Genomic DNA, 55,260 nt, shown 5'->3' with positions numbered 1-55,260 from the left:
CCCCTCCCCCGCCGCCCCGCCGCCCGACCAAGCCGACCAAGGGCTCCAAGGAACGGCGGCTGGAGGGCAAGGCCAAGCGGTCGGAGGTGAAGAAGATGCGCGGGAACGTTCACGACTGATCCGGATTTTCACCCGGCATGCCCGCCATGAGGCAGGCGCATTGGACGGTTCAACCATCCCGTGCCAGCCTTATCCTTCGCTTGCCTGCAAAACATTCCCCCGCGAGGACAAATCCGGGGCCGGAGACGTTCGATGAACCACCCATCCGCCAGCGCCGCCCTGCCGTCGCCGACTTCGGCCCGGCTGTCCGTCGGCTTCGCCTGGGTCGGGCATTCGCTGATGCACATCGTGTCGGCGCTGTTCCTGACCATCGTGCTGGCGTTGGAGACCGAATGGAAGCTCTCCTATGACGAACTGATCCGGCTATGGACGCTGGGCGCCTTCATGATCGGGCTGGGCGCGCCGCTGGCCGGCTGGCTGGGCGACCGCTGGAGTTCGGCCGGTATGATCGCCGTCTTCTATCTGATGACAGGCGCCGGGGCGGTTCTGGCCGGGCTGTCGGACGGGCCGGAGATGCTGATGTGGTCGCTGGCCCTGCTGGGGCTGGGGGCGTCGATCTACCACCCTGTCGGCATGGCCTGGATGATGGCCAATGCCGAGAACCGCGGCAAGGCGATGGGCTGGCTCGGCCTGTTCGGTACCTTCGGCGTCGCCACCGCCGCGGTGGTCGCCGGCAGCCTGACGCAATGGCTGAACTGGCGCATGGCCTTCATCATCCCCGGTGCGATCTGCCTCGTGCTGGGCGTTGTGCTGGCCCTGCTGATGATGACTGGCGTGGTTCAGGACCGTCATGCCGACGTGAAGCCGCAGCCCAAGCCGTCGCGCGGCGACGTGGTGCGCGCCTTCTTCGTGCTGTCGCTGACCATGGTCTGCGCCGGGCTGATCTTCAACGCCATGCAGGTGGTGCTGCCCAAGCTGTTCGAGGCGCGTCTCGGCGGCTGGCTCGGCAGCGGCACGCTGGGCGTCGGCGGGCTGGTAACGGCGGTCTACCTGATTTCCGCCCTGCCGCAGATGATCGGCGGCGTGCTGGCCGACCGTCATTCGCTGAAGCGGGTCTATGTCCTTTGCCTGCTGGCCCAGATTCCGCTGATGGCCGCGGTGGCCGTCCTGGCCGAGCTGCCGCTGGTGGCCGCCGCCGCTTTCGTCGTCATCGCCTCGCAGACGCAGATCCCGGCGGAGAACATGCTGCTGGCCCGCTACACCCCGGACAAGCATCGCGGGCTGGCCTATGGTGCCAAATACATCCTGTCCTTCGGCGCGGGTCCGCTGGCGGTGCAACTGGTGGCCTGGGTCTATGAGCGCACCGGCGACTTCACCATGCTCTACCTGACCCTGTCGGTGCTGGCGGCCATGGCCTTCGCCGCTGCCCTGCTGCTGCCGGACGACCGCCGCAAGGCTGAGGCGGTGGCGGAACCGCTGCCGGCGGCGGAATAACCCGCCGCCGGTTTTTCGAAGCTTACGCCAGCGTCTTGTTCAGCGCCCGATCGAGGTCGGTGATGATGTCCTCCGGCGTCTCCAGCCCGATGGACAGGCGGATCACGTCGGGGCCGGCGCCGGCCGAGGCCTGGGCCTCCGCCGACAGCTGGCGGTGGGTGGTCGAGGACGGGTGGATGATCAGCGAGCGGGCATCGCCGATGTTGGCGAGGTGGCTGAACAGCTCCACGCTCTCCACCACCTTCACGCCGGCCTCGAAGCCGCCCTTGACGCCGAAGGTCAGCACCGCACCGGCGCCGCGCGGCAGGTACTTCTTCGCGAGATCGCGGTACTTCGACGAGTCCAGCCCGGCATAGCTGACCCAGCCGACCGCCGGATGGCTTTCCAGGAACTGCGCCACCTTCAGCGCGCTGTCGGCGTGGCGCTGCATGCGCAGCGGCAGGGTCTCGATGCCGTTCAGCGTCAGGAAGGCGTTCATCGGCGCCTGGCTCGGCCCGAGGTCGCGCAGGCCAACGGCATGGCCATGGATGGTGAAGGCCAGATGGCCGAAGGTCTCGTGGAAGCGCAGGCCGTGGTAACCGGGATCGGGCTCGCTCAACGCCGGGAACCTGCCGGACTTGCTCCAGTCGAACTTGCCGCTGTCCACCACCACGCCGCCGACCGAGGTGCCGTTGCCGGACAGGAACTTGGTGGTCGAATGCACAACCAACGTGGCGCCCCACTGGATCGGGTTGATCAGGTAGGGAGTCGCCAGCGTGTTGTCGACGATCAGCGGGATGCCGGCCTCGTCGGCGATCCTGGCGATGGCCTCGATGTCGGTCACCACGCCGCCGGGGTTGGCGAGACTTTCCACGAAGATCGCCTTGGTCTTCTCGGTCAGCGCCGCTTTGACGTTGTCCACCGTATCGGTGTCGACGAAGCTGGGCTGCCAGCCGAAGGCGCGCGGGAAGCTGATGCCCAGCTGGTTCAGCGAGCCGCCATAGAGCTTATTCGACGCGACGATGTGGTCGCCCGGCGCCATCAGCGGGAACAGGGCCAACAGCTGCGCGGCATGGCCCGACGAGGTCGCGGTGGCGCCGGCGCCGCCTTCCAGGTTGGCGAGACGCTCTTCCAGCACCGCCACCGTCGGGTTGGTCAGGCGGGAATAGATGAAGCCGACCTTCTGCAGGTTGAACAGCGAGGCGGCATCGTCGACATTCTCGAAGACGAAGCTGGTGGTCTGATAGATCGGCGTCTGGCGGGCGCCGGTCGCCGGGTCGGGAGCGGCGCCGGCATGGATGGCGCGGGTCTCGAAGCCGAAGCTCTTCTGCTCAGTCATCTTGTGTGATTCCCCCAGTTTTCAGATCAGTTTTTTGAAGGATTTTGTCGGCGCCCTGCGGCGCGTCACCAGCACGTTGGAATTGACCCCGATCCGACCGATCTCTCCATAGAGGCGCTGGATTTCCATTTTCGGACAGCGGTCCATCACCACGGTCAGGCCGGCGGCCTGGGCACGTGCCGCCGCCTCGTCGTTGCGCACGCCGAGTTGCATCCACACCACCTTGGCCCCGGCGGCAATCGCCTCGTCCGTCACCCCGCCGGCGGCGGCGGAGTTGCGGAAGATGTCCACCATGTCCGGCGGCTCCGGCAAATCCCTCAGGCTGGCGTAGACGGCCAAGCCGAGGATGGTCTGCCCCGCCATCTTCGGGTTGACCGGGATGACGGTGTAGCCCTTGTCGCGCAGGTACTTCATCACGAAGAAGCTGGCCTTCACCGGATCGGCGCTGGCGCCGACCACGGCGATGCTCTTCGCGCTTTCCAGAACGCCGCGCAGGAAGGCGTCGGTGTAGTCCGCCGGTTCGGTGATTGTCTGGTCGCTCGTCCTGGAGCCGCTCATTGCCCGCACCAGACCGGCGTGCGCTTGCCGAGGAAGGCATCGATGCCTTCGGCGGCGTCCTGCGCCATCATGTTCTCGGTCATCACCTTGGCCGCGTAGGCATAGGCGCCTTCCACGTCCAGATCGATCTGGCGATAGAAGGCTTCCTTGCCGGTGGCGAGCGTCAGCGGCGACTTGGACGCGATCTTGGCGGCGACGCCGGCCACCACCTCGTCCAACTGGTCGGCCGGCACCGCGCGGTTGACGAGGCCGATGCGCTCCGCTTCCTCGGCATCAATTAGGTCGCCCAGCAGCAGCATCTCCATCGCCGCCTTGCGCCCGACCGCGCGGGTCAGCGCCACCATCGGCGTCGAGCAGAACAGCCCGATGTTCACGCCCGGAGTCGCGAAGCGCGCGTCCTCCTCGCAATAGGCCAGATCGCAGGTCGCCACCAGCTGGCAGCCTGCGGCGGTCGCCACGCCGCGCACCTTGGCGATCACCGGCTGGCGGATGCGGTTGATCGTCAGCATCAGGCGCGAGCACTGGGTGAACAGCGCCTCGTACAGTTCACGCGACGGGGCGGCGCGCATCTCCTTCAGGTCGTGCCCGGCACAGAAGGCCCCACCGGCCCCGGTCATCACCACGGCCCGCACGGAGCGATCCCCGTCGATGGCGTCCAGCGCGTCCTGCAATGCCGCCATCAGCCCGACCGACAGAGCATTGCGCGCCTTCGGCCGGTTCAGCGTCAGCGTGGCGACCCCGTCGCAGTCCTCTCGCAGGACCAGCGGCTGATTGGGATCGTGGGTGGTGACTGCGGCGCTCATGGTTGTTGTCCTCCCGTGCGTCTTCGGCTTCCGGATTTCGGTTGCGCACCGCGGGCAGCTTACCGCGCCGGGCCTGCGGGCAACACGGGGAACCTGCAAGGCAGGATGGATGAGACGACATGCAGCGGAGGGTTCCGACGATTACTTTTGTGAGACGAGAATGAAAATATTCTGTTTTAGTAGGAAATTTGCACAAAAAAGTCGTGTCGCCGCTTTCATCCAACGAGCGCCCCCTACTCCTCGTCGCCGTCGCCGAGCAGATAGTCGATGTCGCCGCCGTCCAGCGCGCTGACCAGACCCTTGCCTTCGATGGTGGCATCGGACAGGCTGCCCTTGCGACGCTGGAGGTCGAGGATGCGCTCCTCCACCGTGTTGGCGGCGATCAGCTTGTAGACGAAGACCGGCTTGTCCTGGCCGATGCGATAGGCACGGTCGGTCGCCTGATCCTCGGCGGCCGGGTTCCACCAGGGATCGTAGTGGATCACCGTGTCGGCGGCGGTCAGGTTCAGGCCGCGGCCGCCGGCCTTGAGGCTGATCAGGAAGACCGGAACCTCGCGGTTCTGGAAGCGGTTCACCGGCTCGGCGCGGTCCAGGGTACGGCCGGTCAGTTCGACATAGGGAATGGCGGCCTTCTCCAGCTCCAGCTTGATCAGGTCGAGCATGGTGGTGAACTGCGAGAAGATCAGGATGCGCCGGCCTTCCGGCACCATCTCCTTCACCATTTCGGTCAGGGCGTGCAGCTTGGCGCTCGGCCGCGCCTTGCCGCCGAGCGCCGCAATGGATTTCAGCAGGCGCGGATCGCAGCAGACCTGCCGCAGTTTCAGAAGCGCGTCGATCACCGCGATGGCGTTCTGGCCCAGCCCCTTGCCGCTCGCGGCCAGCGCCGCGCGCACCGTCTCGTTCACCGACAGGCGGATGGTCTCGTAGAGGTCGCGCTGGTCGCGTTCCAGGTCGATGCGTACCACCACCTCGGTCTTCGGCGGCAGTTCCTTCGCCACCGCCTCCTTGGTGCGGCGAAGCAGGAAGGGGCGGATGCGGCGCATCAGCAGGTTGGCGCGGGTGTTGTCGCCGCGCTTCTCGATGGGCACGCGGTAACGCTTGCCGAACTCCTTGCGGTCGCCCAGCAGGCCCGGCATCAGGAAGGCGAACTGGCTCCACAGCTCGCCCAGATTGTTCTCCACCGGCGTGCCGGACAGGCAGAGCCGGTGCCGCGCCGGCAGCGCCGCCACGGCGCGGGTCGCCTTGCCGTCGGGATTCTTGATCGCCTGCGCCTCGTCCAGCACGATCATGTGCCAGGTCAGGCGCTTCAGCAGATCGACATCACGCGCCACCACGCCATAGGTGGTCACCACGATGTGGGCGCGGTCGATCTCCGACAGCTTGCCGTGACGGTCGATGCCATGCAGCACGACGACGCGCAGATGCGGGGTGAAGCGTTCCGATTCCGCCACCCAGTTCGGCACGAGGCTGGTCGGCACCACCACCAGGCAGGGCTCGGTCAGCCGGCCCTCATGCTCTTCCATGGCGATGTGGGCCAGCGTCTGGGCGGTCTTGCCGAGGCCCATGTCGTCGGCCAGGATCCCGGCGACGTTGTTGGCGCGCAGGCTCTGCATCCAGGCGAGGCCGCCGCGCTGGTAGTCGCGCAGCTCGCCCTTGAAGCCCGGCGGCGGAGTCATGTCGCCCGGCATCTCGTCAGCACGCAGGCGCTGGAGATAGCCGTCGATCTGCGCCGTCTCGTCGCCGCGCCGGGCGATCAGGTCGTCGATGTCCAGCAGCGAGTCGGCCTCGGCCAGCGGCACCTTCAGCCGGTCGCCGCTGCTGCGCCCGCTGTTCAGCATCGCTTCCAGAACGCTGAGCAGCCGCTCGATCCGCTCGGCTGGCAGGGCCAGGACGTTGCCGTCGTCGAGAACGATGTGGGCGCGGCCGTCGATGATCCGGGTGGTCGACAGGCCGCCCTTCTCCACCAGCCGGGCCAGGATCGGCAGCAGCGGCTGACGCTCGCCGTCGATCTCGACACCGACATCCAGGTCGAACCAGCCGTCGCCGGCATCGCGAACCGCCACCTCAACCTCGGCCCCCGGCTCGATCACCTTGGTGCCGAAATCGGCGCCGACCTCCATGATCCAGCCGGCCTTGGTCAGGGCGGGGACCTCGTTGGTCAGGAAATGCTGCCAGCGCTCCTCGACGTCCCGCCCGGTCAGCCAATGGACGCGCGAGCCGCGGGCGTTCAAGGCACCCTTGGGCGGCTCGATCCGCGCCTGGGCGAAGCCGAGGCCGGACAGCCGGTCCAGCGCCGCCTGCTCGTCGGCCTTGTCGCGGCGGACGAAGGTGACCTCGTTGAACTCATCCTCGTAGCGGGCGAACTGGCGCTGGTCGTCGGGCTCAATCTCCACCGCGTTGCCGGGTTCGCCATAGTCGAAGGACAGGCGCAGCACGTCGACCAGCCCATCGGCCGGCGTCACCACGCGGCCAAGGCGGGCGATGATGCGGGGGGACCGCTCGACGATGGCCGCGGCATCCGCCGCCCCGCTGCGCACACCGGGAATGCCGCTGTCGCGGAAGCTGGGCGTGGAAATTGACGGAGGTGGAGGAGTGATGCGCGGCATCGACGCGACACCAGTGCGCGACGGACCGAACAGGCGCGACGGGGTCGCCTTCGACGGTACCGGCGGCGGTGGCGGGGCGGGCGGCACAGGTTTGGCTTTCGGCACCTCCACCACTTGGAGATCGACCGGGAAGACGGTGCCGGTGGCGCTGTCGACGCACCAGTAGGACTGGCCCTTCACCAGCACGCTGCGTTCGGGCAGGCCGGTCGGGCGCAGCTTGCGCGTGGCCGGATCGCGGAAGGTGCGGACGGTGCGGCCCGATGCCTCGGCCAGCGGGGTGCCGTCGCGCCAGCGCAGGCGGCCGGTGGAGAGCAGGCGGCGCAACAGGCGGTCCACCGCCTCGCCCCGGCTCTTGGCGACGGGGGTGCGCTCGGTGCCGCCGCCGCCGAGTAGCCGGGCGATGGCGCGGTCGGCATCGCCGTCCAGCGAGCGCGGAGCCTTGGCCAGCACGTCGCGCGGGGTGGCGGGGCTGCTGTCGGCTGACCCGTCGGCCACGAACTCCGCCAGGATGTAGCAGGCGACATCGCCCTGCCCCGGCTCCAGCGTCCAGCGCAGGCTGCGCACCGGCTCCGGCTTGGCGGCGGCGGGTGGCGGCGGGGGTGGCGCCACGCTGCGGACCGGCGGCGGAGCCGGCGGGCGGACCAGGGCGAGCGGGGGTTTGGGAGCAGCCGGCGGCACAGGAGGAAGCGCCGATGGCTGCACGGTGGTGGCAGCGGCCGGCGGGGATGCGACCGGAACCGGCGGAGGAGGAGGCGGGGCAAGCGGCGCCTTCACGTCGGCCACGTCGAACAGAGAGGCGCGGCGCCATTCCGGACGGCTTTCCAGCGCCAGCATCGCCGCCGCCGCCATATGGGCGCAGGCGTTGCGGCCACAGGAACAGGTGCGGTCAAGCACCACGCTGCGCTTGCCCTGCACCGGGGTCACCGTCACCGACAGCCGGCGGCCGAGGTCGCTGACCTCCGCCTCGATCCGGTCGCTGCCGGACGCACCCAGCGTCACCGCACCCGTCATCATCAGCGTGCGGCCGCGCTGCAGCGTCTTGGCATCGAAGACGCGCGTCAGGTCATCCTGACCGAAGGGGACGGCGGCGCCACCCGACGAAGGGCCACGCGGCAAGGCATCGAAGAGCGACATGCGGTGCGGGGGTGACCAGGGCAGTTTGGATGGATTGGGCGCGGAAATGGAACGGAACGGAAACGGGGCGTCGGTATAGGATCTTACGCGGTGCAGCGCAAGCCTTTGGCTTAAGCATTGACGTGAACGGCGCCGTGTTGGCGGGACCGTGCGCGGCCGTCCGTCATAACACAGGATGCCGCCGGCTTCACCCCGGTTGGTGACTTATCCGCGGCTGCCGGGGAACACACGGCCCGCCAGTTCGCACAGGCCGGCCCCGCTGCCGAGCTGATGGGCGGCCCAGCGGATGGTCCCTTCGACGAAGGACGGGTCGCCGGCATGGACCAGCAGGGCGAGCCCCAGCACCATCGCACCTGCCAGCCAGGGAGAGGGGCGCAGCCGCGGGGCGCCGTCCTTGCGGCTGCTCCACAGGAACAGCAGGGCCGACAGCCCGCCGATGGTCAGGCCGGCCACCACCTCCGCCCCGGAGTGGGCCGAGACGGCGACGCGCGAGGCCCCGATGGCCAGCACCAGCGCCACCGCCGCGAGCGGCAGGCCGATGCGCAGCCAGCGCGATTCAGCATTGCGTGCCGCCAGCGCCGACACCGACCCGTAGAAGACGGCGGAAAAGGCGGCGTGGCCGCTGGGGCTGATGAAGCGGTCGCCGGCGAACAGCGAGGGAAACAGCGGAAAGTCCGGCAGGCCGCAGCCATGCCCGATCAGCTTCAGCACGACCATTGCGCCAAGGCAAAGCGCCAGGGCCAGCAGCCAGCGCAGCGCCAGCGGCGCCGAGTGGTGCCGCCACAGCGCGGTCGCATAGAGGGCGGACAGTGGAACGAGAAGGCTGCTGCTGCCCAGATGGGTGATGGCGCCGCTGGCGGTGGCGAGCATCGGATCCCCAATGATGCCGGTGGAAAGGAACGGCTTTGCCACATGGTGCGGCGCAGCAGAGACAGCAAGGGGACGAAAAAGGGGTGCGGGCGCCCGGTCCGCCCCTTACCCCTCCAGCTGGTCGGCGCGGGCGTCGGCGATCACGCAGTTGCGGCCCGAACGCTTGGCCTCGTACAGCGCCTCGTCGGCCCGGCGGACCAGACCTTCAGCGGTATCGCCCAGCCGGCCGCCGATGGAGATGCCGATCGACACCGTCACGTTGATCTCGCCGCGGTCGGCCGAGACGGCGAAGGGGAAATCGGCGATGCGCGAGCGCAGGCGCTCGGCCACGATCAGCGCCGCTTCGCCATCGGTGTCCGGCAGGATGACGATGAACTCCTCGCCGCCCAGCCGCGCGACGAGGTCGAAGGTGCGCAGGTTGCGGCTGGCGCGGGCGGAAACCTCGCGCAGCACCTCGTCGCCGATGGCGTGGCCGTAGGTGTCGTTGACCACCTTGAAGTGGTCGATGTCGAACATCAGCACCGACACCGGCTTGTGGCTGTCGATGGCGCGCTCCAGCAGCCGGGGCAGATGGGCGTTGACGTAGCGGCGGTTGAAGACGCCTGTCAGGCTGTCGGTCAGCGCCATCGACAGGCTCTGCTCGTAATTGGAGCGCAGCCGTTCCTGATAGCGCTTGCGCCGGATCTGGGTGCGGGCGCGGGCCAGCAGTTCGTTCCGGTCGACCGGCTTGATGACGTAATCGTTGGCGCCGAGTTCCAGCCCCTTCGCCACCTGTCCGAGGTCGCCGTCGTCGACCATCAGCAGGATTGGCACCTGCCGTGTGCGCTCATGCGAGCGCAGTTGCGAACAGAGCCGCAGCCCATCCTCGTTCAGTAGGGTCAGGCTGACGACCACCAGATCGAGCGGGCTGCCCAGCGCACGCTCCAGCGCCTTGGCGCAGGTGTCGGCGGAGGTCACCGTGTTGTGGTCGCGCTCCAGCGTGTCCGTGATCTTTTCGAGGTCGAGCGCGGAATCCTCCAGCACCAGCACGTTTGCGCGCTCGAAGGACTCGCTCAGCATGGTGCCGCTGCGCTCGATGACGCCGAACTGGCCCGACGTGGTTTCGCGCAGACGCCACTCGTCCATCATCATCTTCAGCCTCACCAGCGAGCGGACGCGCGCGAACAGCGCGATGTCGTTCACCGGCTTGGTCAGGAAATCGTCGGCACCCGCTTCCAGCCCGCGGACGCGGTCGGCGATGTCGGACAGCGCCGTGACCATCACCACCGGGATGTGCATGGTGGCGGGGTCGGAGCGGATCTTCTCGCAGACCTCGAACCCGTCCATGCCCGGCATCATGACGTCCAGCAGGACGATGTCGGGCGATTCCTTCCGCACCATCTCCAGCGCGTCGGGTCCGTTGAAGGCGGTCAGCACATTGAAGTATTCGCGCGTCAGCTTTGCCGCGAGCAGCTTCACATTGGGCAGAACGTCATCGACAACAAGGACACGCGCGGACATCGGAAGGGAAATCCTGCAGAATTGGTACAGATGAAGGCGACTTATCCGAGAAACTTTTTGACTGTTTCAAGGAATTTCACGACCGAAATGGGCTTCGCTACATAATCCTCGCAGCCGCCCTGACGGATTTTCTCTTCGTCGCCCTTCATGGCAAAGGCGGTGACTGCGACGACCGGGATGCTCTTCAACTCCGGATCGTCCTTGATCCAGCGGGTGACCTCCAGCCCCGACACTTCGGGCAGCTGGATGTCCATCAGGATCAGGTCGGGACGATGCAGGCGCGCCAGACGCATCGCCTCCATGCCTTCGCGGGTCTGCAGCGTGCCATAGCCGTGCGCCTCGAGCAGGTCATGAAAGAGCTTCATGTTCAGCTCGTTGTCCTCGACGATGAGGACGGTCTTGGTCGGCTTACCACCGGTCTCCAATGGTCCGCACGGCTCCGCTGGCATGCATCCTCCCTGCGTGTGACCCCCGCGTTCACGCTGTCCCGTTCACGCGGTCCGATGCCGCACCTTGCGCACCGCGGACGCGCTTCCCCCGGCCGGCAGGCCGAAGGCGCGGTTGCGGGACCGCAGATCCGGTATACCCCCTTTCTGATTAGGTCGCGACGGTTAAATAGTCGTTACCGAACCGCTGGCCGGCATCCCTTATCGGACTGCGATCGCCCTGTCGGAAAACGGAAAACCGCCCGCGGCGGACGCGGGCGGCCTCGATTGTCCGGAACGGCAATAACGGGCGGCGTCCGGCCTCCTCACGCCGCCCGCTTCGCCTTGCGCTTGGCGTCGCGGCGGCGGGCGCCCTTGGCGCCATACATCATGGCGTCGGCGCGGCGCATCACCTCGTCCTCGCTGTCCTCGGCACCATAGGGCTGGGTGCCGACGGAGAAGCGGACCGGCAGGCTCTGGCCACCCCATTCCACATGGGTTGCGTCGGCGATGGCGGCCAGCTGGCGGGCGCGGGCGAGGCCGTTGGCGGTGTCGGTGTTGGTCAGCAGCACGGCGAACTCGTCGCCGCCCAGCCGGGCGACGACATCCTCCTGCCGGACATTGCCGACGATCATGCGGGCCACCTGCCGCAGATAGGCATCGCCGGCGACATGGCCGTGGGTGTCGTTGATGGCCTTGAAGCCATCCAGGTCGATCATGACCAACAGCCCGCCAGCAGTGCCGTTGCGCCGGGCCGAGGCCAGTTCGCGCCGGAAGTGGCTGTAGAAGCCGCGCCGATTCAGGAGACCGGTCAGCTCGTCCGTCATCGTCAGGCTTTCCAGGTAGGCGATGCGCTCCTGCAACTCGGCGATCGTATCTTTTGCTTCGGCGAGCAGCGCGATCGTCTCGTCCAGCGTCTGGCGCTCGGTCCCCCGCAGAAGCCCGACGCGCGAGGCCAGCGCGACCGGCGACCAGCCTGCCGGCACGTCGAAACGGTCGGCGGCGTGATGCTTCAGGTCCAGGGCGGCGACGATGGCGTTCATGGGGTCGGCTCCTCTGATGAAGGTCGGAACACTTCGCCTTCCTCCAAGCAACCCCCGTGCCAACCCGTCGCACCCCGGAGATACCAAGCATTTTATGCATTTCCGGCAGATTGCGCCGGTGGATCATTCCGCAGGGGTGGAGCCTCTTTCCCACCAGACCGGCATCTTCTGCCCACTTCAATCGTTCGGGGCAGGAAATCCCTGCCGGGGATGCCGGGCAGACGATCCCAGGCAGCGGAGGGCGGCCGGCAAAAGGCTCCACCCTCCCTTCACACCACCCGGTCCGGCGCCGGCCGGCCCGCCGTCACCGCGTCGACATTGTCCAGCGCCTTGAACCCCATGGCGTTCCGCGTCTCCACCGTGGCGCTGCCCAGATGCGGCAGCAGGAAGGAGTTGGGCAGGTCGCGATAGCCGGGATGCAGGTTCGGCTCGTTCTCGAACACGTCGAGCCCGGCCGCCGCGAGACGCCCCCGCTTCAGCGCGTCGATCACCGCGCCGTCGTCCACCACGCTGCCGCGCGCGGTGTTGATCAGGATGGCGCCGGGCGGGAGCCGCTCGATCCGTTCGGCGTTCAGCCAATGTCGGGTTTCCGCCGTGGCCGGGAAATGAAGCGACAGGACATCGCACACCGGCAGCATCGCCTCGGGATCGGCATGGTAGGTGGCACCCAGTTCCAGCTCCGGGGCCAAGCGGCGGCGGTTGCTGTAATGGATGGTCATGCCGAAGGCTCGGGCGCGGGCCGCCACCGCCTGCCCGATGCGGCCCATGCCGACGATGCCCAGCCGCTTGGCCCCGACATGGGTACCCATCAGCTGGGTCGGGGTCCAGCCGGTCCAGGCGTTGGCCCGGATCATCCGCTCGCCCTCCGAGGCGCGGCGCGCCGCACCCAGCAGCAGGAGCAGGGCGATGTCGGCGGTGGCGTCGGTCAGCACGTCAGGCGTGTTGGTGACGGTCAGGCCGCGGGCGCGCGCCGCCTCCAGGTCGATGTGGTCGGTGCCGACCGAAAAGGTCGCCAGCACCCGGACGCTCCGCGGCAGGGCGGCGATGGTGGCGGCATCCAGCCGGTCGCCGGCACAGCAGAGCACGGCATCGGCTCCGACCTCCGCGGCGCGGGCGGCGATCTCCTGTCCGCTGAAGGCGCGGTCCTCCGGGTTGAGCACCGCCCGGTAGTCGCGCGACGCCCGCGCCTCCACCGCATCTGGAAGGCGGCGGGTCAGCAGCAGCACGGGCCGGGCGGAGGAGTCGGAGACGGGACTGTCCGACTGCGTCACGGGCTGCACCTCGGCAGGGCTTGTCATTCCGGCGGTTCCCTTCCATTGATAGGACATTCGGGTGGCGGGCCTTTCGGACCGCGGCAAAAACACCCATACTCCACCAAGAGCCGTCAATCACCTGTGGATCCCGTCTTGCTCGACCGTCTCTCTGCCCTTCCGGCAACCGTTGGTGCGGTCTTCGCAGCCGCCGTTTCCGCCGGTGCGCTTTTCGCGGCCTCCCCTGTCCTGGCTCAGCCGGCCGCGACCTCGCTGGCGGCGGTGGCGGCCAAGATCCAGCCCCACCGGGCGATCTACGCCATGTCGCTGGGGTCGGCGCGCAACGGCTCGAAGGTCAGCGACGTCCGCGGCCGCATGATGTTCGAATGGGCCGACGCCTGCGACGGCTGGACGACGGAGCAGCGCTTCCAGTTGCGCTTCGTCTACAGCGAGGGCGAGGACATGGCGATGAACACCAACTACACGACGTGGGAGGCGAAGAACGGTCTGCGCTACCGCTTCAACGTCCGCAAGCTGGTGAACGGCGAGGTCGACGAGGAGGTGCGCGGCGAGGCGAACCTGAGCGAAGGCGGCGCCGGCAGTGCCCAGTTCACCAAGCCCGATCCGCAGGAGATGGATTTGGCGGCCGGCACCATGTTCCCGACCGCCCACACGCTGGCGATCCTGGATCATGCCGAACGCAAGGAGCCCTTCTTCACCCGCACCATCTTCGACGGCTCCGACGCGGAGGGCCCGACCGAGGTGTCGACCGTCGTCGGCAAGCCCGGTGCGCCGAAGGATGCCGGCAAGGATCCGCTGCTGAAGGTGGGCAAGGCCTGGCCGGTCCGCATGGCCTTCTTCCCGGTCCAGAGCGATTCGGCCCAGCCGGAATATGAGATGAGCCTGCATCTGCTGGAAAACGGCATCGCTGAGTCCATGCAGATCGACTATGGCGATTTCACCGTCAACGCCGTGCTGGAAAAGATCGAGGCTCTGCCGAAATCGGGCTGCTGATACGCCGGCGGGCCGTGACATTTCACCGTGCGTTTACCGGCCTGTGGGATGGTCGACGGTTTCCCTGTTGATCGCGACATGTTGCTGCGCTTAACTGTCGGTTGAGTTTTGCGCAACAGGCCGACTCACCCATGGGTGACCGGCCGTCCGAGGGTTTTCCGTCATGAGCAAGAAGCATGTCCAGATCGGGCAGGTTTTCCAACCGGTCGGCAGTGCCGGCGGCCGCGGTTGGCGGGTGACGGCAACGGTCAACCTGCTGGGCATCCCCCACGCCCGCGTCGTCAGCACCGAGGACGAGGGCGTCTCGAAGACCCTGAGCTGTTCGGTCCTCGCCGACACCAGCCATTACCGGCTGATCGCCTCCTCCCCGGCCGATGGGATGGCGGCGTAAGAACCGCTTGTTTCCGGGCAAGTCATTCGCCCTGTCCCGCGCGTCGGCGTAGGACGGGGCGAAATCTTTTTGCCTATTCCTCTCCCCGTCGCTCGCGCAGCTTGGCCCAATAGTCCAGCCGCTTGCGCAGATCGCGCTCGAAACCGCGCTCCACCGGCTGGTAGAACTCGCGCCGCGCCATCCCGTCGGGGAAATAATTCTGGCCGGAGAAGCCCTCCGCCGTGTCGTGGTCGTACTCGTAACCCTTGCCGTAGCCGATGGTCTTCATCAGCTTTGTCGGCGCATTCAGGATATGCTTTGGCGGCATCAGCGAGCCGGTCTCCTTGGCCGCCCGCACCGACGCCTTGTAGGCCGTATATCCCGCGTTCGACTTCGGCGCCGTCCCCAGATAGATGACCAGCTGTGCCAGGGCCAGTTCACCCTCCGGGCTGCCCAGCCGTTCATAGGCCTCCCATGCGGCAACCGCCTGGGTCAGTGCGTTGGGATCGGCCAGCCCGATATCCTCCACCGCAAAGCGGGTCAGACGCCGTGCGATGTAACGCGGGTCCTCGCCGCCGTCCAGCATGCGGCTGTACCAATAGAGGGCAGCGTCGGTATCCGACCCGCGCAGCGACTTGTGCAGGGCGCTGATGAGGTTGTAGTGCCCTTCCTGCGACTTGTCGTAGAGCGGGGCGCGGCGCTGGATGGTGGCGGCAAGCGCATTGGTGTCCAGCACCGTGTCGCCCGGCAGCGCGAACAGCTCCTCGCACAGGTTCAGACAGAAGCGGCCGTCGCCATCGGCCATCGCCTTCACCGCGGCGCGCGCATCGGCGTCCAGCGGCAGCGGGCGGCCCATCTCCGCCTCGGCCCGTGACAGCAGCTTTTCCAGCGCCGCATCGTCCAGCCGGCTCAACACGAAGACCTGCGCCCGCGACAGCAGGGCGGCGTTCAGTTCGAAGGACGGATTCTCGGTGGTGGCGCCGACCAGCGTGACAGTGCCGTCCTCGACGAAGGGCAGGAAGCCATCCTGCTGGGACCGGTTGAAGCGGTGGATCTCGTCGATGAACAGCAGCGTCCCCTGCCCCGCCACCCGGCGCGCGCGCGCGGCGTCGAAGACCTTGCGCAGGTCGGCGACACCGGAGAACACCGCCGACAGCGGTTCGAAATGCAGGTCGGTGCTGTGGGCCAGCAGGCGGGCAATGGTGGTCTTGCCGCAGCCGGGCGGCCCCCACAGGATCATGGAGGCCAGCCGCCGCGCCGCGACCATGCGGCCCAGCGGGCCGTCGGGCTTCAGCAGATGGTCCTGCCCGACGACCTCGTCCAGGGTGCGCGGGCGCAGCCGGTCGGCGAGCGGACGGGGAGCCGCCGCAGAGAACAGCCCGGCATCCCCGCCCGACTCGCCGCGTTTTGCCATGACCGCCGCCTCAGCGCACCGAGGTGCAGCGCTGGTAGCACTGCTTCAGCTGGTAGCTGCAATTGTCGGTCGGGCTGAAGGGAGTCGAGTCGGTGCGGTCGATGCCACCCTGGTTGCGGGCCGCGACCGAGTCCATGCAGGAATTGTGGCTGCGCTCGCACTGGGCCTGGCAGGACGCGCCGGCACCGGTGCCCCCGTCGATCCGCAGCGACTGGTCGTCGGCCCCGGCGCGCGGGGTGGACGGTCCCGGGACCACGGTAACGGTGGGCGCCGGGCCGGCGGCGGGGCGCGAGGCCGGATCGGCGCAGGCCGACAGACCGAGCAGAGCCACGGCCACGAGCGGGGCAACGAGACGGACCGGACGGAACATAGCCACGACGGCTCCTATTGTTCTTGTTGTGGGACTGGTCTTTGGCATGACGGAATGCCACACCCCTCTGGACCATCCCCCATTCGGTCTCCACTATGCCGATATCAGTAGCAAGAAGGGAATGACTGAAATGACACCGGAATCGGACGGCAGATCGACACGCAACCCGCCGCGCCACCGGTCCTTGCGGCTGCTGCTTGCGCTGCTCGTCCTCGGCCTCGTCATGCTGGCCTCGCGCGTGCTGGCGCTGCCCAACATCGGCATGGGCGAGATGATCGTGCCGCTGCTGGGCGGTCTGTTCGTGGCGGTCGCCATCGTGATGATCGTGCGCCGCGACCGCGCCGATCGCGACGCTCTGCCCCCGTCCCGGCGCGACCGTCAGGACCAGGGCATGCCGGACTGAACAGAGGGAACCGTGTGATTCACGCTTCGGGCATTTCCGCTCGAAGCGATCGCTCTCCAGAGCGTTCAGACGAACTTGAAGCTGAGGAGGCCGCCGACCACCACGACCAGCAGGACGGTGGCCACCAGCATCAGGCGCTTTTCGATGATGTGCTGAACCTGCGGGCCGTAGAAGTGCAGCAGGATGGCAATCATGTAGAAGCGGGAAAAGCGTGCGACGATGGAACAGAGGATGAAGACCGTCAGGTCGAGATGGGCGAAGCCGGCGGTGATCGTCAGCAGCTTGTAGGGGATCGGCGTCACCCCCTTAAGGATCAGGAACCAGGGGCCGAACTCGGAGAACATCTCCTGGAAATGCTGGAACGACTCCTGCGCGTTGTAGAAGTCGATGATCATCCGCCCGACGCTCTCGAACAGATAGAAGCCCAGCGCATAGCCCAGCATTCCGCCGAGCAGCGACGCGAAGGCGCAGATGTTGGTGTAGAACCACAGCCTCTTCGGCTTCTCCAGACACATCGGCACCAGCATCACGTCCGGCGGCAATGGGAAGAAGGAGCTTTCGGCGAAGGAGATCGCCGACATCCACCAGACGGCATCGTCGCGGGCGGACAGGCGCTGGAGGCGTGTGTAAAGAGAACGCAACATTTGACCGGCCACAAATGAGAAAACCCTTCCTCCGGTGAACCGGAGGAAGGGTCTAATATATCACCAATATCGGCGATCCCGTCCTGTGCGATACGGGGCCCTGGGACCCGATGCCGCACAGGGCGTGAGACCGGCGCGATTGCCGGTCATGTTACTCGGCGGTCTCGCCTTCGGCCTCGGCGACGTCCTGCGTCGGGCCGGAGTTCTGACCCTTGGCCGAAACGTCACGCTCGACCAGTTCGAACACCGCCATGTCGGCGGCGTCGCCGTAGCGGAAGCCGGCCTTCAGGACGCGGCTGTAGCCACCCTGACGGTCCTTGTAGCGGTCGGCCAGGACGGTGAACAGCTTGGTCACCGTCTCGTTGTCGCGCAGCTGGGCGAAAGCCAGACGACGGTTGGCCAGGCCACCCTTCTTGCCGAGCGTGATCAGCTTGTCGACGATCGGACGCAGGTCCTTCGCCTTCGGCAGGGTGGTGGTGATCTGCTCGTGCTTGATCACCGCGTTCGCCATGTTCGAGAACATGGCCTTGCGGTGGCTGCTGGTCTTGCTGAACTTACGTCCCGAAACGCCGTGACGCATGGCGGTCCTCCTTCATGGCATGGCCCCCCTCGGGGAGCCGATCGTGTACCCCGCCGCCCAGTCATAGCGCTGGTACGGCTGCCGGGTCGGGCCGTGGCGGCCCTGGGAAATGCGCCCCTCCCGTCCGAAGACGGAAAGGGCGCGGCAAAAAACCGAGATGCTTAGTACGGCTCTTCCAGACGCTTGGCCAGCTCTTCGATGTTCTCCGGCGGCCAGTTCGGGATTTCCATACCGAGGTGCAGGCCCATCTGGGACAGCACTTCCTTGATCTCGTTCAGCGACTTGCGGCCGAAGTTCGGGGTGCGGAGCATTTCCGCCTCCGTCTTCTGCACCAGATCGCCGATGTAGACGATGTTGTCGTTCTTGAGGCAGTTGGCCGAACGGACCGACAGTTCCAGCTCGTCCACCTTGCGGAGCAGGTTCTTGTTGAACGGAACCTCCTCGTGCTTCTCCTCGGAGACGGCGTGCGTCGGCTCCTCGAAGTTGATGAACAGCTGCAGCTGGTCCTGCAGGATGCGGGCGGCGAGAGCCACCGCGTCGTCCGGCTTGACCGAACCGTTGGTCTCCACCGTCATCGACAGGCGGTCATAGTCGGTGACCTGCCCGACGCGGGCATTGTCGACCTTATAAGACACCTTGCGCACGGGCGAGAACAGGGCGTCGATCGGAATCAGGCCGATGGGCGCGTCTTCCGGACGGTTCTGGCTGGCCGGAACATAGCCCTTGCCGGTCTCGACCGTCAGTTCCATGTTCAGCCGCGCGCCGTTGTCCAGCGTGCAGATGACCAGTTCCGGATCCATGACCTGGATGTCAGGGCCGGTCTCGATCATGCCGGCCTTGACCTCGCCCGGGCCTTCGGCGCGCAGGCGCATGCGCTTCGGGCCGTCGCCGCCCATGCGCAGACCCATCGTCTTGATGTTCAGGACGATGTCGGTCACGTCCTCGCGGACGCCGGGGATCGACGAGAACTCGTGCAGCACGCCGTCGATGTGGATCGCCGTGACGGCGGCACCCTGCAGCGAGGAGAGCAGGATGCGGCGCAGCGCGTTGCCGAGCGTCAGACCAAAGCCGCGTTCCAGCGGCTCGGCGACCACGGTCGCGAAGCGGTCGGCATCGTCACCGGGCTGGATGTCCAGCTTGCTCGGCTTAATCAGTTCCTGCCAGTTCTTCTGAAGCACGGATCGACCTCAAGATGCCATCGGGTGAACACGAACCCGCGAGGCCCGAACCGTTCCCATGCTGAGGGGGCCGCGATGGCTGCGGCCCCCTGTCCCGGAACGGTCGGTCCCCGCGGGTGCGGAAACAAAAGCTAAATCAGACGCGACGCTTCTTCGGCGGGCGAACGCCGTTGTGCGGGATCGGCGTGACGTCGCGGATCGACGTGATCTGGAAGCCGATCGACTGCAGGGCGCGGAGCGCGGACTCACGCCCCGAACCCGGACCCTTCACTTCGACTTCCAGGGTCTTCATGCCGTGTTCCTGAGCCTTGCGGCCAGCGTCCTCGGCAGCGACCTGGGCGGCGTAGGGCGTCGACTTGCGCGAACCCTTGAAGCCCATGGTGCCCGACGACGACCAGGCAATGGTGTTGCCCTGCGCGTCGGTGATGGTGATCATCGTGTTGTTGAACGAGGCGTTCACGTGAGCGACGCCGGCGGTGATGTTCTTGCGCTCGCGACGACGCAGGCGCTGAGAAGCGGCGGAGGGCTTGGCCATTTTGCGTTCGTCCTCTTACTTCTTCTTGCCGGCGATCGGCTTGGCCGGACCCTTGCGGGTGCGGGCATTCGTGTGGGTGCGCTGGCCGCGGACCGGCAGGCCCTTGCGGTGACGCAGGCCACGGTAGCAGCCCAGGTCCATCAGACGCTTGATGTTCATGGCGACTTCACGACGAAGGTCGCCCTCGACGCGGTAGTCGGCGTCGATGGTCTCGCGGATCTTCAGGACTTCGTCGTCCGTCAGCTCGTTCACGCGACGCTCGGCCGGGATTTCCAGCTTCGCGCAGATTTCCTTGGCCTTGAAGGGGCCGATGCCATGGATGTAGGTCAACCCGATCTCCACGCGCTTCTGCGCGGGGATGTTGACGCCAGCAATACGCGCCACGCTACTCTCCTCAGTCTCGATATCTCAACGGCAGCCCGTCGGGCCGCCTACACACCGAGCAAATCCCGCCCGACACAAGACCGGGTGCGGGAACGCACAATGTTACCCGCCACCCATGCAGGGCGGCGAGAGGGTGCGACTATAGGAAAACCCTGGAACTTGTCAAGGCCGATTACCGGCAGCACTCCGACCGCCGGTCATTCGGCGGGAACCGGCACCCGAACGGCAGCCGGTGCCGGCTCCTGGCCGGTGCCTGCCTCCCCGACTGCGACATCTGCGACCGCGACAGGCCGCACCGGCGCCCGACCGGCATTCAGCAGGGCACGGTCGCGCAGCACCTGCGGCAGGTCCATGCTCAACTTCAATTCGATGTTCCGCCAAATCTGGCGCAGGCGCTGGACGTGCAGATCCTCGCCGATGGACAGCACCACCGATTCGAGATTCTCCATCGTGATACCGCGCTCGGCCAGCAGCACCCCACCCTTCCCGTCCGTCTTGGGACAGTTCAATGCCTGGACCAGCCGCGGCCGCGACTCCGGGCGGCTCATGAAGCGTTCCACGTCGAAGATGGTGCGGATGTTGACGACGCGCAGCGCCTCGATCTGGTCGAGGTCGAGCGCCAGGATCAGCTGCGCCTGCGCCACCCAGTCCATCGTCTCGTAGATGCCGTAAGGCGTTTCGACGAACAGCAGGATCGGGTTGGCCGTGGCGAGATTCTGCACGTCCTCGATCTCGAACTCCGCCAGCCGGAACTTGATGGCCGAGTCGATGCCCAGGATCATGTCGATGGGATACTCGCGGATGAAGCTCTGCGCCCGGGGATCGATTCGCCGGATCTGCAACTGCGGCACCCGGCTCAGCAGGGTTTGCAGACCCAGCTTGGGAAAGAAGCCGACCAGAAAGGCAACCAGCAGTTCCGGCACGCGGTCGCCAACCGCCTGCTCCGGCACCATCTGCGCCAGGTCCATATAGGCGTGATGCAGTGTGACCGCTGTGATGCAGGCCAGAATGATGTGCCCCGTCACCCGCAGGAAGGAGATCGGCGACAGATCGTAGTTGGAGATTCGGCGGATCAGATAATCGATCGACCAGACATAGGCGCCGAAGAAGGAGAAGGACAGCACCGCCACCGTCTGGAGCTGGTAATGCACCATGTCGATCCGCGATACGCCGTCGACTCCATACAAGGTCATGCCGCTGAACAGGGGCTGGAAATGGTCCAGCCGGTCCTTGCCCAGCAACATGCCACTGGAGGTCAGGAAACCGCTGAAGGAGACCATGATGAAGACAAGAACCGGGAAGAAATAGGCCCGCCATTCCGACGGCTGCGTCCAATCCGGCCCCTGCGGCAGCGCCCGGTATTTGTAGGCGGCGAATTCGAAGGATGGGATCAGCTGGTCGTGATCCTGCCCTTCGACGCGAAAGACAGATTCGAGATCGGAAATGATCTTCTGACGCACGTTCTTGATGTTGCTGCGGCCGATGAAAATCGTCAGCGGCAGGATGAAGGACAGGCAGAGGAGGCCGAGCGCGCTCAGCACCCGCAACTCACCGATCATCTGGATCGCATGGTCGAACATCCCGCCTCCACCCGCGACGACGGCACATCCATACGTCACGGACGTGCGGTCATGACACATCGACCGCATGGCGGTCGCGGCGTCGGATGTTATACCTCTATCGCGGGTTTTTCATGACAGTTTTACGCGTGACGGTCGGCGGGGCGATTGGGAGTGTCGGTCGGCGGCCTACAGTTCGGTTCCCGCTCGGCGATTGCGGATCGCATCGGCCTGGGCCCGAACCCGCGTCAGATGCGGATTGATCTTCAACGCCGCGTCAAAGGCACGCAAAGCAGGCTTCTCGTCGCCCAACGCCAGATAGACCAACCCCAACTCCACCAGCGCCCCGAAATGGCGGGGCTCCAGCGACAGCGCGTGATGCAGATCCAACATGGCGCCGCGGTAGTCGCCCAGCATGTAGTGGGTGGCGGCGCGCTTGTTCCAACCTTCCGCATAGGACGGATCACGGGCGACCACGGCGTCGAAGGCGTGCAGGGCCGAATCGTAATCGTCGCCGTTCAGGCTGTTCACCCCGGCGCGCATGTCGCGCACCATCACCGGGTCGGGATGATCGAGCCAGAAATCCCAGATATGCTCCTCTACCGATTCGGCATAGGTCGCGTCGGTGGTGGTGTTCAAAGCCTGGAAAAGACTGTCCAGACGCATGTTCCCCTGCCCTGCCCCGGCCGGCACCCCGAGGGTCAGCGTCAAAAGCACAGTCAAGGAAAAGAAGCGTCGAATCGTCATGCTCCAAATTTGGGCACGGATTCGACGAACTGCCAACTATTTTTTGGTTGCAAAACGATAATGAATTGGTCATTGGCCGCCGTCCCGGTGCCTTAGGCCGCCGACCTATGTCCCTTATGCCATCGGTGCAGACGACGGGCCTGCCTGGAACGAAAGGCCTTATGCCCCTGTTTCCATCCTCCGTCCCCTGAAACGGCGAACGGCCGGCGGATCGCTCCGCCGGCCGTCTGCTTTACCGGATGTCTCCCGATTGCCAGCTCCGAAAAGTCGGGGCCAAGCGATCAGGCGGCCTTGTTGCGGCCGGCCACGATTTCGTCGGTGACGTTGCGCGGCACCGGCTCGTAGTGGCTGAACTCCATCGTGTAGGACGCACGGCCCGAGGTCATGCCGCGCAGCTGGCCGATGTAGCCGAACATTTCGTTCAGCGGGACATTGGCCTCGACGGCGATGTTCGAACCACGCTCCAGCTGGCCCAGGACGGTGCCGCGACGACGGTTCACGTCGCCGATGACGTCGCCCAGGTAATCGTCGGGGGTGACGATCTCGACCTTCATAACCGGCTCGAGCAGGATCGGACCGGCCTTCGGCAGAGCCTCGCGGAAGCAGGCCTTGGCGGCGATTTCGAACGTCAAGGCATTCGAGTCGACGTCGTGGTACTTGCCGTCCACCAGGCGGGCGCTAAAGTCCACAGTCGGGTAGCCGGCGAGGACGCCGTCTTCCTTCTGCATCTCCAGACCCTTCTTGACCGACGGAACGTATTCGCGCGGAACCGTGCCGCCGACCGTCTCGTCGAGGAACTCGAAGCCCTCACCCCGCTCGCGCGGCGCGAAGACGATCTTCACCTCGGCGAACTGACCCGAACCACCGGTCTGCTTCTTGTGGGTGTAGGTGTATTCGACCGGCTTGGTGATCGTCTCGCGGTAGGCGACCTGGGGCTTGCCCATGTTGCCTTCCACGCCGAACTCCGTGCGCATACGGTCGAGCGTCACTTCCAGGTGCAGCTCGCCCATGCCGCGCAGGATGGTCTGGCCGGTTTCACGGTCGGTCTCCAGGCGGAGCGACGGATCGGCGCGGACCATCTTGCCGAGCGCGATCGAGAACTTCTCCTGCTCGCCCTTGGTCTTCGGCTCGACCGAGACGCTGATGACGGGGTCGGGGAAGCGCATGCGCTCCAGGATCACCGGCGCGGAGGCGTCGCACAGCGTGTCACCGGTCTCGGTCTCCTGCAGGGAGACGAGCGCGATGATGTCGCCGGCGCGGGCTTCCTCGATCGGGTTTGCGTCCTTCGCGTACATCTCGACCATGCGGCCGATCTTCTCGCGCTTGCCGCGGGTCGAGTTCAGGATCGACATGCCCTTGGTCAGCACGCCCGAATAGACGCGGACGAAGGTCATCGAGCCGTAGGTGTCGTTCAGCACCTTGAAGGCCAGCGCCGAGAAGGGCGCGTCGTCGGAGCTGAGACGCTCGCCGTTCGGGTTGCCGTCCTCGTCCACCGTCTTGATCGCCTCGACGTCGGTCGGGGCCGGCAGCAGATCGACGACCGCATCCAGAACCTGGCAGACGCCCTTGTTCTTGTAGGACGAGCCGCAGAGCACGGGGGTGAAGGCGCTGGTGATCGTGCCCTTGCGCAGGCAGGCGCGCAGCACGGCGGCCGACGGCTCCTCACCGCTCTCCAGATAGGCCTCCATCGCCGCGTCGTCCTGCTCCAGGGCAGTGTCGACGAGTTCGGCGCGCAGAGCCGGAATGCTGGCGACGTTGTCCAGGTCTTCCTTGACGGTCAGGTTGAGCTTCTGGGCGAGATCGTCGGTGATCTCCCAGGTCTCCCACTTGGCGTCCTTGTCGTCGGAGAACCAGACATAGGCCTTCATCTCGACCAGATCGACCATGCCGCGGAAGTTGTCTTCCGAGCCGAGCGGAACCTGGATGCAGACCGGACGCGCGTTGAGGCGGGTCTTGATCATGCTGACGCAACGTTGGAAGTTCGCGCCCGAACGGTCCATCTTGTTGACGTAGCAGATACGCGGAACGTTGTAGTTGTCCGCCAGACGCCAGTTGGTCTCCGACTGCGGCTCCACGCCGGCGACGCCGTCGAACACCACGACCGCACCGTCGAGCACGCGCAGCGAACGGTTCACCTCGATGGTGAAGTCGACGTGGCCCGGGGTGTCGATGACGTTGATCTTCTTCTCACGCCAGAAAGCGGAGACAGCGGCCGACTGAATGGTGATGCCGCGCTTCTGCTCCTGCTCCATGTAGTCGGTCGTCGTCGACGTCTTCAGATCCTTCGTCTCGTGGACGTCGATGATCGTGTGCTTGCGACCGGTGTAGTACAGAATGCGCTCGGTGGTCGTCGTCTTGCCCGCGTCGACGTGGGCGATGATGCCGATGTTCCGAATGTCAGACAGTGGCGTTTGGCGCGGCATGTTGCGGTTCCATTGCAGTAACGCGACAACCGAAGCGCGACCGTCAGGGGTCGTCCGCTTCGGCGGCAGAGGTTGGTCGGGGTTTTACGGGCGATCTGTTAAGGCGTCATTAACATTCCGTAAACCGACAAGCAATTTGTCGGAATATTGAAGCGCGCGGCCCTCACAGCGTTCGGGCCACGCCGGCACACCCCAACCGAGGCTGCCGGGTCGCCCCGTTTCCGCCGCCTTATTTAGCAGCGGTGACCTGAATTTCAACGAGATACTGGGGAGCGGCCAGCTTGGCTTCCACCGTGGCGCGGGCCGGCGGATTGGCCGGATCGACCCAGGCGTCCCAGGCCTTGTTCATCGCGCCGAAGCTGGCGATGTCGGCCAGATAGATGGTGGCCGACAGCAGCTTGCTCTTGTCGCTGCCCGCTTCCGCCAGCAGGGCGTCGATCTGGGCCAGGATCTGGATGGTCTGACGTTCGACGTCGGGCGTCGGCTCGTCGGCGACCTGACCGGCGAGATAGACCGTGTCCTTGTGGACGACCATCTGGCTCATGCGCGGTCCGGTGTGGAAGCGCTGGATCGACATGACGGAAAGACTCCGGGTTCCGGGGGCTGAAAAAGATGCGGGTACGTCTATGCCATTCGGGGCCGCGCGCGAAGAAAAAAATGCGCATCCGCCGCTCAGGGCTGACCCGCGGCGGTATCCTTCGCCAAAAGTGCGGCGAAATGCGCGGCCGGGACCGCAAAATTGCGCACGGCCGGTGCGTTTCCGGCGGCGACGCCGACTCCGGCGACCGCCCAACCCCCGCCGCTCGCCCCGATGCCATCAGTTCCGGCGCCGCCCGCCGTCCGCACCAGCAGCGGCCCGCCGCTGGTCCCGCGCGTGGCGTCGCAGTCGTGCACAAGAAGCCCGCCGTTTTCTCCCAGCAGACGGCAGGCGCTGTCGGCCATCAGGATCTGTGCCCGGTCCTGGCTGTAGCCGCCGAGCATCAGCGGGGTGCCGGGCCGCAGCGGCGCCACGCTGACGGGAAGCGGCGGCACCTGATCCGGCGCCGGCTCCGCCAGGGTCAGAATCGCCCAGTCGCCGCCAAGCATGGGCGTCGCCGCCGCCGGGTCGTAAGCGGGGTCGGTCGCCACCCGTGCCACCGTGACATGGCGGGTGTACTCGCCACGGTCATAGCCGAACAGGACATGCAGCGACGATGCCTGGAGAAAGCGCCGGGTGCGCGGATTGAACAGGCAATGGCCGGCTGTCACCACCGTGCGCCGGCCGACCAGCGCCCCGGTGCAGCGTCCAGCCAGATTGGTCTGCACCCGCACCACGCTGCGCCAGGGGTCTGCGGCGGCATCGACCGGCGTCCGCCGGTCGCCCAGGCCAACGCCGGGCAGCAGCGGCCGCTCGGCATGGGCCGCGGGCACGCCGGCCAGGATCGTCAGGCCGGCCAAGGCTGCGGCAACAGCGCCATGCCGAAAGCCATGCTGGTCGCGCGCATGTTCTTGCTCCGTTTCCTTCAATCCCGTATCCTCCGGCGCATGGCGACGCTGATCATCACCGAGAAATCCAGCCAGGCGAAAGACCTGCGCGCGGCCCTGGGCGACCGTTACGGCCGCATCCTGCCGGCCGAGGGCCATCTGCTGCGGCTTGCCGAGCCTGACGAGGTCGATCCCGCCTGGAAGCGCTGGTCGCCGACCCTGCTGAAACCGGACGGTCTTTATCCGACCCGGCCCGACCAGGGCGGCAACAAGGCGGCGAAGCTGCAGGCGATCGCCGCCGCGTTGCGCGGCTGCGACGAGGTGATCCTCGCCACCGACTGCGACCGCGAGGGCCAGCTGATCGGCCAGGAAATCCTGGAGCATGTCGGCTATCGCGGCAAGGTGCGGCGCGCGCTTTTCACAGCCCAGGACCCCAAGACCCTGCGCGACGCCTTCGCCACGCTGAAGCCGAACGACAGCATGCGGCCGCTCTACGAGGCCGCGGTGGCGCGCCAGCAGGCTGACCAGATCTACAACCTGTCGCTGACCCGCACGGCGACCAAGACCCTGCTGGCCCCCGGCACCCGCGGCGTCATCGGCATCGGCCGGGTGAAGACCCCGACGCTGGCCATCGTCTGCCTGCGCGAGCTGGAGATCCGCAACTTCAAGCCGGAGGATTATTTCGAGGTGGTGGCGACCGCCACCGTGGCGGAAGGCAGCTTCCAGATGCGCCATGCCCCGGCGCCGAAGGACCGCATCAAGGACCGCGCCGCCGCCGAAGCCATCGCGCGTGCCGCCGACAACCACCGCGGTCCGCTGACCGTGACGGTGGAGGAGAAGCGACAGGCGCCGCCCAAGCTGTACGACCTTCCGTCGCTGCAAAAGACCTGCGGCCAGCGCTGGGGCTGGACCGCCGACCGCACGCTGGCGGTGGCGCAGGAGCTGTATGACGGCGAAGGCAAGAAGCTCATCACCTATCCCCGCGCCGAGGCGCGATACCTGTCGGAGAACCAGATCGCCGATGCGCCGGCCATCGTCGGGGCGCTGACCCGGCTGCGCGGCTTCGCGCATCTGGACATTTCCCGGCCGGTGATCCGCAAGGGCAAATCCGGCCATTTCTGCGACAAGGCTCTGGAAGGCGTGTCGCACCATGCGGTGATCCCCAACGTCAATGTGCTGGACGATTTGGAATCGCGGCTCTTCCGACTGAGCGATGACGAGAAGCGGCTGTTCGCGCTGATCTGCCGGTCTTACCTTGCGGCGGTGATGCCGGATTACGAGTATCGCCAGACCAGCGTGACCATGCCGGTACCGGTGCCGACACCCGAAGGCATCAAGCCGGTCGCCTTCCGCGCCGTTGGCCGCATCCCGTTGAAGTTGGGCTGGAAGGCCGCCTTCGGCTCGGCTGAATCCGATGGCAAGCCGGAGGAGGAGACCGAACAGACCCTGCCGCCCCTGAACGACGGCGAAACGGCGACCCTGAGCGATCCCAAGGTGGAGGCCAAGCGCACCCAGGCGCCGCCGCGCTACAACGAAGGCACGCTGGTCGATGCCATGCAGAACGCCTGGAGGTTCGTCGAGGACCCGCCTCTGCGCGACCGGCTGAAGGAGGCCAAGGGCATCGGCACCCCGGCCACCCGCGCCGAGGTGATCAAGGGTCTGCGCAAGCAGAATCTGCTGGGGGCGGACGGCAAGTGGCTGGTGCCGACCCCGGCCGGCCTGCATCTGTTCGAGACCCTGCGCGCCGCCGCCCCGACCCTGGTCGATCCCGGTACCACCGCACTGTGGGAAATGAAGCTAGACGAGGTGGTGACCGGCCGCGCCGATTTCCGCCGCGTGATCGATGCCATCGCCAGCGAGGCCGACCGGCTGATCGGTGCGCTGGTCGGACAACGCGGCACCGCGCTCGATCTCGGCCTGCCTGCCCCCAAGGCGCGATTCGCCCGTCGGGGCACAACCGCTAGGGGGAAAACAGCCCGCGGCGCTCCGGCGGCACCCGGTGACGCGGCGAAGCCGGTGCGTCGGCGAACGCGCAAAGCCACGGCTTCCACCAACGGAGAATCCATGGCGCCGAAGCCACGGCGCACCCGCAAAACAAAGGCCGATGGCAGTGCCCCGCCGGCTGCCGCCGCTGCGGAAAGCACTCCGGTTGCCGATGCGCCCGGCTCCGACGCACGGCGTCGGCGCGAACCGACCGAGCGCATGGTCGCCTTCGCCCGCAGTCTCGCCGAGCGCAAGGGCATCGCCCTGCCCGACCCGTGCCTGCGCGATTTCGACCAATGCCGCAGCTTCTTGGATCAGCACGCCCGCTGACCGCCCTTCGATGGCCACGTCAGCGGTTGCGCCATCGCCTGGAATTGCGCGTTTTCGGCAATATTGGTTGCTGGATTTTATCGACCTTTCGGATAATTCTCACAGGGGACTCAATCATTGCTGAGCGCTTCCATGAGATTTTACGGTCGGGCTTCGCGCCCTGTCACAGCCGCCGCGCTGACGCTGGTTGCAGCAGTCCCTGCGCTGGCCCAGAGCCAGCCGAGCTACGGCGGCGCCAGCGTGACGCAATGCATTCCCTTTGCGCATTTCCAGCCGGTGTCATTCACCGACCCGCCGAAGCTGAATTTCAGCATTGCCGGCGACAGCACCATCCACACAGTGACGATGGACACCGGATCGGTCGGTGTCGCCATGTCGGCCACCAATATCCCGAACTATGAGGCGCTGAAGACGGCGCCCGGTGCCAAGCCGGGAACCCAGTTCCTGTCGAGCAGCAAGGTTCTGTGGGTCGGCACCTGGGTGCCGATGACGGTGACCCTGTATGACCGCGCCGCCAACAAGGTCGCGACTTCCGAGGTCTTCATTCTCGGCGTGGAGAAAGCCGGCACCTGCGACAGCTACCAGCATGACCAGCAGATCTGCCCTGGTCTGCCGGCGCCGGCCAAGCCGGTGCTTTACATGGGTGTCGGCTTCGGCCAGGAGGCGGATTTCCAACCGCAGGGCACGCCAGACAAGAACGTTCTGTTGAATCTGCGCAGCGTGAACGGTCAACCCATCGCCAACGGTACTCTGAACGCGGGCTACATCATCGGCCGGCAGGGCATACAGGTCGGACTGACCGCCGAGAACACGTCGGGCTTCCGCTTCACCAAGCTGGCCCCCTATGCGCAATATCCCGGCGACTGGATGATGCCTCAAGGCTGCATCACCGTGAATCCGGAGGTGAACCGCGACGCCAACGGCCCGATCTGCACATCGGTCAACATCCTGGTGGACACAGGCATCCCGCAAAGTTACGTGACGCTGCCACCGACGATCCAATTCGACACGGTGGAGCAGACCGATCTGAGCGAGCCGACGAAGACGGTGAAGGTGCTGGCTCCCAGGACTTCCGTGGCCGTCAACATTCCGAACGCCGCCGATCCGATCGCCATCTACGCCTTCCTCGTCGGTACCGGAGCGCCGAACGAACCGGCGCAGGTGATCCCCTCCAGCACCGAACCGCCCCCACCTGCTCCCAAGAAGGCGCCCTTCATCAACACCGGCCGCCACGTCCTGCGGCAGTACCAGTTCCTCTACGACGCCAAGCAGGGCTATGTCGGCATGAAGGACCAGCCGAACCCCTGTGGCGAACAGTAACCGTAACAAGGGGGGCCGACCCGGCGCATTCGTAGCGTGGCCGGTATCGCGGGACCTTATGGCCGCTGCTCAGCACAACGGCCTCCCAAGCGCGCCCAAGTTCGAAGAGACCGGAACATCCATGCCTCTCCATGACGCGGGCGCGATGGCATTCCACCGTCTTGACGCTGATGCCGAGGTCGGAGGCGATGGCTTGGTGCAGGCAGGCCGCACTTTGCGCCTGCCCGCAGGTCACCCAGGCCACGCTCGAGCACACCGCCGATGCGCAGACGGCGCACCATGAGCGAAGAGCTGTCAACGAGCCGGGCATCGGCGGTTACGACCGCCGATGCCACCCCCATCCGGTCCAGCAAGGCCGCAATCGTCGCCTGAGCCCGGTTGCCCATCGAAAGCGGCTGCAGACTTGGCACGGGCTAGGCCGTGTCGGCAAAGTTCAGAGCCATAGCAAGGATCGCCGCGATGGTGATCATGGCGAGATAGTTGGCGGCTCGCTTCTCATACCGGGTGGCGATCCGTCGGAACTGTTTCAACCGATTGATTAGGCGCTCGACGCGATTGCGTTCCCGATAGGCATCGCGGTCGAAAGCCGGGTCGGGCCGTTCGTTGCTCTTGGTCGGGATCACCGGCGTAATGCTCCGCCGTCGCAGGGCGGAGCGGATGACACCGCTGCAGTAGGCCTTGTCGGCGGCCAGCCGGTCGGGCTTGAGGCGCGGTCGCCCGCGGCCCAACCGCCTGATCCAGCCGGTCCCCATCAGAGTGGCGAATGCCTTGCTGTCGTGGACTTCGCCACCGGTCAAAGTGAAGGTTACCGGCTTGCCGAGGCCCTCGGCGCGGATGTGGATCTTGGTCGAGAAGCCGCCGCGCGAGCGGCCCAGCGCCTCGCCGTCGATCCCCCTTTTTCGCCGCTGGCCTTCCGGGCGCCAGCCGCGTGCTGATGAGCGCGGACCACGGTGCTGTCCACGAAGTGCAGGCTCCAGTCCACCCGGCCTTGGCGGTCGGCACGGGCCTGCAGGGCTTCCAGGATACGCTGCCAGATGCCGGCGCGGCGCCAGCGGTAGAACCGGCTCGACACCGCGCCGAACGTTCCATAACGCTCCGGCAAATCCCGCCATGGGGCTCCGCTGCGGGCGATCCACAACATGCCGTTGATCATCCGGCGGTGAGAGTGGTTCGGCCGTCCAGTGCGAGGTTTTTCGGGAGGAAGGTGCGGCTCCAGCCGCTCCCATTGTGCATCAGTCAGATCGTAACGTCCCATCCAGACCAAATGGGGAACATTCCTTCAACCCGCTACCCCTTTGCCGACACGGCCTAGCACTACTTTGGCAGTTCCACCGTGATGGCGCGAGGTGAGGGCTGTTGTACAGCCCAAGGGGGGTGACCTGGGCTGGAGGCGATCATGCTGGAGGTGCGGACATGGGAAGCCCAGCTGGACGCTTGGCTGGAGCCGTTTCTTGACGCTCTGGGTCACAAGGCTCGACGTCGCTGGGCTCCGGTGTACATCCGCGGTCTGTACGGCCGTACGGAACGCAAGAGCATTCAGCCGATCGCCGCCGAGCTGACACCCGGCGACTACGACCAACTCCACAACTTCATCGCCAGCCGCTCCTGGGACACGGCTCCGCTCGAACCGATCCTGGTGCGCACGGCTGATCAGCTGGTCGGCGGTCCCGATGCGATCCTCGCCATTGACGACACCGCCGTGCTGAAGAAGGGCGAGCATTCCGTCGGTGCCGCTCCCCAATATGCCGGGGTGGTGGGCAAGAACGCCAACTGCCAAGTTCTGGTCACTCTGACCCTGGTCCGCCGCGAGGTACCGGTCCCGATGGCCATGCGCCTGTTCCTGCCTGAGGAATGGACGAACAATCCCGATCGCTGCCGGCGCGCGCAGGTGCCGGAGGCGCAGCAGAAACCACGGACAAAGCCGGAGCTGGCGATCGAGGAAGTGGATCGGGTTCTGGCCGCCGGCGTGCGCTTTGGCTGCGTTGTCGCCGACGCCGGCTACGGCACCAGCGCAGCTTTCCGGCGCGCGCTGAGTGAGCGGGGACTACGGTGGGCGGTTGGAACGGTGTGCGTCCAGAACGTCTACACGCCAGACGTCACCCTCTCCTGGCCGAAAGCGGCTACGGGGCGCCCCCGCAAGCACCCGGTGCCCAGCGAGGATCCGGTCTCCGCAGCAGCCATGCTCAAAAACGCCTCCTGGCGACAACTCACATGGCGCACCGGCACCAAAGGAGCGCTGAGTGCCCGATTTGCTGCAGTTCGGGTGCGCGTGGCCGATGGGCCAGCGATGCGCACGGGCAAGCACCAGCCGGGCGCTGAGGTCTGGCTGGTCGGCGAACGCCGCAGTTCCGGCGAGACCAAATATTACCTGAGCAACTTGCCCCCGGACACGCCGCTCCGCACCCTGGCGTCCTGGATCAAGGCGCGCTGGGTCTGCGAACAAGGGCACCAGCAGATGAAGGAGGAGTTGGGGCTTGATCACTTCGAAGGCCGTAGCTGGCCCGGCCTTCACCATCATGTGCTCTTGGTGATGATCGCCTTGGCATTTCTCCAGCACCTTCGGCTCGCCGCCGCGCCGGAGCGGGGGAAAAAGGCGCAACAGCGGGCCGCCGCCGCAACCGACGCTACCCGCTGTACGCCGAGCCATTCTCGCGCATATTCATCAGACCGCGCTGATCCGATGTCCCTGTTGTCGGTGCTGACTCGTCCCGCACAGGCGCCAGTAGAACTGCCAAAGTAGTGCTAATCAGAGATTCAAAGTTCAGCCATCATGATTTTGATGGTGACATGGGAAACCTACCCTAGCCACCGCCAACGACCGCAGGAGCGCGCCGACCGTCTCCAGGCCAATTAAGCGTGTCGCATGAATGCCCTCTGGCGCCCCCCTCGAACTCCTGGAATAGCCTGATCTCCAGATCGATCAGGCTGGCGGCCTCCCCTGCCGAGGCGATGGCCGGCGCCGACCGAACAGCCACGTCCAGCTCGGCATAGAGCCGCTCGATCTCGCGCCGGTACGCGGCATCGAATCGGTATCCGACATAGCGTTCGTGCAGGGATGCATACTCGCTTTGGAACTTCGCTACGTCGGCGGCAAGAGTGCGCTTGCCATCGCCGCTTTGAGGGGTATCCTCTCGGTCGATCTTCATGGGTTTTCCAAGGCTCCGTGTGGATCGCGTCGCGATCAGGTTTCTGTTTCGGTTTCCAGATCCGACAAAGCGCCCAGCTGTTCGTAGCAGCTGGGCGCTCATCGTTTCGGCCAGGGAATCAGGCTGCTGGACAGTTGGTCGGCCGCCGCGGCAAAGGCGTTACTGCCGTCACGCGCTCCAACACCTTCGCCCGCTGCTCGCACCGCTCAGCGTCATTGAGCAACATGGCGGCCACAGCAACCGAGCCATTTCGAATGGCGCGCTGGGCGTCCTCCCGATCATCATGAGCACGGTCGCGGAGCTGCGGCGGCGTCAGGTGGTCGATCTGAGGCAGGTGGCTCGAATCCGACGACTGACCGAAGGCGTCAACGGTAGCGAGCGCAGCCCGCAGCGCGACACTGCCTCGTGGGTGGTCGGCGCCTTCGAGTGATGACGACTCCGCCGACGCAAGCCCCCAGAGCCGCCCCAGATCGAACAGCGTCCGACATCCTGTCTTGCGCATGACCTGGGCGCGGTGGCACTCGACGGTCTTGGGGCTGATGGCCAAATCGCCGGCAATCGCCTTGGTCGATTGGTTGCGAGCAATGCGATGCAACACCTCCGTTTCACGCGGCGAGAGCTTTGCTATGCACGCAGCCGCTTGGACGCTGTCGGAGATCCCGGCGGCGTGACACCGCTCCTGGCCGGGCGTCTCGGTACTTAGGGTGCAAGGGTCCTTGCCACCGCCACATGTGGCGGTATGCTCTTTGGTGATCATCGTTGCTTCCTAGGGCTACGGGTGATCGTCTGGGCTGGGTAACCGACCTGGGCAGGGCGCCCACCTGTTGGAGCAGGCGGGCGCCCATCAACTGCGATCAGGCGGCCTGGAGTTCGGCGACCACGCTCGGCATCACGAGGCAATTCGCTGCTGAGCGGAAGCTGCCGCGATCCGAGCGGTAGTCGGCCGGCAGATCGACGCCATGCTTCGCGAAGGCAGCGCGCGTGTTCTCCCAGGTCGCGTCGAACTCGGGAGTGCCGTAGGCGCGCGGGTCATGGGCCAGGACCCGGCCGGCGCCGAGGATCGCCGCGCTGACACGCAGCAAGCCGGCGGTGTCGCTTACCAGCTCGTGCAGCGCCCTGTCGGCACCTTCCGTCATCGCATACGCGAGGCCGGTATCTTCCGTGGCTTGCAGCAGCACCAGCAGGTCGGCCCAACAGGCGTCGACCTCGGTCTGAGAGAAGCCCTTATCGAGCATAGCTTGCTTGTAGGGGGAGAAATCGATGTTCGCGACGCCGATACCCATGAAATTGTCCTCAGTGTTTGCGCCCGTTCGGGGCGCGGGTTACTGCGGCGATTCCGGTAACGAGACTGACAATACCCGGCAAATCGACCGCAGAAGAATGTTTCTCAGCAAGGCGCTTTTTTGCCCTGTCGATGTATTTGTAGGCAGAATTCATCGATAATCTTCGACTCCCGGCATATTCCGCCAGCGTTTGACCAGAACCAACCCCGGCCATGACTTCCGCTTCTGTAGACGACACCCCAAAAGCTTCACGCAACGCCGCGCATATCTCTCCCATGTCCTCACCGAAGCGCGCGGCGGCAATGATGGCAGTTCCCGGGCCAGTACCTGCGCTGACCGCCAGTACAAGCGGATCGCCTGAATGCCGCCGGATGGGGGTATAGGCACGCGGCACCAACCCGTCGGCGACATGACCGAGAGATTGATGCAGAACCATGTCGTCGAGTTGATCCGTCGCGGAAATGAGGGTTCCGGTCAAATTCACCAGCCCATCCTGCGCATCCAATAAATCGTGGAAGCTTGCATTGGCGTGCAGCAGGCCACCGTTGCGATCTACCAATGCAACGGCCAAGCCCAGACTATCGAGAATACCTTCGAGCGCTCGGATTTCCCGCCGCAAACGGATTGCTCGGGTAACTCCAAGATAAGCTTCAGGACCTTGAAAATAGTTCTCAAGCCCAGCAGCAGTCATGTTCAGTCGAGCCTGTACTGATGTCCCGTCATCGCATCGATAGTGCGACACCAGCATCTTTCCCCATGGATAGTTGTTGACAAAATCCATGTTCGCGGAATTAAGGCGGGCGCCAATGGCGCGCTGAAGCCATAATTTTGGGTCGCTCTTTGCGACGGGGTTTCCATTCAATCCTTTTTCAAGGAGCGACCAGAACAGAGAAGAATAGGTATCTGTTCTCCGATACTCGCAGCATGGCATAATTTTTCGCTGCTCATTATTCGCGAAAATCACACAATCATCTTTGTCGAACACGATTACAGACCCGCCGGCAGCATCAGCAGCGCGAGCCACTTCCGATATCGGCGCGGGCAAATCATGCAAGCTGGTGAGTGTGGACATAGCGTGCTCACAATCTTTGAATAAGGGCACGGTAACATAGCGTCCACAAAGGAAGTACCAAATTTTGTACAATCTCAATGTTGATGGGAAACGCAGCGCGCATACCCCGATATTCATGCCTTTCTGTCTTGTCACTACTCAAGAGTTTGTCCTGAGAATTTTCGCGTACTCCATAGATTGGCCTTTCAGGCTGCGCAGATATCTCTTCAGTTTCTGTGCAACCATTCGCGGGCACGGTCTACACATCCAAAAAATGTTATTTCCGAATCACTCGCATCACCGGTTGTTGACCGACTGTCATCTATCGCTTCGGAAGCATCCAACTACAACCCGATACACGAATTCTCGACAATTTCACTCCCGTAGCGAGAGCAGAAATTTGTGACGACAATCGCCGTTGTTGGGTTATCGCGACACTGATATGGGTTGTGCATCCCTCAAGCCCTGCCGACTCGGAGCGAAATGCTTCCCTCCTCCGCCCAAGCTGCCCTCTGGGCTTTCGCCTCAGCCGTGACCTTCTCCGCCTCGTCGGCGGCGGCCAAATTCCTCGGCACGAAGCTGCCCACAGCCGAGCTGGCTTTCTTCCGTGCGGCTGCCGGGGCCGTGGTGCTGGTGACGTTATGGCGGCTCGTCGCCGATATGGGCAAGACGAAGGACCCGGTCGGCTATGTGCTGCGGTGTGGTCTAGGCGTTTTGGCCCTCTACGCCTTCATGTATGCCCTGGGCGCGGCACCGCTGGCCCTGGTGTTCCTGATCTTCCTCACCCGAGCCCTGATGCTCCCAGTCGCCGCCCGGCTGATGCTGGGCGAGATGTCGCCCCCGGTCGTGTGGATGGCCGTGTTGATCGGATTCATCGGCGCAGCCATCCCCCTGGTGCCAGCCCTGCAAGAGCCGGAACAGGTCTGGGGCGTGCTGGCGGCCATGGTCGCGGCGGTAGCCACTGCGGGCAGCCAGACTGCCGTCCGTCGTCTGACGGAGGCCGGCAATGCCCCTGGCATGATCGTGCTGATCTACTCGGCCGTCTCGGTGCTGGGCACCCTGCCTGCAGCTCTGCCGAGTTGGGTGACGCCGCCTGCCGCTGACTGGCCCATCCTGGCCGTCCTAGGCCTGTGCGGGCTAGCGGCGCAGTACACCGCAGCCAAGGCCTTCAGCAAGGCCACCGTCGGCTTCCTGGCGCCGCTGGACTTCCTGGCTGTGCCAGCCGCTGCCGGGTTAGGCTGGCTGCTGTTCGGTGAGGTACCGAACATGTTGACCGGGATCGGTGCGGTGATCGTACTGGTGGCTGCTGCCGTGGTGGTTTCCGCCAGCAACGCCGGACGGCTCCGCCAACCGGTGAAGCGCTTCGCGGAAGTGTGAAATGCACATCACCCGAATGACTCGGGTTAGCGGCGACTCGCCTCGGTCCATATCGACCTGAGACACTAGCCCGAATAATTCACCGGAGCTGAAGCTGGGGCGGCGGGCGCGAGGCTAATCCACTGAATTTGTGTATGATTCTGGTGCTGAAACAGTCTCACCACGGATCAACGGAGTTCACGCCCGCCATGACCGAGAGTACCGGGGTTCTGACCGGTTTGTCACCGGTTGCCGGCAAGCTGGTTCACGCCGCCTTCGATGGCGGCCGTCTCACCTCCGACGCCGGCGTCCTGCTGTTGGCCGAGATTGATCGGCGTCTGGGCGTCTGCGAGCGCCTGGCAGACTGCATCGAAGAAACGCGCGCTCCCGAGCGCATCCAGCACACGCTGGCGGAGATGATCCGCTTCCGCGCCCTGCTGATCGCCGCCGGGTACGCCGACGCCAACAACTGTGACGCCCTGCGCAGCGATCCCGCCTTCAGATGGCGGTCGGCCGGCTGCCGGAGAGCGGGGGTGACCTCTGCCCGCAGCCGACCATCAGCCGGCTGGAGAACCTGCCCGGTCCAGTGGCGCTCAAGCGCATGATGGCGGCCATGGATCTCGTTCGCCTGGCGCAGTTCCCGCACCTCACGCTCCAGTGCCTTGATCCGTTCCTGCTCGTCCGTCGTTGGGCCGGGTCGTTTGCCTTGGTCACGCTCAGCCTGGCGGACCCAGTTCCGCAGTGTCTCGGGATTGCAGCCGATCTTCGCCGCAATTGAACTAATCGCCGCCCACTGCGAGGCGTGTTCGCCTTCGTGCTCGAACACCATCCAAACCGCACGCTCGCGCACTTCAGGGGCGTATTTGGGGGATGCCTGTTTCGTCATGATGACCCCAGTTTCTCAGGAAAACGGAGCCTCCGACAAACCCGGTGCGGTTCATAGCTGTGCGGCCATCTGCCTGGACCCTGCCCCATTCATCGCTGACGGATCGGCTACCCGTCATCGCTATGCCGCAGACCCGATATGCCTCTGCGCCGATTCGTCTAGCAGGTCGCGGGAAAACGAACATATTGCGGCTTTTTGCCTCCGCTGAGGCTTGAAAATGGCGTTTCCGACGCCTGTTTTTGTCAGAATGGAGCGCGTTTTCGCGCTGCGAGACGCCCGGAGCCGCTGTCGAGGCTGAGTCCGGGCGTGATTATGCCGCCGCCAGCAGCTTGGGCAGGCGGATCAGGCTGTAGGCGGCGGCGGTCAGCGTGAACATCCAGCCGAACACCTCCTCGATCCGCTTCCGGATTCGAAGGCTGATTGCGTAGCCAGGGTGGCGGGTGGTCCGGCCGTCGATCGCCGAGCGGCGGTTGCTCGTGTTCTGCGCGACATGCGCAGCGGCATCCAACTCGCGCATGTTCGCCACGAAATCCTTGGTATCGTAAGCCTTGTCAGCGCCCACCGTGATTCGGTGTCGGCCGGGGATGGCCTCGACCATGGAAACCGCCGCTTCGCGTTCAGCCAGACCGGTGGCCAGGAACTTGGTTGCCACATCGCCGGCCAGCAGGCGCTCACGGTTCTTGGTGAACACGGTAACGTCCCACACCGGGGCGTCCATCGACAAGCCGACGAACCAGCGGAACAGCAGGTTGTAATCGAGCTGCTCCATAAGCTGGCGTTCCGAGCGCACCGAGTAGAAGGCCTGGAGCAGCAGCGCCCGCAGCAGCTTCTCCGGCGGGATCGACGGCCGCCCGATCTTGGAGTACAGCCCCTCGAACGCCGGCGATATCACCTCCAGCGACCTCCAGCGCTTCATCAACGATGGCATGGATCGGTCGTAGAGGGTGGCTCGCCGGAACACGGGCCTCACAGCTCACATAGCTGAACAGGCCCTCGCTGTGTTCGTCCGATCCCCGCATCGTCCCCTCGCAGCCCGCATTCCCTTCGACCGCAGAGAATCACGGCCGGCAGGCCGGGCATAGCCTTTTTCCGCGGCCTGTTAGAGCAGATTCCGATCATTCTGGTTCGTAACCGGCGGCAGTGAAGAAGGCTCTGCTGTCGGTTGGCGTCACGTTGTCGATTGCATCGCGGATGGCGTCCCACAGTTCGGGGAGCGTCCTTGCAGCGGCTTTCCTGAGGTTCGCCTTGATCTTCGAGAATGCCATTTCGATGGGGTTGAAGTCGGGGCTGTAGGGCGGCAGGAGCTTCAGGACGGCACCTTTCCGCTCGATTGCCGCCCGCACGGCCGGAAGCTTGTGGGCGGGCAAGTTGTCCATCACGATGACGTCTCCGTCGCTCAGCGTCGGCCCCAGAACCTGTTCGACATAAGCGAGGAAGGTCGCACCGCCCATGGCACCGTCGAGCGTCATCGGAGCGGTGACGCCCGACAACCGAAGAGCGCCGACGAAGGTTGTCGTCTTCCAATGCCCATGGGGAACCGCAGCGCGGCAGCGTTCTCCTCGCGGCGCACGACTGTACATCCGCGCCATCTTGGTGGAGGTGCCGCATTCATCGATGAACACCAGCCGCTCCGGGTCCAGGTCCGGCTGGGCATCGAACCAGGCTTGGCGGCTGTCGGCTATATCCGCTCGATCTTGTTCGGCAGCATGCGCTGTCTTTTTTTCCGCGTCACGCCGTGACGTTGGAAGAACCAGCACACGATGCTGGGCAATGGCCGATACCCCACCGTCTCGTCCAGGCGCTCGGCTACCTCTGCCAAGGTCAGGTCGGGCTTCTCCTCGATCCAGCCAAGGATGAGGTCCTGATGCTCGTCGATCCGATGCGAGCGGACATTGCCACCGCGTTTGTCCGGGGTTAGGTCGCCCCGCGTTCGTGCACGGGCAACCCAGCGGATCGCCGAGGAAACCCCGACCTCGAAACGCGCAGCTGCCGCCCGGCAAGAGGTTCCAGCCGCAACCGCCTCCACCACGCGCCGACGAAGATCGACCGACAGTGCTTTCGCCATCCAGACTGGCCCCCTTCAACCAGTCCGAACCTTGAATCACAACTGTCCGTCTATGGGAATCAACGATTCAGATGCCCCGCAATCCGCTCTAGATATGGCAAAGGCCCCTCGGAGGGGCCTTGGAATTACCGTTAAGTCATTGAAAAGATTGGTGGGCGATGAGGGGATCGAACCCCCGACATTCTCGGTGTAAACGAGACGCTCTACCGCTGAGCTAATCGCCCGAACTGGACAAGCCTTCGCATTCAAAGGCAAGCCGACCGGGTGGTTGCCCGGTCGGCCGCACTATGCCCTGAGCGGGCCAAAAACTTCAAGCGCTGATAAGCGCTTAGTTCAAGGCGTCCTTCAGAGTCTTGCCAGCCTTGAACTTCGGCTGCTTGGACGCCGGGATGTCGATCTTCTCGCCGGTGCGCGGATTGCGGCCTTCGGTCGCAGGACGCTCAGCGACCGCGAAAGTGCCGAAGCCGACCAGACGAACCTCATCACCGTTCTTCAAGGATTCGGCAATGCTGTCGAACACGGCGTCGACGGCCTTCGTGGCGTCGGTCTTGGACAAACCGGACGCTTCGGCAACATGCGCCACGAGATCGTTCTTGTTCACGCAATCCCCCTTCGAAATTCAGCAAATACTGAAAGACAAAAGCCGCCCCAGGACTTTTCGTCCACGACTTTTTGGAAGCAAAGGATAAGCACAGCGCTTGCCGCCCGTCAATTCCCGACGGGCGGCAAAGCGGCTCTTGTCCTAAAAGTCACGCCAACAGGTGGCGGTCACGATCCGATCGCGACCGCCGGTCCCGGATCAGTGACGCAGAGCCTCGCCGTCGGCACCCTTCTCCTGGGCCTTCGCAGCGGCCGCATCGACCTCCTGCTCGGTCCACTCGATGGGTTCCAGCGGACGGACGAGCGCGTTGCGCAGCACCTCGTCCACCGTGCCGACGGGCATGATCTCCAGCCCGCGCTTCACGTTGTCCGGGATGTCGGCAAGGTCCTTCTCGTTGTCCTTCGGGATCAGCACATGCTTGATGCCGCCGCGCAGGGCGGCCAGCAGCTTCTCCTTCAGGCCACCGATCGGCAGCACCCGGCCGCGCAGCGTGATCTCGCCAGTCATCGCCACGTCCTTGCGCACCGGAATACCGGTCAGCACCGAGACTATGGAGGTGGCCATGGCGACACCGGCCGACGGGCCGTCCTTCGGCGTGGCGCCTTCGGGAACGTGGACGTGGATGTCCTTCTTCTCGAACAGCGTCGGCTTGATGCCGAAGGCGGTGGCGCGCGACTTGACGTAGCTCTCGGCCGCCTGAACCGATTCCTTCATCACGTCGCCCAGCTTGCCGGTGGTGGTGACGCGGCCCTTGCCGGGCAGGCCGACGGCCTCGATCGACAGCAGCTCGCCGCCGACTTCGGTCCAGGCCAGACCGGTGGTGACGCCCACCAGATCCTCCAGCTCCGCTTCGCCATAATGGAAGCGGCGGACGCCGGCATACTTGTCGAGGTTGCGGCGGGTGACCGCGACCTTGGCGTTGCCGCCCGACTTCAGCAGGATCTCCTTCACCGCCTTGCGGCAGAGGTTGGCGATCTCGCGTTCCAGCGAACGGACACCGGCTTCCCGCGTGTAGTAGCGGACCAGATCGCGCAGCGCGTCGTCGGAGATGGTGAACTCGCCCTTCTTCAGGCCGTTCGCCTCGATCTGCTTCTCGATCAGGTGGCGCTTGGAGATTTCGACCTTCTCGTCCTCGGTGTAACCGGCAACGCGGATGATCTCCATGCGGTCCAGCAGCGGCTGCGGCATGCGCATCGTGTTGGCGGTGCAGACGAACATCACGTCGGACAGGTCGTAATCGACTTCCAGGTAATGGTCGTTGAAGGTGCCGTTCTGCTCCGGATCCAGCACCTCCAGCAAGGCAGACGACGGGTCGCCGCGCCAGTCGGCGCCGAGCTTGTCAATCTCATCCAGCAGGAAGAGCGGGTTGGAGGACTTGGCCTTCTTCATGCCCTGGATGACCTTGCCGGGCATCGAGCCGATATAGGTGCGGCGGTGGCCACGGACCTCGGCCTCGTCACGAACGCCGCCCAGCGACATACGGACGAAGTTGCGGCCGGTGGCCTTGCCGATCGACTTGCCGAGCGAGGTCTTGCCGACGCCGGGCGGTCCGACGAGGCAGAGGATCGGACCCTTGACCTTGTTCATGCGGTTCTGGACGGCGAGATACTCAAGGATGCGCTCCTTGACCTTCTCCAGACCGTAATGATCGTCGTCCAGCACCTTCTGGGCCAGCTTCAGGTCGCGCTTCACCTTGGTGCGCTTCTTCCACGGAATGGACAGCATCCAGTCAAGGTAGTTGCGGACCACGGTCGCCTCGGCCGACATCGGGCTCATCGACCGCAGCTTCTTAAGCTCGGCGAGCGCCTTTTCGCGGGCTTCCTTGGAGAAGCGGGTCTTGTTGATCTTCTCTTCCAGTTCCGCCGATTCGTCGCGGCCGTCCTCGGTCTCGCCGAGTTCCTTCTGGATCGCCTTCAGCTGCTCGTTCAGGTAGTACTCGCGCTGGGTCTTCTCCATCTGCCGCTTGACGCGGTTGCGGATGCGCTTTTCCACCTGCAGCACGCCGATCTCGCCTTCCATGAAGGCATAGACCCGCTCCAGACGCTCCGACACGGTGGCGCATTCCAGCAGCTGCTGTTTTTCCGGAATCTTCAGCGCCAGATGCGACGCGACGGTGTCGGCCAGCTTGCCGGCTTCCTCGATCTGGTTGATCGAGACCAGCACTTCCGGCGGAATCTTCTTGTTCAGCTTGATGTACTGCTCGAACTGGGAGACGACGGCGCGGCTCAGCGCCTCCAGCTCCTGGTTCTCGCCGGTCTTTTCCTCGACCAGCTCGGCCTGGGCCTGGAAGAACTCCTCATTGTCGGCGAACTTGGTGATGGCGGCCCGCTGGCCGCCTTCCACCAGCACCTTGACGGTCCCGTCCGGCAGCTTGAGCAGCTGCAACACGGTGCCGACGGTGCCGACGCTGTAGATGTCGGCCGGAGTCGGATCGTCCTGCGCGGCGTTCTTCTGGGTGACGAGCAGGATCTGCTTGTCATCCTTCATCACGTCTTCCAACGCGCGCACGGACTTCTCGCGCCCGACGAACAGCGGCACGATCATGTGGGGGAAGACCACGATGTCGCGCAACGGCAGGACCGGGTAGAGGGCACCACGGGAGAGTTCGATCATGGGCAGGGCCTCAATGAATGGATCGCCGCCAGCCCGGAATGGGCCTGACACAGCCCCCGCCTCGGGTTGAGCGCGGGGATCGCCTACGGCACCCGACTAACGTGGCACACGGCCCTGCGGCCTTCAAGGGGCTGACAACCCCCAAGGGCGGTTTCCAAGCCGCAACCTGGCACGAAACCGCCGCTTCCCTCCCCGTTTTTGCCGGATCAAGCGGTTTTGAGGCGGTTCACATAGCCATCGACGGTCGTACGCAGGGTTCCGGCCTCATGCGACAGGCCGCGCGAGGCGGTCAGCAGCTCCCCGGACGCGACGCGCGTACTTTCGGCGGTGGAAGCGACCTGTCCGATGCTGCCGGACACCTCCACGGTGCCCTGGGCGGCGGCCTGGATGTTTCGGGCGATCTCGCGGGTGGCGGCATTCTGCTGCTCCACCGCGGCGGCGACGGCCGACGCAGCCTCGCTGATCGCGGCGACGGTGCGGCTGATGGCGTCGATGGCGGTCACGGCACTGCCGCTGACGTCACGAATCTCCCCGACGCGAAGCTGGATGTCGTCCGTGGCCTTCGCGGTTTGACCGGCCAGATTCTTCACTTCGCTGGCGACGACGGCGAATCCCTTGCCCGCTTCGCCGGCACGGGCGGCCTCGATGGTGGCGTTCAGCGCCAGAAGATTGGTCTGGGAGGCGATGGAGCTGATCATATCGACCACCGAGCCGATGCCCGCGGCACGGTCGGCCAAGGTCGCGACGATCCCGGCCGTGCTGCCGGCCTCGCGCACCGCGTCCTGGGCGATCCGGGACGCATCGTCGATCCGGCGGCTGATTTCGCCGATGGAGGATTGCAACTGCTCAGCGGCGGTCGCCACCGTCTGGATGTTGCCGTTCGCCAGTTCCGATGCGGATGCCACGGAGGACGAGAGGGACGAGGCGCTTTCCGCGGCCGACGACAGGCGTTCGGAGTTGCTGCGCACGGAGTCCGCCGTGGCGGACAGATGTCCGACCACCGATTCGAGCTGCGCCACGAAATCCTGCGTCGCCCGTTCCATGCCACGCCGGTTCTCCTCGCGCTGCTCCAGTTCCGTCCGGCGGCGGGCTTCGGCGGCGTCGGCCTCGCGGGCGCTGGTTTGCAGCACGTCGATTGCCGCGGCCATCTCGCCGATTTCATCCGAGCGGTTCCGGTGGAGAACGTCGAGGTCACGCCGCCCGCCGGCAATCGCACCGACGATCCGGGCCAGTTCGACAATCGGGCGCGAGGCCCGGCGCGTGATCGCAACCGCGACACCCAGCAACGCGCCGAGCCCGGCAACGATGATTCCGACCGCCAGCATCAGATGACGCAAAGCCGAGGCATGATGGCTGTCGGCCAGTTCCCGCCCGACGGTGAAGCCGGCGTCGCGGATCACCAGGAGGTCCTGCAGCAGGGGCGAGGCCGAGCGGCGCCACTCCGCACCGTCCAGGTCATAGGGCCTGCCGGCCCGCGATGCGGTCAGCACGCGGGTTTTGAAGCCGCCGAAACCCTGAATGTAGCCTTTCCGGGCAGCCTCCAGCGCCGTGCGCAGGGCCGGCTCCATATCTCCGGCGACGATATCGTCCTCGACCGACTCCCAACTGGCCGAGATCCTCCCCTCCAGCGTCATCGCCTCCGCTTCGGCTTCCGGGGTCATCGGCTTGCCGGTTCCCAGTGCGCGCAGATAAAGGACCGACTGCTGGCCGGCCATCTCGCGCAGTTGGGCGGCGCGAACCGCGATATCGGCCCGGTCGCCGACGGTCGCATCGAGGTCGTTCAAGCGATGGCCGAGGCGGTTCATCGTCACCCCGACCTGGCTCGTGACCTTGACCATGCCGGCAAAGAACTGCGCCGAGGCGTCCGCCGGGCGGCCCGACCGGTCCTTCACCAGCCAGCCGTCGACCTGGGCGCGGACGGTCGCCAGACTGCTGCCCAAGGTGGCGGTCTCGTCGGCGGACTTGGGGTCGCCCAGCGCCCTGGCGGCGGCAACGTAGCGGGCGAGCGCAGCGTCGGACTGCGCACGGGCCTTCTTGAGGGAGTCGCGGCCAGCGTCGTCGATCGCCGTCCCTGCCGTTAGCGGCAGGTTGACAACACCGCGCTCGAGCGCCATCGCCTCGTTCACAGCGGTGGCGGCACCGAGCACGTCCACGACGTCCCTGGCGGCTGACGCCCGGCCGGCCGAGTTGACTTCCTGCACCGCAAGCCAAGTGGCCGGAACCGAAGCGACCACTCCAACGCACGCCAAGCAAACGTAAAGGAAACTGCGTATTTTCATTTCCCGCCCACCGCAATATTCGTGCGCAAACAATGGATAGCGGAGATGCCGAGCCTGGAATGAAGGCAGATCACCCACTCTACCCGATGTCTCGACACCGACATTAAGGCTTTATCTTTTTACATTCGTTAAATTCTCTGAATTGATTCTTTTTTTTGACGGGTTACATCGGTCACGCCCAGTGCAGAGAATGGTTTTATTGGGATATGCCGCAACAATCGAAAAAAGAAAAAGGGACGCCGAAGCGTCCCTTTTTTGATTTCCGCACCGGAAAAACCCAGACGGTTATGCACCAGGCGCTTCACTGCGCCGTTCCGCATGGACGTAGAGCGGTTTGGCCCGCCCTTCGACCACTTCCTTGTTGACCAGGATGCTCTCGATGCCGGTCAGACCCGGCAGATCGAACATCGGGTCGAGCAGGATGGCTTCCATGATCGACCGCAGGCCACGGGCGCCGGTCTTGCGGGCAATCGCCTTGTGGGCGATGGCGCGCATGGCGTCCTCGGAGAACTCCAGATGGACGTCCTCCATCTCGAACAGCCGCTGGTACTGCTTGACCAGGGCATTCTTCGGCTTGCTGAGGATCTCGACCAGCGCCGCCTCGTCCAGATCGGACAGGGTGGCCAGAACCGGCAGGCGGCCGATGAATTCCGGGATCAGGCCGAACTTCAGCAGATCCTCGGGCTCGACCTCGTGCAGGATCTCACCGGTGGCGCGCTCGTCGGCGGAGCGCACATCGGCGCCGAAGCCGATGCTGGTGCCCTTGCCGCGCTGGGCGATGATCTTGTCCAGGCCGGCGAAGGCGCCACCGCAGATGAACAGGATGTTGCTGGTATCGACCTGCAGGAATTCCTGCTGCGGATGCTTGCGCCCGCCCTGCGGCGGCACGGAGGCGACGGTGCCTTCCATGATCTTCAGCAGGGCCTGCTGCACGCCCTCGCCCGACACGTCACGGGTGATCGACGGGTTGTCGGACTTGCGGCTGATCTTGTCGACCTCGTCGATGTAGACGATGCCGCGCTGCGCCCGCTCGACATTGTAGTCGGCTGCCTGGAGCAGCTTGAGGATGATGTTCTCGACATCCTCGCCGACGTAACCGGCTTCGGTCAGCGTCGTCGCATCGGCCATGGTGAAGGGAACGTCGATGATGCGGGCCAGGGTCTGGGCCAGCAGCGTCTTGCCGCAGCCGGTCGGGCCGATCAGCAGGATGTTCGACTTCGCCAGTTCGACGTCGTTGTGCTTCGTCCCGTGGGCGAGGCGCTTGTAGTGGTTGTGGACCGCCACCGACAGCACGCGCTTGGCGTAGGACTGTCCGATGACGTAATCGTCGAGCACCGCATGAATGTCGCGCGGAGTCGGAACCCCGTCGCGGGACTTCACGAGGGTCGTCTTGTTCTCCTCGCGAATGATGTCCATGCACAGTTCGACGCATTCATCGCAGATGAATACCGTCGGACCGGCAATCAGCTTGCGGACCTCGTGCTGGCTCTTGCCGCAGAAGGAGCAGTAGAGCGTATTCTTCGAATCGCCGCTGCTGGACTTGCTCATCGGTACTCCGTCATCTCGCGGGAGGCGTGGCCCCTGGGGCCATGCCCGTTCGCGGCGCCCCCCGACGCCGGTCCTACTCAGGTTATCGCGGACGGCGTCCGCGACAAGGTCATGCGCCGTTTTGGCGACGCATCACGATCCGCATAGCCGGGTCCCTTGCGAGACTCTCCCCATTCGGGACCGGTTCCTTATCGGAACCGGTCCATGACCGGATCGTGTCACTGCCATTCAACAACAGCGTCACGACCCGATCAACCCTTTGTTGGGAGGGCCGAGGACCCGCGGCTCACGAATGGTGGTCGACGCCCGGGCGCTTCTCCACCACCTCGTCGATCAGACCGAAGGCTTTCGCCTCTTCCGGCGACATGAACTTGTCACGCTCCATGGCGGTCTCGATGGTGTCGAGGTCCTGCCCGGTGTGCTTGACATAGATGTCGTTCAGACGTGAGCGCAGCTTCAGGATTTCCTGGGCCTGGATTTCGATGTCCGAGGCCTGGCCCTGGGCGCCGCCCGACGGCTGGTGGATCATGATGCGGCTGTTGGGCAGCGAAAAGCGCTTGCCCGGCGCGCCGGCGGCCAGCAGAAGCGAGCCCATCGAGGCGGCCTGGCCCATGCAGACCGTCGACACCTGCGGACGGATGTACTGCATGGTGTCGTAGATGGCGAGGCCGGCCGAGACGTAGCCGCCCGGCGAATTGATGTAGATCGCAATGTCCTTGTTCGGGTTCTCCGACTCAAGGAACAGCAGCTGCGAGCAGATCAGGCTGGCGACGGCGTCGTTCACTCCGCCGATCAGGAAGATGATCCGCTCCTTCAGCAGGCGCGAATAGATGTCGTACGCGCGCTCACCCCGGTTGGTCTGTTCGATGACCATCGGGACCAGAGCATTCATCTTCGGCTCGAAGTCGTACATGTGTTCTTCCCTGCCCCCGCAGTTGGCTGAACCGGTGATCGTTGCCGGCACGGAACCACATATAGGAACCTTTGGGGGCGGATGGTAGTCCGCCCCCACTCCTTTTGGGGAGTTAGGCGGCCGCAGACTCGTTGCCTGCCTCGTCCTCGTCCTTCGTCAGCTCTTCGACGCTGACGGTCGTCTCGGTGACCTTGGCCTGATCCAGGATGTGGTCGACGACCTTGTCCTCGAAGATCGGGGCGCGGAGGTTCTCGAGCGCCTGCTGGTTCTGCTTGAAGAACTCGAACACCTGACGCTCCTGACCGGGGAAGCGGCGGGCTTCGTTGATCAGGGCGCGGTTGACCTCGTCCTGGGTGACCTGGATGTTGTTGCGGCGGCCGACTTCCGACAGCAGCAGACCCAGGCGGACGCGGCGCTCGGCGATCGAGCGGTACTCGGCCTTCAGCTCATCCTCGGACTTGTTGGCGTCCTCGCCGGCCGTGCCGTTCTTCAGCTCTTCCTGCAGGCGGGCCCAGATGCCCTCGAACTCGATGTCGACCATGCCGGCCGGCACTTCGAAGGAATGGGCCTCGGCCAGCTTGTCGAGCAGTTGGCGCTTCACGCGCAGGCGCGACAGACCGTCATACTCGCCCTTAATGCGGTCGCGGATCGCTTCGCGCATCTTCTCCAGGCTCTCCATGCCGAACTCCTTGGCGAGCTCGTCATTGACCTCGGCCGGGACGTTCTTGCGCAGCTCCTTCACGTCGACCTCGAAGACGGTCGCAGCACCCTTCAGGCGCTCGTGCGGGTAGTCTTCCGGGAAGGTGACGTTGACGGTGCGGTGCTCGCCGGCCTTGACGCCGACCAGCTGCTCCTCGAAGCCCGGAACGAAACGGCCGGCACCCAGCTCCAGCGGGTAGTCCTTGCCGTCCATGCCTTCCAGCGCCTCGCCGTCGACCGTGCCGGCGAAGTCGATCACGGCGATGTCGCCGGTCTCGGCAGCGCGGTCCTCGGTGACCGGGGCCTGGGTCGAATGGGCGGAAGCCAGACGGGTAACCGCCTCGTCGACCGCCTCTTCGCTCACCTCGGCAACCGGCTTCTCCAGCTCCAGGCCGGTGAAGTCACCCGGCTCGACGTCCGGCAGCAGCTCGACCGCCATCTTGTAGGTGAGGTCGCCGCCGTCCTCGTACTTCTCGACCTCGATCTTCGGCTGCAGGGCGACGCGCAGGCCGCGCTCGCTCAGCGCCTGGCGCGAGCTGTCGGAGATGGCGTCTTCCAGCACCTCGGACAGCACGCCGCCGAAATAGCGCTGCTTGATCACGGTGACCGGCACCTTGCCCGGACGGAAGCCCGGCAGCTGGACCGTACGGCGCAGCTCTTCCAGCTTGCCGTTCACCTTCTCTTCGATGTCCTTGGCGGAAATGACGACCTGAAATTCGCGCTTGAGGCCGTCGGTGCTGGTCTCGGTGATGTTCATCGGAACGAAAGCCTATCTCGTTGGTCCGGCCCGGCGGCGCCCGTCCGGGCGGCCCGAATCCGTGTTGTCCATGCGGTCCAAGGTGTTGCCATGGTGCGGGCGAAGGGACTTGAACCCATACGACCGAAGTCACTGGAACCTAAATCCAGCGCGTCTACCAATTCCGCCACGCCCGCGTTCATGGCAAAGGCAGCCGCGACGGGTGCGCAAACACCCGCCGGACCGCCGGCGAAGTCCGGTCTATAGCACAGCGCGGCGGAAGCAAACAGGCAAATTGGACCCGTCCGAGAGAGTGAGGCCCGGTCTTTTCGCGTCAGCCACCGGCCTTGCCCCCCGCCTTGCTCCCTGCCCTGTCCAGCGACCGTACGGCGGACGATGTGATGATGCGCCCCTCGCCGGTGTAGGCCTCGTGGTTGGCATCGATCTCGCCCAGCCGGTACCGGTAGTTGATCATCATCCCCAGCGACTGTTTCAGCCCTTTGGCCGACCTGTCGGCCAGCCAGTTCAGCCGCTCCATCCGGGCACCGTTGGTCAGGTGGAAATGCGCCACCGGATCGAGCGCGCGGGCGCGGCCATGGCCCTTCGCCTCCTGCACCGTCGTCAGGTAATGGACGCCCAGCCGCATCAGCGGGCCGCGCAGGCGCTTCTGCAACTCCTCGTCCTCCGCCCAGCCGGGACTGGCGAGCGCGCGGACGAGGAGCGGCGATTCGTCGGTCCCGACACCGCCTTCGGTGGCGGCGTCCGCATCGTCCGCCCGGTCAAGTTCGGCCAGCCGCTCGGCGATGCGCTCGGCTTCCGTGTTGGTCAGCAGGGCGTCGCCGTCACGGTCGAGCGCACGGTCGAACCAGCGGCGGAAGCCGGGAATCGGCGACAGGGTGGCGTAGCACTTGATGTTGGGGAACTCGGTCGCCAGCCCGTCGACCACGCGCTTGATCAGGAAATTGCCGAAGCTGATGCCGGCCAGCCCGACCTGGGCGTTGGAGATCGAATAGAAGATGGCGCTGTCGGCGCTCCTGGGATCGCAGACCGGGGCGGTCGGGTCGAGCAGCGCCTGCACATTGTCCGACATGCCCTGGACCAGGGCCACCTCGACGAAGATCAGCGGCTCGTGCGGCATGCGCGGGTGGAAGAAGGCGAAGCAGCGCCGGTCCGAATCGAGCCGGTCCTTCAGATCCTGCCAGCCGCTGATCTCGTGCACCGCCTCGTACTTGATCAGCTTTTCCAGCAGCGAGGCCGGGCTGTCCCAGGTGATGCGGTGCATCTCCAGAAAGCCGACGTCGAACCAGGCGCGCAGCAGATTCTTCAGATCGTCTTCCAGCGCCTGAAGCAGCGGTTCGCCGCGCGCCATCTCCATCAGCTCGGCGCGCAGGTCGACCAGGAACTTCACCCCCTCCGGCAGGGCGTTGAACTGGGTCAGCAGCCGGAGACGCGGCGGTTCCAGCGCGCGGCGCAAGGCCCGCTCGGCATGGCCGCGGGCAACCGGGTCGGCCGCCGCCTGGAAGGTCGCCATCGCGTCCATCACCGCATCGCGGTCGACATCGAAGTCGCGCGCGAGCATCAGGAGGAAATTGCGCCGCCCCTGCGGATCGAGCGCCAGATAGGTGCGGCCGAGCTGGGCGGCGCGGGCACGGGCGGAAACCTCGCCACCCCGCGATTCCAGGCAGGCCTCGATCTGCTCCTTCAGGCGCTCGGCGTCTTCCTTGGGCAAATGGGTGCGCGGCGGCGCGCCGACAGCGCCACGGGCCGAGGCTGCGATCTCGCGCCAGCGGGTGCGCAGGTTGTCCAGCGCGCGGTCGAGGAAATTGGGCTGTGCGGCCTCGGATGGCGGCACAGGCTCCAGGATGGTGGTGTCGGGTGCGTCGCTCATACCCCGGAGTCTGGCCCTGCCGGCGCTCTACCGCAAGGGGGCGCGCGGACGCCGCCGTCAGGGGTACCGCCAACGTCGCCTCCGGACCGCCCCCGGCCCATCCTTGGCAGGGGTTATCCCTGCGCTTTCAACGCCTTCAGCACGTCGGGCAGCGCACCCGGCAGATCGTCCGAGATCAGGCCGGGACCGAGCGCGCGCCCGGCCTCGCCATGCAGCCAGACCGCGGTGCAGGCGGCCTCGAACCCGTCCATCCCCTGCGCCAGCAGCCCCAGCACGATGCCGGCCAGCACGTCGCCGGTTCCCGCGGTGGCCAGATCGGGCGGCGCGTTGACGTTGACCACGGCACGTCCGTCCGGAGCGGCGACCACGGTGTCGGCCCCCTTCAGCACGACGACAGCGCCGGACCGCGCGGCGGCGGCGCGCACACGCGACAGCTTGTCGCCGTCCATGCCCACCGAATCGCCGAACAGCCGGGCGAATTCCCCTTCATGCGGGGTGAGGACACAGCGCTGGTCAAGTCGGTCGAGCAGCTCGTCTGCCGACTCGGCAAAGCTGGTCAGCGCGTCGGCATCCAGCACGCAAGCGCGGCGGGCGTCCAGCGCGGCCATCACCGCGGCGCGGGTCTGCGCACCCCGGCCAGCCCCCGGCCCGACCAGCACCGCATTTCTGCGCGGGTCCTGCAACAGCCGGGCGAAGGCGCCGGCGTCCTCCAGCGGATCGACGATCACGCTGGCGCAGCCGGCGGCATAAACCGGGAAAGCTTCGGGCGGGCAGGCGATGGTGACCAGCCCTGCGCCGGCACGGAGAGCGGCGACCGAGGCCAGCCGCGCAGCACCCGTCATCCGCGCGCCGCCCAGCACCATCGCGTGGCCGCGCGCATATTTGTGGCCGTCCAGCGCCGGCCAGGGAAAGCGGTGGCTCCACAGCGACGGCTCGTTGACCGCGGTCTGCGGCGCGATGCCGTCCAGCACCCGATCCGGAATGCCGATGTCGGCGACCACCACTTCGCCGCACAGGGTGCGTCCGGGCAGCAGCACATGGCCGGGCTTGCGGCGGAAGAAGGTGACGGTCAGCGCAGCCTGCGGTGCGGCGCCGAGCACCCGCCCGCTGTCGCCATGCAGGCCGCTCGGCACGTCGACGGCGACGACGGTGCGGCCCTCCATCGCCTCGACGATGGCGCGGGCGAGGCCGTCGAGCGGCCGGGTCAGGCCGGCACCGAACAGCGCGTCGATGACCAGAGGATTGCCCTTCAGGATATAGGGATCGGCCGCCTCGATCGGGCCGGGCCAGCGCTCCGCCGCCACCGCGGCATCGCCGGCCAGGGCCGAGCGGGTGCCGAGCAGCGCCAGTCGCACCGGCCAACCGGCCTCCAACAGCAGCCGGGCGATGACGAAGCCGTCGCCCCCATTGTTGCCGGGTCCGCAGAGCACGGCGGTCGGATGCGGCGCCCACCGCTCGCACACCGCCCGTACCACGGCGGCGCCGGCGGCCTCCATCAAGGCCGGACCGGGCACTCCGGCGGCAATCGTCAGCTGGTCGGCCCGATACATCTCCGCGACGGACAGAAGCTCATCCATCCCCCACTCCCCCCACCCCTGGCCAACCCCGGCTTGCCTTGCCGTTTCCCGGGCGGGCGAAGATGCACACGCCCGCTCTACCCGTAGGCGATGTCTTCACCCGGGAAAATCCACGCCGACATGCACAAACGTCCGCGACGGCGGTTAAGCCGTGCGGACGTTTATAGAACAGAATTTTTCCAAGACGCGAAGAAGAAGATGGGGCGATGGATGGGACTCGAACCCACGACCGCTCGGACCACAACCGAGAGCTCTACCAACTGAGCTACCACCGCCGCCGTCAGCGTTTCCGCCGTCGGGAGCCGCGTTATGCTCCACCGCGGCTGGCCGGTCAAGCGGCTTTTTCACGAAAAGCGAAAAAACTTCTTTCGGAGCGGAACGGCACCCCTTTCTCCCGTTCGATGGGACCTTCGAACGCCGGTTGTCGCGGAGCGCTTGCGCCATTTGCACAAATATTGTTCACTCCGCTGAATCCTTCGGCAGCACCCTGCCCCATCGGACGGCATCCGACCGTCTTATGACCAGCGTCGATGCCGCCGGACCGGATCGGCCGAATGTGGCACGCTCCATGCTTACCGTCGTCGCTGTCGGCAGTGCCGTGGACGGTGCCTGCCGGCGTTGGCACCTCGTACACGAGAGACCCATGAAGAAGATCGAAGCCATCATCAAGCCGTTCAAACTCGACGAGGTGAAGGAAGCCCTTCACGAAGTCGGGATCAAGGGGATCACCGTCACCGAAGCCAAGGGCTTCGGCCGCCAGAAAGGCCACACGGAGCTTTACCGCGGCGCGGAATACGTCGTGGACTTCCTGCCGAAGGTGAAGATCGAGGTGGTGATGGAAGACTCCCTGGTGGAACGGGCGATCGAGGCGATCCAGCAGGCCGCGCATACCGGCCGCATCGGCGACGGCAAGATCTTCGTCACGCCCGTGGAGGAAGTTGTCCGCATCCGCACCGGTGAGAAGGGCGCCGACGCGATCTGATCGCGCGACGTCCTCGCCTCGACCGTTCCGACCGGCCTCCCTCCGAGCAGCATCCGCCAACATGCGCCGCTTTCCCCTCCCCCTCATGCCGGCCCCGGCCGCACACCTCGCCGAACGGCCGAAGGCCGCCTATGGCGAACGTGCGACTTTTTGGGTTGGCGCGTTGTGCGGGGAAGAAAGGCGTGAGATAACGTCCGCCGCGAGCGCCGCCCTCCGCCGCCAAAGCCCCGTAGGGGCTTCGACAGCGGCTTGACGCAGCGGGATCCAACCCTCTTAAAGCGTGGAAAAAGAGACATGTCCGACATCAGCAAGGTCTTCGACCTGATCAAGGAACACGACGTCAAGTACGTGGACCTGCGCTTCACCGACCCGCGCGGCAAGCTGCACCACACCGCTCAGCACGTCTCCACCATCGACGAGGACGTGTTCGAAGACGGCATCATGTTCGACGGTTCCTCGATCGCCGGCTGGAAGGGCATCGAAGAGTCGGACATGATCCTGAAGCTGGACCCGACGACGGCCGTGATGGATCCGTTCGCCGCCCAGCCGACGCTGAACATCCTCTGCGACGTGTACGATCCGGGCACCGGCGGTTCCTATGCCCGCTGCCCGCGCGGCATCGCCAAGGCCGCCGAGCGCTACACCGCTTCGGCCGGCATCGGCGACACCGTCTTCTTCGGTCCGGAAGCCGAATTCTTCGTGTTCGACGACGTGAAGTATTCCGTCGACATGAACAAGGTGTCGTACGAGTTCGCCTCGGACGAGGGTTCCTACTCGTCGGGCAAGGACTATGAGGACGGCAACCTGGGCCACCGCCCGGGCACCAAGGGCGGCTATTTCCCGGTCGCTCCGGTCGACAGCTGCAACGACCTGCGCGCCGAGATGCTGAGCGTCCTGGCCGAGATGGGCGTTCCGGTCGAGAAGCACCACCACGAGGTGGCCGCCGCCCAGCACGAGCTGGGCATCAAGTTCGACACGCTGGTCCGCACCGGCGACAACATGCAGTACTACAAGTACGTGGTGCACAACGTCGCCCACGCCTACGGCAAGTCGGCCACCTTCATGCCGAAGCCGGTGTTCGGCGACAACGGCTCGGGCATGCACTGCCACCAGTCGATCTGGAAGGACGGCCAGCCGCTGTTCGCCGGCAACCAGTATGCCGACCTGTCGGAGCTGGCGCTGTACTACATCGGCGGCATCATCAAGCATGCCAAGTCGCTGAACGCCTTCACCAACCCGTCGACCAACAGCTACAAGCGCCTGGTCCCGGGCTATGAGGCTCCGGTCCTGCTGGCCTACTCGGCCCGCAACCGTTCGGCGTCCTGCCGCATCCCGTACGTCGCCTCGCCGAAGGGCAAGCGCGTCGAGGTCCGCTTCCCGGATCCGTCGGCCAACCCGTACCTGGCCTTCGCCGCCATGCTGATGGCCGGCCTGGACGGCATCCAGAACAAGATCCACCCCGGCGACGCGATGGACAAGAACCTGTACGACCTGCCGCCGGACGAACTGGCCAAGGTTCCGACGGTTTGCGGCTCGCTGCGCGAGGCGCTCACCGCGCTGCGCGAGGACAACGAGTACCTGCGCAAGGGCGATGTCTTCTCGGCCGACATGATCGACGGCTACATCGACCTCCGCACGGAAGAGATGATGGCCTTCGAGACCATGCCGCACCCGATCGAGTACAAGATGTACTACTCGGTCTGATTTGGTCCTTGGAAACACTGGGCCTTTCATCACTTCGGAAACGGAGGGTGTACCGGCCCGGTGTACCCAGTCAAGAGGCTCCCTGGGAAACCGGGGGGCCTTTTTTCTTTGCGGTTACTGGCGCCTCTCCCTGTGACCCTAGGAAGCCTTCGGACGGGCGCCCTGGTGCGGGTTGCCCTGACCACTACCGATGCAGCCCACACCAGCCCGAACG

The 55,260-nt window shown here is 65.5% G+C and carries 45 protein-coding genes, 3 tRNA genes and 4 pseudogenes; 11 read left to right on the top strand and 41 right to left on the bottom strand.

Features of this window, described 5'->3' with window-relative positions:
• Positions 1–252: 252 nt before the first annotated feature.
• On the top strand, positions 253–1,494 hold the full coding sequence (locus GBZ48_RS18060; RefSeq protein ID WP_174472260.1) for an MFS transporter: 1,242 nt from the start codon (positions 253–255) through the stop codon (positions 1,492–1,494).
• A 22-nt stretch (positions 1,495–1,516) separates the two neighbouring features.
• Here GBZ48_RS18060 and GBZ48_RS18055 read toward each other — a convergent pair whose 3' ends face one another.
• The 9 genes from GBZ48_RS18055 to GBZ48_RS18015 form a co-directional block, all read right to left on the bottom strand.
• Positions 1,517–2,812 (bottom strand): O-acetylhomoserine aminocarboxypropyltransferase, encoded by a 1,296-nt coding sequence (locus GBZ48_RS18055; protein WP_174472259.1) that lies wholly within the window; start codon positions 2,810–2,812, stop codon positions 1,517–1,519.
• Positions 2,813–2,833: 21 nt separating this feature from the next.
• Positions 2,834–3,370 (bottom strand): CoA-binding protein, encoded by a 537-nt coding sequence (locus GBZ48_RS18050; RefSeq protein WP_174472258.1) that lies wholly within the window; start codon positions 3,368–3,370, stop codon positions 2,834–2,836.
• Positions 3,367–4,173, bottom strand: a complete 807-nt coding sequence (locus tag GBZ48_RS18045) for an enoyl-CoA hydratase (protein ID WP_174472257.1) — start codon at positions 4,171–4,173, stop codon at positions 3,367–3,369. The genes GBZ48_RS18050 and GBZ48_RS18045 overlap by 4 nt, the downstream gene beginning before the upstream one ends.
• Positions 4,174–4,406: 233 nt before the next feature.
• A complete protein-coding gene (locus tag GBZ48_RS18040; RefSeq protein ID WP_174472256.1) occupies positions 4,407–7,913 on the bottom strand; it encodes a DEAD/DEAH box helicase in 3,507 nt (1,168 codons plus the stop codon).
• Positions 7,914–8,117: 204 nt separating this feature from the next.
• The gene (locus tag GBZ48_RS18035) at positions 8,118–8,783 is read right to left on the bottom strand and encodes a phosphatase PAP2 family protein (protein ID WP_174472255.1); all 666 of its coding nucleotides are present in this window, start codon (positions 8,781–8,783) and stop codon (positions 8,118–8,120) included.
• A 105-nt stretch (positions 8,784–8,888) separates the two neighbouring features.
• Entirely contained in the window at positions 8,889–10,283 is a 1,395-nt protein-coding gene (locus tag GBZ48_RS18030) for a PleD family two-component system response regulator (protein ID WP_174472254.1), read from the bottom strand.
• Positions 10,284–10,324: 41 nt separating this feature from the next.
• Positions 10,325–10,732: a response regulator gene (locus GBZ48_RS18025; protein WP_098739544.1), complete on the bottom strand. Its 408-nt coding sequence runs from the start codon at positions 10,730–10,732 to the stop codon at positions 10,325–10,327.
• Between the two features lie 302 nt (positions 10,733–11,034).
• Positions 11,035–11,751 carry a GGDEF domain-containing protein gene (locus GBZ48_RS18020; RefSeq protein ID WP_174472253.1) on the bottom strand — a complete coding sequence of 239 codons (717 nt, stop codon included), beginning with the start codon at positions 11,749–11,751 and terminating at the stop codon, positions 11,035–11,037.
• A 269-nt stretch (positions 11,752–12,020) separates the two neighbouring features.
• Positions 12,021–13,049, bottom strand: a complete 1,029-nt coding sequence (locus GBZ48_RS18015; RefSeq protein WP_174472252.1) for a 2-hydroxyacid dehydrogenase — start codon at positions 13,047–13,049, stop codon at positions 12,021–12,023.
• 108 nt (positions 13,050–13,157) lie between these two features.
• Here GBZ48_RS18015 and GBZ48_RS18010 point away from each other — a divergent pair, with 108 nt between their 5' ends.
• Entirely contained in the window at positions 13,158–14,015 is an 858-nt protein-coding gene (locus tag GBZ48_RS18010; protein ID WP_211105802.1) for a cell envelope integrity EipB family protein, read from the top strand.
• 163 nt (positions 14,016–14,178) lie between these two features.
• Entirely contained in the window at positions 14,179–14,406 is a 228-nt protein-coding gene (locus GBZ48_RS18005; RefSeq protein ID WP_174472250.1) for a hypothetical protein, read from the top strand.
• Between the two features lie 73 nt (positions 14,407–14,479).
• On the opposite strand, the gene GBZ48_RS18000 is transcribed toward GBZ48_RS18005, so the two are convergent.
• On the bottom strand, positions 14,480–15,799 hold the full coding sequence (locus tag GBZ48_RS18000; protein ID WP_174472249.1) for a replication-associated recombination protein A: 1,320 nt from the start codon (positions 15,797–15,799) through the stop codon (positions 14,480–14,482).
• A gap of 10 nt (positions 15,800–15,809) precedes the next feature.
• Entirely contained in the window at positions 15,810–16,175 is a 366-nt protein-coding gene (locus tag GBZ48_RS17995) for a hypothetical protein (protein WP_146255487.1), read from the bottom strand.
• 124 nt (positions 16,176–16,299) lie between these two features.
• On the opposite strand from GBZ48_RS17995, the gene GBZ48_RS17990 reads away from it, so the two are divergent.
• Positions 16,300–16,572 (top strand): hypothetical protein, encoded by a 273-nt coding sequence (locus tag GBZ48_RS17990; RefSeq protein WP_174472248.1) that lies wholly within the window; start codon positions 16,300–16,302, stop codon positions 16,570–16,572.
• 65 nt (positions 16,573–16,637) lie between these two features.
• Here GBZ48_RS17990 and GBZ48_RS17985 read toward each other — a convergent pair whose 3' ends face one another.
• The 10 genes from GBZ48_RS17985 to GBZ48_RS17940 all read right to left on the bottom strand — a co-directional run bounded on the left by GBZ48_RS17985 (position 16,638) and on the right by GBZ48_RS17940 (position 26,128).
• Entirely contained in the window at positions 16,638–17,216 is a 579-nt protein-coding gene (locus tag GBZ48_RS17985) for a YqaA family protein (protein ID WP_098739538.1), read from the bottom strand.
• 151 nt (positions 17,217–17,367) lie between these two features.
• A complete protein-coding gene (gene rplQ, locus GBZ48_RS17980; RefSeq protein ID WP_109049822.1) occupies positions 17,368–17,796 on the bottom strand; it encodes a 50S ribosomal protein L17 in 429 nt (142 codons plus the stop codon).
• Positions 17,797–17,957: 161 nt separating this feature from the next.
• A complete protein-coding gene (locus GBZ48_RS17975; RefSeq protein WP_174472247.1) occupies positions 17,958–18,974 on the bottom strand; it encodes a DNA-directed RNA polymerase subunit alpha in 1,017 nt (338 codons plus the stop codon).
• Between the two features lie 136 nt (positions 18,975–19,110).
• Positions 19,111–19,509 (bottom strand): 30S ribosomal protein S11, encoded by a 399-nt coding sequence (gene rpsK / locus GBZ48_RS17970; protein ID WP_012974490.1) that lies wholly within the window; start codon positions 19,507–19,509, stop codon positions 19,111–19,113.
• Between the two features lie 15 nt (positions 19,510–19,524).
• Positions 19,525–19,893, bottom strand: coding sequence for a 30S ribosomal protein S13 (gene rpsM, locus GBZ48_RS17965; protein ID WP_012974491.1), 369 nt, complete (start codon positions 19,891–19,893; stop codon positions 19,525–19,527).
• Positions 19,894–20,090: 197 nt separating this feature from the next.
• Complete coding sequence (locus tag GBZ48_RS17960) at positions 20,091–21,473, bottom strand: hypothetical protein (RefSeq protein ID WP_174472246.1); 1,383 nt, start codon at positions 21,471–21,473, stop codon at positions 20,091–20,093.
• A gap of 168 nt (positions 21,474–21,641) precedes the next feature.
• Positions 21,642–22,118, bottom strand: a complete 477-nt coding sequence (locus tag GBZ48_RS17955) for a tetratricopeptide repeat protein (RefSeq protein WP_246307273.1) — start codon at positions 22,116–22,118, stop codon at positions 21,642–21,644.
• A 362-nt stretch (positions 22,119–22,480) separates the two neighbouring features.
• Positions 22,481–24,622, bottom strand: a complete 2,142-nt coding sequence (gene fusA, locus GBZ48_RS17950; RefSeq protein ID WP_174472244.1) for an elongation factor G — start codon at positions 24,620–24,622, stop codon at positions 22,481–22,483.
• 229 nt (positions 24,623–24,851) lie between these two features.
• The gene (locus GBZ48_RS17945; RefSeq protein WP_109049819.1) at positions 24,852–25,199 is read right to left on the bottom strand and encodes a RidA family protein; all 348 of its coding nucleotides are present in this window, start codon (positions 25,197–25,199) and stop codon (positions 24,852–24,854) included.
• Between the two features lie 95 nt (positions 25,200–25,294).
• Positions 25,295–26,128, bottom strand: a complete 834-nt coding sequence (locus GBZ48_RS17940) for a trypsin-like serine peptidase (protein ID WP_246307272.1) — start codon at positions 26,126–26,128, stop codon at positions 25,295–25,297.
• A gap of 18 nt (positions 26,129–26,146) precedes the next feature.
• Here GBZ48_RS17940 and GBZ48_RS17935 point away from each other — a divergent pair, with 18 nt between their 5' ends.
• Together GBZ48_RS17935 and GBZ48_RS17930 are read left to right on the top strand one after the other, a co-directional pair.
• Positions 26,147–28,399 (top strand): DNA topoisomerase, encoded by a 2,253-nt coding sequence (locus GBZ48_RS17935; RefSeq protein ID WP_174472242.1) that lies wholly within the window; start codon positions 26,147–26,149, stop codon positions 28,397–28,399.
• A 132-nt stretch (positions 28,400–28,531) separates the two neighbouring features.
• The gene (locus tag GBZ48_RS17930; RefSeq protein ID WP_174472241.1) at positions 28,532–29,719 is read left to right on the top strand and encodes a hypothetical protein; all 1,188 of its coding nucleotides are present in this window, start codon (positions 28,532–28,534) and stop codon (positions 29,717–29,719) included.
• Here the strand turns inward: GBZ48_RS17930 and GBZ48_RS17925 are convergent.
• Together GBZ48_RS17925 and GBZ48_RS17920 are read right to left on the bottom strand one after the other, a co-directional pair.
• Complete coding sequence (locus tag GBZ48_RS17925; RefSeq protein WP_174472240.1) at positions 29,616–30,029, bottom strand: LuxR C-terminal-related transcriptional regulator; 414 nt, start codon at positions 30,027–30,029, stop codon at positions 29,616–29,618. The genes GBZ48_RS17930 and GBZ48_RS17925 overlap by 104 nt on opposite strands.
• A 103-nt stretch (positions 30,030–30,132) precedes the next feature.
• A pseudogene (locus tag GBZ48_RS17920) lies at positions 30,133–30,974 on the bottom strand (IS5 family transposase).
• Between the two features lie 141 nt (positions 30,975–31,115).
• Here GBZ48_RS17920 and GBZ48_RS17915 point away from each other — a divergent pair.
• Positions 31,116–32,459 carry an IS701 family transposase gene (locus GBZ48_RS17915; protein ID WP_246307271.1) on the top strand — a complete coding sequence of 448 codons (1,344 nt, stop codon included), beginning with the start codon at positions 31,116–31,118 and terminating at the stop codon, positions 32,457–32,459.
• Positions 32,460–32,520: 61 nt separating this feature from the next.
• Here the strand turns inward: GBZ48_RS17915 and GBZ48_RS17910 are convergent, their stop codons facing one another.
• The 4 genes from GBZ48_RS17910 to GBZ48_RS17895 all read right to left on the bottom strand — a co-directional run bounded on the left by GBZ48_RS17910 (position 32,521) and on the right by GBZ48_RS17895 (position 35,220).
• The gene (locus tag GBZ48_RS17910) at positions 32,521–32,865 is read right to left on the bottom strand and encodes a hypothetical protein (RefSeq protein ID WP_174472239.1); all 345 of its coding nucleotides are present in this window, start codon (positions 32,863–32,865) and stop codon (positions 32,521–32,523) included.
• A 118-nt stretch (positions 32,866–32,983) separates the two neighbouring features.
• On the bottom strand, positions 32,984–33,622 hold the full coding sequence (locus tag GBZ48_RS17905) for a LuxR C-terminal-related transcriptional regulator (protein WP_174472238.1): 639 nt from the start codon (positions 33,620–33,622) through the stop codon (positions 32,984–32,986).
• A 97-nt stretch (positions 33,623–33,719) separates the two neighbouring features.
• On the bottom strand, positions 33,720–34,148 hold the full coding sequence (locus tag GBZ48_RS17900) for a hypothetical protein (RefSeq protein WP_246307270.1): 429 nt from the start codon (positions 34,146–34,148) through the stop codon (positions 33,720–33,722).
• Positions 34,149–34,158: 10 nt separating this feature from the next.
• Positions 34,159–35,220, bottom strand: coding sequence for a helix-turn-helix transcriptional regulator (locus GBZ48_RS17895; protein WP_174472237.1), 1,062 nt, complete (start codon positions 35,218–35,220; stop codon positions 34,159–34,161).
• 462 nt (positions 35,221–35,682) lie between these two features.
• On the opposite strand from GBZ48_RS17895, the gene GBZ48_RS17890 reads away from it, so the two are divergent.
• Complete coding sequence (locus GBZ48_RS17890; protein WP_174472236.1) at positions 35,683–36,576, top strand: DMT family transporter; 894 nt, start codon at positions 35,683–35,685, stop codon at positions 36,574–36,576.
• 188 nt (positions 36,577–36,764) lie between these two features.
• Positions 36,765–37,171: pseudogene (locus GBZ48_RS17885) on the top strand (transposase); the annotation flags it as partial.
• Here GBZ48_RS17885 and GBZ48_RS17880 read toward each other — a convergent pair.
• The 14 genes and pseudogenes from GBZ48_RS17880 to GBZ48_RS17815 form a co-directional block, all read right to left on the bottom strand.
• Positions 37,172–37,441: pseudogene (locus GBZ48_RS17880) on the bottom strand (transposase); the annotation flags it as partial.
• Positions 37,442–37,751: 310 nt separating this feature from the next.
• A pseudogene (locus tag GBZ48_RS17875) lies at positions 37,752–38,460 on the bottom strand (transposase).
• A 96-nt stretch (positions 38,461–38,556) separates the two neighbouring features.
• Positions 38,557–39,506 (bottom strand): IS630 family transposase gene (locus GBZ48_RS17870; protein WP_246307269.1). Its coding sequence is split into 2 segments (ribosomal slippage): positions 38,557–39,158 and positions 39,158–39,506, totalling 951 coding nucleotides; the frame shifts between segments, so codons are not numbered across the junction.
• A gap of 149 nt (positions 39,507–39,655) precedes the next feature.
• Positions 39,656–39,730, bottom strand: a tRNA-Val gene (locus GBZ48_RS17865).
• Between the two features lie 104 nt (positions 39,731–39,834).
• Complete coding sequence (locus GBZ48_RS17860) at positions 39,835–40,107, bottom strand: HU family DNA-binding protein (protein ID WP_012974523.1); 273 nt, start codon at positions 40,105–40,107, stop codon at positions 39,835–39,837.
• 198 nt (positions 40,108–40,305) lie between these two features.
• The gene (gene lon, locus GBZ48_RS17855; protein WP_174472234.1) at positions 40,306–42,720 is read right to left on the bottom strand and encodes an endopeptidase La; all 2,415 of its coding nucleotides are present in this window, start codon (positions 42,718–42,720) and stop codon (positions 40,306–40,308) included.
• A gap of 206 nt (positions 42,721–42,926) precedes the next feature.
• On the bottom strand, positions 42,927–44,954 hold the full coding sequence (locus tag GBZ48_RS36930) for a methyl-accepting chemotaxis protein (protein WP_174472233.1): 2,028 nt from the start codon (positions 44,952–44,954) through the stop codon (positions 42,927–42,929).
• 330 nt (positions 44,955–45,284) lie between these two features.
• A complete protein-coding gene (clpX, locus tag GBZ48_RS17845) occupies positions 45,285–46,547 on the bottom strand; it encodes an ATP-dependent Clp protease ATP-binding subunit ClpX (protein WP_012974526.1) in 1,263 nt (420 codons plus the stop codon).
• 286 nt (positions 46,548–46,833) lie between these two features.
• Positions 46,834–47,460 carry an ATP-dependent Clp endopeptidase proteolytic subunit ClpP gene (gene clpP, locus GBZ48_RS17840; protein WP_098739527.1) on the bottom strand — a complete coding sequence of 209 codons (627 nt, stop codon included), beginning with the start codon at positions 47,458–47,460 and terminating at the stop codon, positions 46,834–46,836.
• A 112-nt stretch (positions 47,461–47,572) separates the two neighbouring features.
• On the bottom strand, positions 47,573–48,916 hold the full coding sequence (tig, locus tag GBZ48_RS17835) for a trigger factor (protein WP_174472232.1): 1,344 nt from the start codon (positions 48,914–48,916) through the stop codon (positions 47,573–47,575).
• A 91-nt stretch (positions 48,917–49,007) separates the two neighbouring features.
• Positions 49,008–49,092: transfer RNA gene (locus GBZ48_RS17830), tRNA-Leu, on the bottom strand.
• A gap of 137 nt (positions 49,093–49,229) precedes the next feature.
• A complete protein-coding gene (locus GBZ48_RS17825) occupies positions 49,230–50,783 on the bottom strand; it encodes a malonyl-CoA decarboxylase (protein ID WP_174472231.1) in 1,554 nt (517 codons plus the stop codon).
• A 113-nt stretch (positions 50,784–50,896) separates the two neighbouring features.
• Positions 50,897–52,360, bottom strand: a complete 1,464-nt coding sequence (locus tag GBZ48_RS17820) for an NAD(P)H-hydrate dehydratase (RefSeq protein WP_174472230.1) — start codon at positions 52,358–52,360, stop codon at positions 50,897–50,899.
• A 199-nt stretch (positions 52,361–52,559) separates the two neighbouring features.
• A tRNA-His gene (locus GBZ48_RS17815) sits at positions 52,560–52,635 on the bottom strand.
• Between the two features lie 368 nt (positions 52,636–53,003).
• Between GBZ48_RS17815 and GBZ48_RS17810 the strand changes: the two genes are divergently transcribed.
• Positions 53,004–53,342 carry a P-II family nitrogen regulator gene (locus tag GBZ48_RS17810; RefSeq protein ID WP_012974531.1) on the top strand — a complete coding sequence of 113 codons (339 nt, stop codon included), beginning with the start codon at positions 53,004–53,006 and terminating at the stop codon, positions 53,340–53,342.
• A gap of 294 nt (positions 53,343–53,636) precedes the next feature.
• Positions 53,637–55,046 (top strand): type I glutamate--ammonia ligase, encoded by a 1,410-nt coding sequence (gene glnA, locus GBZ48_RS17805; protein ID WP_109050284.1) that lies wholly within the window; start codon positions 53,637–53,639, stop codon positions 55,044–55,046.
• The last annotated feature ends 214 nt before the right edge of the window (positions 55,047–55,260 follow it).

The sequence above is a fragment of the Azospirillum melinis genome (assembly GCF_013340935.1).
Classification (GTDB): domain Bacteria; phylum Pseudomonadota; class Alphaproteobacteria; order Azospirillales; family Azospirillaceae; genus Azospirillum; species Azospirillum melinis.
Note: the sequence above shows the minus strand (reverse complement) of the source record. Positions and strands in the feature narration are given on the sequence as shown.

Excerpts from the sequence above, each read along its gene's own strand:
- GBZ48_RS18060 (WP_174472260.1), top strand. The coding sequence starts at position 253 with ATGAACCACCCATCCGCCAGCGCCGCCCTGCCGTCGCCGACTTCGGCC.
- GBZ48_RS18055 (WP_174472259.1), bottom strand. The coding sequence starts at position 2,812 with ATGACTGAGCAGAAGAGCTTCGGCTTCGAGACCCGCGCCATCCATGCC.
- GBZ48_RS18050 (WP_174472258.1), bottom strand. The coding sequence starts at position 3,370 with ATGAGCGGCTCCAGGACGAGCGACCAGACAATCACCGAACCGGCGGAC.
- GBZ48_RS18045 (WP_174472257.1), bottom strand. The coding sequence starts at position 4,173 with ATGAGCGCCGCAGTCACCACCCACGATCCCAATCAGCCGCTGGTCCTG.
- GBZ48_RS18040 (WP_174472256.1), bottom strand. The coding sequence starts at position 7,913 with ATGTCGCTCTTCGATGCCTTGCCGCGTGGCCCTTCGTCGGGTGGCGCC.
- GBZ48_RS18035 (WP_174472255.1), bottom strand. The coding sequence starts at position 8,783 with ATGCTCGCCACCGCCAGCGGCGCCATCACCCATCTGGGCAGCAGCAGC.
- GBZ48_RS18030 (WP_174472254.1), bottom strand. The coding sequence starts at position 10,283 with ATGTCCGCGCGTGTCCTTGTTGTCGATGACGTTCTGCCCAATGTGAAG.
- GBZ48_RS18025 (WP_098739544.1), bottom strand. The coding sequence starts at position 10,732 with ATGCCAGCGGAGCCGTGCGGACCATTGGAGACCGGTGGTAAGCCGACC.
- GBZ48_RS18020 (WP_174472253.1), bottom strand. The coding sequence starts at position 11,751 with ATGAACGCCATCGTCGCCGCCCTGGACCTGAAGCATCACGCCGCCGAC.
- GBZ48_RS18015 (WP_174472252.1), bottom strand. The coding sequence starts at position 13,049 with ATGACAAGCCCTGCCGAGGTGCAGCCCGTGACGCAGTCGGACAGTCCC.
- GBZ48_RS18005 (WP_174472250.1), top strand. The coding sequence starts at position 14,179 with ATGAGCAAGAAGCATGTCCAGATCGGGCAGGTTTTCCAACCGGTCGGC.
- GBZ48_RS18000 (WP_174472249.1), bottom strand. The coding sequence starts at position 15,799 with ATGGCAAAACGCGGCGAGTCGGGCGGGGATGCCGGGCTGTTCTCTGCG.
- GBZ48_RS17990 (WP_174472248.1), top strand. The coding sequence starts at position 16,300 with ATGACACCGGAATCGGACGGCAGATCGACACGCAACCCGCCGCGCCAC.
- GBZ48_RS17985 (WP_098739538.1), bottom strand. The coding sequence starts at position 17,216 with ATGTTGCGTTCTCTTTACACACGCCTCCAGCGCCTGTCCGCCCGCGAC.
- rplQ (WP_109049822.1), bottom strand. The coding sequence starts at position 17,796 with ATGCGTCACGGCGTTTCGGGACGTAAGTTCAGCAAGACCAGCAGCCAC.
- rpsK (WP_012974490.1), bottom strand. The coding sequence starts at position 19,509 with ATGGCCAAGCCCTCCGCCGCTTCTCAGCGCCTGCGTCGTCGCGAGCGC.
- GBZ48_RS17960 (WP_174472246.1), bottom strand. The coding sequence starts at position 21,473 with ATGTTCGACCATGCGATCCAGATGATCGGTGAGTTGCGGGTGCTGAGC.
- GBZ48_RS17955 (WP_246307273.1), bottom strand. The coding sequence starts at position 22,118 with ATGCGTCTGGACAGTCTTTTCCAGGCTTTGAACACCACCACCGACGCG.
- fusA (WP_174472244.1), bottom strand. The coding sequence starts at position 24,622 with ATGCCGCGCCAAACGCCACTGTCTGACATTCGGAACATCGGCATCATC.
- GBZ48_RS17945 (WP_109049819.1), bottom strand. The coding sequence starts at position 25,199 with ATGTCGATCCAGCGCTTCCACACCGGACCGCGCATGAGCCAGATGGTC.
- GBZ48_RS17935 (WP_174472242.1), top strand. The coding sequence starts at position 26,147 with ATGGCGACGCTGATCATCACCGAGAAATCCAGCCAGGCGAAAGACCTG.
- GBZ48_RS17930 (WP_174472241.1), top strand. The coding sequence starts at position 28,532 with ATGAGATTTTACGGTCGGGCTTCGCGCCCTGTCACAGCCGCCGCGCTG.
- GBZ48_RS17925 (WP_174472240.1), bottom strand. The coding sequence starts at position 30,029 with ATGCCCGGCTCGTTGACAGCTCTTCGCTCATGGTGCGCCGTCTGCGCA.
- GBZ48_RS17915 (WP_246307271.1), top strand. The coding sequence starts at position 31,116 with ATGCTGGAGGTGCGGACATGGGAAGCCCAGCTGGACGCTTGGCTGGAG.
- GBZ48_RS17910 (WP_174472239.1), bottom strand. The coding sequence starts at position 32,865 with ATGAAGATCGACCGAGAGGATACCCCTCAAAGCGGCGATGGCAAGCGC.
- GBZ48_RS17905 (WP_174472238.1), bottom strand. The coding sequence starts at position 33,622 with ATGATCACCAAAGAGCATACCGCCACATGTGGCGGTGGCAAGGACCCT.
- GBZ48_RS17900 (WP_246307270.1), bottom strand. The coding sequence starts at position 34,148 with ATGGGTATCGGCGTCGCGAACATCGATTTCTCCCCCTACAAGCAAGCT.
- GBZ48_RS17895 (WP_174472237.1), bottom strand. The coding sequence starts at position 35,220 with ATGTCCACACTCACCAGCTTGCATGATTTGCCCGCGCCGATATCGGAA.
- GBZ48_RS17890 (WP_174472236.1), top strand. The coding sequence starts at position 35,683 with ATGCTTCCCTCCTCCGCCCAAGCTGCCCTCTGGGCTTTCGCCTCAGCC.
- lon (WP_174472234.1), bottom strand. The coding sequence starts at position 42,720 with ATGATCGAACTCTCCCGTGGTGCCCTCTACCCGGTCCTGCCGTTGCGC.
- clpX (WP_012974526.1), bottom strand. The coding sequence starts at position 46,547 with ATGAGCAAGTCCAGCAGCGGCGATTCGAAGAATACGCTCTACTGCTCC.
- clpP (WP_098739527.1), bottom strand. The coding sequence starts at position 47,460 with ATGTACGACTTCGAGCCGAAGATGAATGCTCTGGTCCCGATGGTCATC.
- tig (WP_174472232.1), bottom strand. The coding sequence starts at position 48,916 with ATGAACATCACCGAGACCAGCACCGACGGCCTCAAGCGCGAATTTCAG.
- GBZ48_RS17825 (WP_174472231.1), bottom strand. The coding sequence starts at position 50,783 with ATGAGCGACGCACCCGACACCACCATCCTGGAGCCTGTGCCGCCATCC.
- GBZ48_RS17820 (WP_174472230.1), bottom strand. The coding sequence starts at position 52,360 with ATGGATGAGCTTCTGTCCGTCGCGGAGATGTATCGGGCCGACCAGCTG.
- GBZ48_RS17810 (WP_012974531.1), top strand. The coding sequence starts at position 53,004 with ATGAAGAAGATCGAAGCCATCATCAAGCCGTTCAAACTCGACGAGGTG.
- glnA (WP_109050284.1), top strand. The coding sequence starts at position 53,637 with ATGTCCGACATCAGCAAGGTCTTCGACCTGATCAAGGAACACGACGTC.